Consider the following 57,182-nt stretch of genomic DNA (forward strand, 5'->3'; position numbering starts at 1 on the left):
GCCGACCACTCGTCCGGCACGATGGGCATCAGAGTGTCGTAGGTTTTCGCGGTGTCAGCCTTTGCGGGGACTACGCCCATGCGCTGCATGATCCGGCGGTGATGCCCGTCGATCACCATCGCGCGGCGGTTGAAAGTGCTCGCATTCATGACGCCAGCCGAGTTCTTGCGGGCAACGCCGGGCAGCGTTTCGAGCCACGCCATCGCCTCTGCGGTTTCGAGGTTGGACAAGTGACGCAGATCGACCGAGCCACGCTGCTCGATAATAGTGGTTAGGCATTGCTTTAGACGCTGTGCTGCCACTGTAGGAAAGGTCTGGCGCTGGAGCCGCGCCTCCAAGTCGCCGACAGGAGCCGCAGCCACCGCTTCCCACGATCCGTACTCCGCGATCAAGCCGTCGGTAGAGGCGTTCGAGGCAGCGGTCTTGGTCTGCGCGCCGATCACCCCGTGGACCAGCACCCAGACCGGATCGCGGCGCTTGTCGGACGGGCGAATGATCCGCCCGAACCGCTCGATCAACGCAGCCTGCAAGCGGCGCAGGATGCCGGTGCGGGGGTCGGGGCCGAAATTAAGTTGCAACGCCGAACCCCCGCGCTGCTTCAGGACAGGAGCTGGCCGCGAATTGCGCCCTTGGGATATTCGGCGGTGTGGACGTTGACGTAGTAATTCTGCAGCCCTTCGTCGAATGCCGGCTGAACCCAGTCAGTGTCCGAGCTGCACCCGCGCCAGCCACCTTCCGTCGCCTGCGAAAATGCAAGGACGACGGGACCATCTGTGCCCGCCGCACCGCGATGTATGTGCGCGCCGGTGATCGGACCGAGATTTTCAAGGTCGTTGAGGTCCCAGCAAACCCGCGTCAGTTCATCGGAGAAACTGATCTCAGCGGTTCCCGAGCCGTCGCGGTCGCCCTGGTGCACTTCGTTGGCACCGGTGAGTTCGACGGTGTAGGTGGTCGAGGTCCGCTCGGTATAGGCTTCCTGAATGGTTTCGCAGCCCGCCAGAGGGAGCGCGACGGCGCACAGGAGAAAAGCGGTAAGACGCATAGCAAATCCTTTCGAGGCAATCCCCGCTCCATCAACGAGCGGCGCTCCGCCTCGTTCCACGCCTGAGCGGCGCGGCGCTCCAGAACTGCGACGATCCTGTTTGTGACAATTCAGCGCTCAAAGGCGAGGCTGAATGTCACCGGCACCGCTGGCGTGATTGAAGGAAGGCCCGCAAGCTCCTGCAACTGGGTAAGGCCGCCAATGAGTTCGAGGCGTCCTGCGTCAACGATCACCGGCTTGCTCGACACCGCGAGCACACGGTCCTCTGCAGCGCGGGTTACGGTGACGTCGGCCTGAAACGGCGCTTCGACCCCTTTGAGGCTGAGCGTTCCGTCGAGCGTGGTCATCGCGCTTTCGCCAAGGCTGAGCGCTTCAAACTGCGCGGGGTCGATCTGTGCGGTGACGGTCGCGGTGGGGTTATCGGCGACGACGAAGAAGATGTCGCGCATGCGTTCGTCGCGGATATCGACGCCGGTGGAAACGCTCGACAGGTCGATCTCGATTGTCGCCGCGCCCTCTGCCGTGATGCCGCCGGTGACGGTTTCAAAGGTATTCGCTTCGGCGATCTCGCCCGCCTTAATCGAAACATAGGACAACTCGGACGCAGCTGGATCGACGCTCCACGCCGTGTCGGTGAGCGAGGCGGGTTCGCTTTCGGCAGGGGCACCACATGCGCCGAGCGAAAAGAGCAAGGCGCCGGTGGCACCGCAAGAAAGGAGCGTCTTCATTTTCGAAATTTCCCCGCGAGTTGAAAGGTTCACGAGGGGAGCGAATACCAGAAGACCGCGCCCTCGCAAATGATCCGATTTGGAAGCAATTGGGGCGCGTCGCCGCGCAGGCTCAGTGCGGTTTTCGAACGAACGCGGGCACGCAGTAGAACGGGAGCTTCTCGATCTTGAGGCTGTGCTCGCGCGCAAAGGCATCTAGCACCCGCGTCGCGCCCTCGACCGCATTGTAATCATCGAACACGATGAGGCCTCCCGGGACGACCCTCTCGTAAAGCTGCTCGATCACAAACTGCGTCGGCTCCATCACGTCGAGGTCCAGATGCAGCAGCGCGATGCGGGTTTCTGGCCTTCTCGCCAGGTAATCCGGCAGCGTATCAAAGACATTGCCTTCCACGAGCTCGATATTGTCGAACCCCTTGCCAGACAGCACGGCCCTCGCTTCATCGAGGCTCAACCCCTCGCCGCCCTTGGCCTCAAATCCCTCGATGAACTCAAGGTCCGCTTCGCTTTCAAGTTGGTCGACGGGGAAGGCTCCGAACGCATCGAAGCCCACGATCCGGCGCGCAAAGTCGTTTTCGAGCGCATCGCGAAAGGTCGCAAAGCGGATGAGCGAGGCTGCCTTGTAGACACCGAACTCGAAGACGTCTCCGGGCAGGTCGGTGATCGATTTGTAAAGCTCGTAGTGAGCCAGCGCCTTGTTCAGCCGGGTCTTGTGCGAATGCCAGTAGAACCCGTTTTCGTAGTCCCATGACTGATCGGCGCTGAGGCCGCGCAAGGTCAGCTCGGTCATGCGCGCACCCACACGAAGGATGGCGCGCCGCCTGGCCTACTCCCACTCGATCGTGCCGGGCGGCTTGCTGGTGTAATCGTAGACGACACGGTTTATCCCCTTGACCTCGTTGATAATCCGAGTGGCTACCTGCGAGAGAAAGGCAGCGTCAAAGGGGAATACATCCGCAGTCATTCCATCTGTGCTTGTCACGGCGCGAAGGCCGCACACCGAATCGTAAGTGCGCCCGTCGCCCATCACGCCGACGGTCTTGACCGGGAGCAGCACGGCAAAGGCCTGCCAGATCGCATCATAGAGCCCGGCATTGCGGATCTCTTCGAGATAGATCGCATCGGCCTTGCGCAGAATGTCGCAGCGTTCCTTGGTCACTTCGCCCGGGATGCGGATGGCAAGGCCGGGGCCAGGGAAGGGGTGGCGGCCGACAAACGCTTCGGGAAGGCCAAGCTCGCGGCCAAGCTCGCGCACTTCGTCCTTGAACAATTCGCGAAGCGGCTCGACCAGCTCCATGTTCATGCGCTCGGGAAGGCCGCCGACATTGTGGTGGCTCTTGATCGTAACCGAGGGTCCGCCGGTGAAGCTGACGCTTTCGATGACGTCGGGATAGAGCGTGCCTTGCGCAAGGAAGTCCGCGCCGCCGACTTTCTTCGCCTCGGCCTCGAACAGGTCGATGAAAGCGCCGCCGATGAACTTGCGCTTCTTCTCAGGGTCGGTGACGCCGGCGAGCCCCGCGAGGAAGGTCTCCTCGGCGTCCACCGCGATCAGCGGGATGTTGTAATGGTCGCGGAAGAGCGAGACGACCTGCTCGGTCTCGTTCAATCGCATGAGGCCGTGATCGACATAGACGCAGGTGAGCTGGTCGCCGATCGCCTCGTGAATGAGCACAGCGGCGACCGCGCTGTCGACGCCGCCCGAAAGACCGCAGATCACGCGGCCTTCGCCGACCTGTGCGCGGATTTCCTCGATCTTGGTCTTGCGGAACTCGGCCATGGTCCAGTCGCCCTTGAGGCCGCAAACATGGCGCACGAAGTTGGCGAGCAGCTTGCCGCCGTCTGGGGTGTGGACGACTTCGGGGTGGAACTGGGTGCCGTAGAACTTGCGCTTCTCGTCCGCGATCACCGCAAAGGGCGCGCCGTCGCTGGTGGCGACGATCTCGAAGCCGGGGGCGAACTCGGTAACCTTGTCGCCGTGGCTCATCCAGACCTGATGGCGCTCGCCTTCTTTCCAGAGGCCGTCGAACAGCGCGCATTCCTTGGTCACGGTCAGGTAAGCGCGGCCAAACTCGCCGCCTTCCCCGGTCTCGTGTCCCGGGCGCACTTCGCCGCCAAGCTGGTGGCTCATCACCTGCTGGCCATAGCAAATGCCAAGGATCGGGACGCCCGCTTCGAAGAAGGCTTGCGGAGTGCGCGGGCTGCCATCGTCGGGAACACTTGCGGGCGAGCCTGAGAGAATGATGCCCTTGGGATTGAGCCGCTTGAATGCCTCTTCGGCCATGCTGAACGGCGCGATCTCGGAATAGACCCCGGCCTCGCGCACGCGGCGCGCGATAAGCTGGGTTACCTGGCTGCCGAAATCGACGATGAGGATCGAATCTGGGAGGTGCTGGTCATCCATGCGCGGCGGTTACGCCAGCGCAACCGCGAAAGTCCAGCGCGGCGCGTGCGCTTTTGCCTTGTGAGGGGGCTTTCAAGTCGGAGTTCGCGAGAAAAATCGGCGGAATTGCGCTTACCTAGCGGTAAAACTTGCAACTTTCGGAAAGCCGGGGAATTGCTAAGTTTCTTCGCGCTCTCAGCATCTTACGCTTTAATCGCGCCGCTGTGTTGCAAAACTTGCAAATAAATTGCGTATTTTCGCATTTGGGTTTCACGCAATCGAACAGTATCTGGCCTCCAGCGACGCGCCGTCAGGTCCTCTCTCTCCAGCCTGGCGCGGCGCATTTGGTAGGAAAAAGCCGGGAAAACGGCAGCCTGCCAGTCTGCTTGTCGATGAAGCAGGTAGCTCAAACACGGATGTTCGTGACCCGGTGACTTCCAGCACTCGCGTCACATCAAGTGACAACCGTTCATGCAGCGTCCCCTCGCTGCGGCTTCCTGTTGCGCCGCCTGGCACGAAAGCCTCTGGTGCCTCCTTTCCCCCTCTTTGGCACCGGGATCGAGGCTTTCGTTTCCAGACCCGCGCTTTTCATCACTGCGACAAAGCAGCGAGCGAGACGCGGCCACCACTCTCTCCCCCTCCCCCCGAAGGGTGGCCGCGTCTCCCACCCCCTACGTTGCAGACGCGGCTCCGCCCACTCGCTGATCGAGAAATCAGATTGCAGTGAGCGGAAATGACGTTCTCTTCAACAGTAACAATCTTACGCTCTGCTTCGTATTTATAATCAGAAGGCGGGCCCCTCTCCCCTCTAGCCCCCGCCGCAGGAGCATATCATGCGTACCTTTACCGAACGCACGATCGCGCTGTTCCTCGCTGTTGTGATCAGCAGCGGGGCCTTCAACACCCTGATCGTGTAATCGCACAGAAAAAGGCCGGGCAGCGCGCTTGTTTCAAGCGAGTTGCTCGGCCTTTTCGCGCAAGTTGGTCTTCAAGAGCTTGCCAATATGGCTGCGCGGCATCTCATTGATCGGATGGAGCGCGGAAAGCCGCTGGGTCTTGCCCAGCCGCGCATTGACGCTTTTCAGCACCTCTTCACACTCGCGCCCATTTTCTTTCAGCACCACAAAGCCAACCGGCGTCTCGCCCCATTGCTTTGAAGCGATCCCGACCACGGCGGCTTCGGCTACGTCGTCTTCCCGCTCAAGTTCTGCTTCGAGGTCGCTGGGATAGATGTTGAACCCGCCCGAAATGATCATGTCCTTCGCGCGGCCAACCAGTTCAACAAAGCCATCCTCGTCAACCCGCCCAATATCGCCCATGCGCATCCACACGCCGCCATCCTGGTCGACATATTGCGCCTCGGATGTTTTGTCGGGCCGGTTCTTGTAGCCCGACATCATGGTGTGCGAACGGCCAATGAGATTACCGGGGATGCCGGGCGGCACCTCGTTGTCCTCATCGTCGAGCACCTTCATCTCGCTTCCGGGAGCCGGTCGCCCCACCGTATGCAGTTTGTCGGGGAATTCGTGGCAGGCGAGCAGACACACGACCCCGCCTTCGGTCATCGAATAGATCTCAATGAGGCCGCCGGGCATCCGCTCAAGAACCTCGCGCTTCAGCTCGGCGGAGAAGGGTGCGGAGGTGCAGTATTTCATCGCGAGCGACGAAAGGTCGTGATCGTCGAAGCCCGGATGGTCCATCAAGCGTTGATACTGGACTGGCACAAGCATGGTGATCGTCGTGCGATCGCCTGCTGCATGGTCGAGCCAGCGCGCGCAGTCGAACTTGCCCATGACGCGCACGGTGCCGCCTGCCAGCAGCGGCGCAAGGAACGCGACCATCGTCGTGTTCGAATAAAGCGGCGTCGAGGCGAGCGAGCGGACCTCAAGCCCACTTGCGAGATAGGAAAGCGCGGTCGCGGCAAACTGGCGCCAGCGCATCTGGTGCGAATGGACTATGCCCTTGGGGATGCCTGTGGTGCCGGAGGAATAGATGATGTTGAACGGATCCTTGGGGTCCGGATCGAAAGCCGGCGCGCTAGTGCCTTCCGGTGCCATCCACGCATCCACCTCTTCGAGCCGCACATGCTCAAGGTCGGGCATGAACCCGTCACCCAGCTCTGCGGCCTTACCCGCATCGATGAAGAGATGCCGTGCACCCGAATCCGCTGCCATGCCCTCCAATTGCTCAGGCGAAGCGCTGGTGGTGAGCGGCGCTGCCACGCCTCCTGCACGCACGGTGGCCAAAAAGACCAGCGCATAGTTGGTCGACGACGCGCCGAGGATCGCGACCGATTGTCCGCGCTCAAGCCCGGTTTCGACGAGCCGAGCTGCGAGCCGCTCGATCCGATCATCGAGCTGCGTCCAGCTGCATGTGCCGCTATCATCCAGCAGCGCGGGCAGGTCGCCCAGCGCCTGTGCCCATTCCTTGATTATATCGGGGAATGATCCGAAGGGCTGCGCCAGCCGCTCGCTCATACTTTGCGTAATGCTCTCTCTCGTCATGGCCACATGAATAGCCGCCCGCCTTCCCACGGCAAGCGCGCGTGCAATTTCTTTACGCTGGCACGCCAAGATGCGATCACGCCTAGCGAGGTTGGCGCCAAAGAGAGGATCACCTGTGAGCGATAAAGGCACTTTGATTAAAGCGGCGGCAAGCATTCCAGCCGCCATTGCGCTGATGACAGCACCAGCCTCTGCGCAGATACAGGCCGAGCCAGTACCCGACGATCCGGACAACCCGCTAGAAAGCGTGGAGCGTCCCGCGCAAAGCCAGGAAGCAAGTCCTGCGCCGGTCCCGCAGCTTCGTTCAGCACGGCAAGCAACAGGCCCCAATGTTCTCGCCATTGTCGCTCACCCGGACGACGAGCTTTTCTTTGCTCCCGTCCTGGCAAGGGCCGCGCGCTCGGGCGGCAAGGTCACGGTCATTTTCGCAACCAGCGGCGATGCGGGCCCCGGGGTGACCGATATGGAGCCCGGCGCTGAATTGGCCGCGTTGCGCGAAGAAGAAGCGCGCTGCTCTATCAACGCGCTCGGGGCGTCCGAGCCTCGCTTCTGGCAATTGGGAGACGGGACGCTGGCGGTGATGGCACGAAAGCCGGATAGCCCGATGCGCAGCCTGACACTTCGCGTCGCCGAACTGATCGAAGAGATCGAACCCAATGTCGTAATCACCTGGGGCCCCGATGGCGGCTACGGCCATTCTGACCATCGCGCCATGAACACCGCTGTCACGCAAGTCGTTCAGGCGATGGAAGGCGTGAGACCAGACCTGCTCTACCCGGCGCTTCCGGTGAGCGATGATGCGCCGAGCCAACTTGAAGGGTGGGCGAAAACGCACCCCTCGCTGATCACTGATCGGCTTTCCTACGAGCCGCGAGACCTCGATGCGATGCGCGCCGCTGCCAATTGCTATGAAAGCCAGTTCAATGCTGCCGCACGCGCAGCTCTGCCCGAATTGCTGCACGCAGCTGTATGGCGCGGCAACGTCTTTTTCCGCCTCGCTTTTTCGCGCAGCAACTAGAGCAAGACGCAGCCACTTCGCACGTCTCATCGGAGGCCGTGGAAAAGCGCCTCGGATTAGGCTCAAATGCTTGGGAATCGTCCCTTGCGCGCCTATATGTCTTGTATGGAAGACAACACCCCCGAAAACGGCGCAGGCGCGCCCAAAAACGAAAAGATGAAGGGCGATTACGGCGCCGATTCCATCAAGGTTCTCAAGGGCCTGGACGCAGTGCGTAAGCGCCCGGGCATGTATATCGGCGACACCGACGATGGCTCGGGCCTGCACCACATGGTGTTCGAAGTTTCGGACAACGCCATCGACGAAGCGCTCGCAGGGCATTGTGACCTCGTTCTGATCGAACTGAACCCCGATGGCAGCGTTTCGGTCGAAGACAATGGCCGCGGCATTCCGGTCGACATGCACAAGGAAGAAGGCGTGTCGGCGGCAGAGGTCATCATGACCCAGCTGCACGCAGGCGGTAAGTTTGAAAACACCTCCGACGACAACGCCTACAAGGTGTCGGGCGGCCTTCACGGCGTGGGCGTTTCGGTCGTGAACGCGCTGTCCGAATGGCTCGAACTCGTCATCTGGCGTAACGGCCAAGAGCATTGGATGCGCTTTGAGCATGGCGATGCGGTGAACAGCCTCGAAATCAAAGGCGATGCGCCCAAGGTCGAACAGAATCCCGACGACAACGGCTACAAGAAGGGCACGCGCGTCACCTTCAAGGCCTCGACCGACACGTTCAAGAACGTGACCGAGTTCGACTTCGAAAAGCTCGAGCATCGCTATCGCGAGCTCGCTTTCCTCAATTCGGGCGTGCGTATCCTCATCCGCGACCTGCGCCACGAAGAGCCGATCGAGCATGATCTGTTCTACGAAGGCGGCATCGCTGCATTCGTAAAATGGCTCGACCGCAACAAGGAAGCACTGATCGAGGACCCGATCTCGGTTTCGGCCGAGAAGGACGGGATCGGCATCGACGTCGCTCTGGAATGGAACGACAGCTACTACGAAAACGTGCTGTGCTTCACCAACAACATCCCGCAGCGCGACGGGGGCACACACCTTGCCGCGTTCCGCGCCGCGCTGACCAGCACGCTCAACAACTATGCCGAGCGCTCAGGGCTCTTGTCGAAGGCGAAGGTCTCGCTTTCGGGTGAAGACATGCGCGAAGGCCTGACAGCGATTGTCAGCGTCAAACTGCCCGATCCCAAGTTCTCCTCGCAGACCAAGGACAAGCTTGTCTCGTCCGAAGTGCGCCAGCCACTTCAGTCGCTGATGGGCGAGAAAATGAACGAGTGGCTGGAAGAAAACCCCGGAGATGCGAAGGCGATCATCCAGAAGATCGTCGATGCCGCCGCAGCTCGTGAAGCCGCAAAGCGCGCTCGCGAGATGAGCCGCAAGGGCGCGATGAGCGTCGCCTCGCTCCCCGGCAAACTTTCCGATTGCCGCGAACGCGATGCGACCAAGGCCGAACTGTTCCTGGTCGAGGGCGATAGCGCAGGCGGCTCGGCCAAGGGTGGGCGTGACAGCCAATACCAGGCGATCCTCCCGCTGCGAGGCAAGATCCTCAATGTCGAACGCGCGCGTTTCGACCGGATTATCTCCAGCCGCGAGGTCGGCACGCTGATCCAGGCGATGGGCACCGGCATTCGCGACGAATTCGACCTCGAGAAGCTGCGCTATCACAAGATCGTGATCATGACCGACGCTGACGTCGACGGCGCTCACATTCGCACGCTGCTGCTCACCTTCTTCCATCGCCAGATGCCTGAGATCGTGAAGGCCGGGCACCTTTTCATTGCCCAGCCACCTCTGTTCAAGGTCGCAAAGGGCAAGAGCGAGGTTTACGTGAAAGACCAGGCGGCGCTCGACCGTTATCTCGTCGATGCGGGGCTTCAAGGCCGTGTGCTCGAAACATCGGGCGGCGCGCGCTCAGGCGAAGACCTGCGCGCATTGGTCGACAATGCGCTGCGCCTCAAAAACCTCATCGCCTTCGTCCCGCGCCGGTACGACCGCGCGGTGATCGAGCAGATGGCGCTTTCGGGCGCGCTAGACCCCAAGCTGTCGGACGCCGACCGTCTCGCAGCGCTCGAGGCCGCCGCCTCGCGCCTTGAAGCGAGTGATGCAGACGCGAAGTGGAGTGTTTCGGTGCGCGAAAACGGCTCGGTGCAGTTCTCGCGCCTGTGGCGCGGCGTCACCGACGTGCACGAAATCGACGGACGTTTCCTCACCAGCACCGAGGCGATCAAGCTCCACGGTCTCGCGTCGCCGCTGGCTGATGCCTACGAAGGCTCGGTGCGCCTTGTGAAAGCGGGCGACGTAGCCGATGAGGAACCCGAAACCGCGTCCGAAGACGAGGATGGCGATGAACCTGCCGCTCTCGCCGAAGATGCGATCACCCGTCCGAGCCAGCTGCTCGACACGGTGCTCGCGGCAGGGCGCAAGGGCCTCTCGATCAGCCGTTACAAGGGCTTGGGCGAGATGAATCCTGAGCAGCTCTGGGAAACCACGCTCGATCCGGAAAACCGCATCTTGCTTCAGGTGAAGGTCGAAGATGCCGACGTGACGGACGAGATTTTTACCCGCCTGATGGGCGACGTGGTCGAGCCGCGGCGCGAGTTTATTCAGGATAATGCGCTCAACGTTGCCAATCTCGACGTGTAAGACTTGATGTTTGGCGCGCCAGCGCCGACATCTCGTTTCATGTCAGAGCAGGAACCCAACGACACCAGCGCGCTCGAACATTGGAGCTTTCTGCTGATCCTGGCAGTGGTTTCGATCCTGTTCGTGTGGGTCACCTGGCCCTTTGTTGGCCCGGTTATGTGGGCGGCGCTTGCCGCGATCATGTTCCAGCCGCTGTACAAGTGGTCGCTCACAAAAACGCGCGGGCGGCGCAACCTTGCCGCCAGCCTGTCTTTGCTGATCATCTTCGTGGCGGTTCTGCTGCCCGCGCTGTGGATCGGATCGCTAGTCCTCGATGAGGCAGTGGGCGTCATCAATGCGTTGCAGGCGAACCCGATCGACATCGCCCAAACTGTCAATTCGATCTTTTCGATCCTCCCGGATTCGCTCCAGCGCATGGCTCTCGAAAATGGCTGGACCAACGTGAGTGTGATGCAAGATCGGCTTGAGAGCCTGCTTGGCGAAAGCGCCGGGCTTATCGCTCAGTCGGCGGTCTCGATTGGCAGCGGCGCGCTTGGCTTTTTCCTGAGCTTCGGCATCGGGCTGTATGTCCTGTTCTTCCTGCTTCGCGACGGTTCGCGCATCGGAGAGACGATCCTTCATTCAGCCCCGATCGAGCGTGAGATTGCCGACAGGCTGGCAGATCGGTTCCTCGGGATCGTGCGCGCCGTGATCAAGGGATCGGGCGTCGTCGGCCTTGTTCAAGGCACGCTGGGCGGCATCATGCTGGCGCTTGCGGGCGTGCCATCGGCGCTGTTGCTGGGCGTCCTGATGGCGATCCTCGCACTGATCCCGGCGGTTGGCACGGCGCTGGTCTGGGCGCCTGCCGGTATATGGCTCATCATCGCGGGCGAGGTCTGGACGGGCGCATTCGTGCTCGCGGCCGGCACTATCGTGATCGCCAGCGTCGACAATGTGCTCCGACCCATCCTGGTGGGCCGCGACACGGGCATTCCCGACTGGATTGTCCTCGTGACCACGCTCGGCGGCATTTCGCTCGCCGGGTTCTCGGGCATCGTACTTGGCCCGCTGGTCGCAGGCCTGTTCCTTGCGAGTTGGTCAATCCTGCAGGAACAGCGCGCAGAGGATGAGGAGGCGATCGCCAAATATCGTCTGAGGGTCGGACCCGACGGCAAGACCCGCTCCGATGAAGAGCTCGCAGCAGACGCGGCGTCGAGAGAGGCCGCCTGACGCGATGCAGTCGATGGTTCAACCCGGCAGTCAGGCTGAGCAGGTCGGTAGGCTCGTTCTTGCCGTGGCGGTGGTGATCTTCTTGCCGTCGCTGCCTTTCGGGACCTATCTGATCTACCCGTTTGCAATCCTCACCACATGGTTCCACGAAATGGGCCACGGCCTCATGGCAATCGCGATGGGGCAGGAGTTCGACCGGCTGATGATCTTTGCCGATGGGTCGGGCGTCGCCGAAAGTCGGCTCAACATGGATGTCTCGCGCTTCACCCGCGCGATAATTGCCGCAGGCGGGCCGCTTGGGCCGGTGCTGGCTGGCGCTGGTCTTATTATCGCAAGCGCGCATCAGCGCCTGTGGCGCCCGGTCCTTTGGGGCACGGCGGGCGCGATTTTCGCCTCGGTCATTATCTATGTCCGCTCGCCCGTGGGCTATGCGGTACTGCCGCTCGTGGCTGCGGGAATCTCGCTGATCGCGTGGAAGGCCTCGGACGGCATCGCGCGCTTCACGCTGCAATTCCTCGGCATCCTCGGCGCGATGAGCATGCTGCGCGATTTCAACTACCTGTTCACCGAAGAAGCCCTGATCGGCGGCGAGCGCATCCTGTCTGACACCGGAGCGATCGAAGCGGCGTTGGTGCTGCCGCACTGGGTGTGGGCAGCGCTGATCCTGACGATCTCGGTGGTGTCGGTCGGAGCGAGCCTCAAATATGCGCTCAGCGATAAGCGCCGCGTCCGCATAGCGCCCAAGCGCCCTGCCAATGTCCTGCAATTCAAGCGTTCGTCGCGAGACAAACGCTAGAGCGGATCAGTTTGCGCTGGATGCCACGCGGATCGTGTTGATGCCGCGCGCGCCATCACCCGTCTCTGCCGACAGCCCGATGAAGATCGTGTCGATAATGCGCGCCAGCTTGTCCTCGGTCAGCTTGTCGCCAAGATAGATCAGCGCGTCGGGCAGCGTATAATTCGAGACGATCTGGTTCACGAGACTGAGCGCTTCGTCGATTTCGAGGCCCGCCATGAAGCCGTCCGCCTGCGCCTGCACGATGATTTCGCAAAGGTAGTGGTCGGCAAGGTCGACATAGGACCGCACGCGCTCGAAATTTGCAGCGCCCATTTCGCAAAGCAGCGTGAAAGTCTCGGGATCCTTGCGGAAGCGATCGCGCGAAATCACGAAGCGGCTGCGGAAGAACTCATACATCTTGCGGTTGGAAGGCAAGTCGGCAGCGCGAACCTCTTCCATCGCTTCCATGTGCGGTGCGAGCCAAATCTGCGCGACCGCGTCGAACAGGTCATCGTAATCGGGGAAAATCTGCTCGAACCGGCTGCGCGCAAGGCCGCTTTCGGCAAGCGCGGTGGGATAGGAAATCTCCGCGCCGCGTTCCTTGACCATGTCGAGCACCATCCGACCGATGCGCGCTCGTTCTGCCTGCAATGTTTTCTCGCTGAGTGGCATTTGGGGACCGCCCTCCTGAAGCTCACGCCTAGATAGGGAGCGGGATGCTCACCTTAAAGACATATCTTCGCATTGATTTGTGCGCCGCAATATAACCACGCGGCCCACACTTCAAGTCAGCGCATTGCGACGGCAAGCCTCAGAATTCGTTGCGGCCCGCTATGATATCCCGCGCCTGCTGTTCGAGCACTTTGCAGCGTTCGAGGTCGGGGATCTTGGAGCGGAACCATTCTGCGATTTTCAGGAGATCTTCGCCATAATTGCCCGTTGGCATCATCGGCTGGCTGAATCCGATCGTGCGCTTGTCGTTGTCGGCATAGGCAAGGACGATTGGCACGCCGGCCGCCTTTGCGATGTTGTAGAAGCCCGATTTCCACTTTCCATCGGAGCTGCGCGTGCCTTCTGCGGCGATGACGAGATTTAGCTCCGCGCGGCGGGCGAACTCCTCTTTCATCTGCTCGATGGTTCCGGCGCGTCTTGTCCGGTCGACCGAGATGCCGCCCATGTCGAGCATGAAGTTTTTCATCGAGCCTTTGAAGAGCGTGTGCTTGCCCATGAAGTTGGGCTGCACATTCGAATGCTTGGTGGCGCCTGCAAAAAACACGAAGTCCCAGTTCGAGGTATGCGGCGCGCCTGCAATAACGCACTTCTTCACGCCCTCGGGAAAGCGCTCAACGATGCGCCAGCCCTTGAGCCAGTAGAAGAATAAGATGATCCGGTTCACGATCCGCGAGAGCAGCGTGACGTTACGGGTTTCGTTATATTGCAATTGTGCGTGATCCCTCTCTTGGCAACCTTGCTAGCAGTTACGTTGCGGAATGCGAGGGGGATTTAGTCGAGGTCGCGCAGCTCACCTCTTACCTCTTGCCAAGCCAGCCAGACATTTTCCGGGTCGATATCGATATATCCGCGTTTCTCGATCATCTGCAGGTGCTTATCTCGAGGAAGCGCTATGCACGGGGCCGTATCCCGTATGTGTAGTACCTCGGCCTCGGTGAGGGGCTCGCCCTTCTCGCGCTCTTTCGCGTGAAGAACAGCGACGAGCGCCGGCATTGGGACGATATCGAGCAGCTGATCAGTCATCGCATCACATCCGGAAAACACCAAACGCGGGACGATCCGCTATCGGAGCTTCCAGTGTCGCCGCGAAAGCGAGGCCGAGCACATCGCGGGTCTGCACTGGGTCGATCACGCCATCATCCCATAGGCGAGCGGTGGCGTAGTAGGGGTTGCCCTCGTCCTCGTATTTCTGGCGGATTGGAGCCTTGAAAGCCTCGGCCTCTTCCTCGGTCCAGCTGTCCGCGTCACGGTGGACGGTAGCGAGTACGCTTGCGGCCTGTTCGCCGCCCATCACGGAAATGCGTGCATTGGGCCATGTGAAGAGAAAGCGTGGGCTGTAGGCGCGGCCTGCCATGCCGTAATTGCCTGCACCAAAGCTGCCGCCGATGACGACGGTGATCTTGGGTACGGTCGCGGTGGCAACAGCGGTGACGAGTTTCGCGCCGTGTTTGGCAATGCCTTCCGCCTCGTATTTCCCGCCGACCATAAAGCCCGAGATGTTCTGAAGGAACAGCAGCGGAATGCGGCGCTGGCAGGCGAGCTCGATGAAATGCGCGCCTTTTTGTGCGCTCTCGGAAAACAGCACGCCATTGTTCGCCAGAATCGCGACCGGCATGCCCCAGATGTGAGCGAAGCCGCACACAAGAGTAGAGCCGTAATGCTGCTTGAACTCGTGAAACTCGCTGCCGTCGACGAGGCGGGCGATCACTTCCTTCACGTCGTAGGGCGCGCGCACATCGTCGGGGATGATCGAGTAGAGATCGTCGGCATCGAACTTCGGAGCGCGCGGCTCCTGGACCGCGATATTCTCGGCAGCGTCGGTGTTCGCGCCAAGCTGGCTGACGATATCGCGCACGATGGTGAGCGCGTGCTCGTCATTCTCCGCGAGGTGATCGACCACGCCCGATTTCTTGGCGTGCAGGTCGCCACCGCCCAAGTCCTCGGCACTGATTTCCTCGCCCGTCGCGGCCTTCACCAGCGGAGGGCCTGCAAGGAAGATCGTGCCCTGATTGCGCACGATCACGGTCTCGTCGGACATGGCCGGGACGTAAGCGCCGCCCGCAGTGCACGAGCCCATCACGCAAGCGATCTGCGGAATACCCAGCGCGCTCATGTTGGCCTGGTTGAAGAAGATGCGCCCGAAGTGATCGCGGTCGGGAAAGACCTCGGCCTGGTGCGGCAGGTTCGCCCCGCCTGAGTCGACGAGGTAGATGCACGGCAAACGGTTCTCTTGCGCGATTTCCTGCGCGCGAAGGTGCTTCTTGACCGTCATCGGATAGTAGGTGCCGCCCTTCACGGTCGCGTCGTTGCACACGATCATCACCTGACGGCCCGACACCCGCCCAATCCCGCAGATCAGCGAGGCCGCGTTGACCTGATCTTCTTCGGGCCCAACATACATGCCGTTGGCGGCAAGCTGGCCGATTTCGAGGAAGGGCGAACCGGGATCGAGCAGTCGCTCTACCCGCTCGCGCGGGAGCAGCTTGCCGCGCGACACATGACGCTCGCGGCTGCGCTCAGGCCCGCCCAAAGCGGCATCAGCCACCGCGCCGCGCAATTCGTCGGCAAGCGCCTTGTTGTGGTGAAACCGTGACTTCGCTTCGGGAGCTTCACGGTCGAGCTTGGTGGTGAGAACGGGTGCGGTCATGATCCCTCGATTTGGCTATGCGTCGCCTGCCAATGCCTCCAAGCGACGAAAAACACAAACGCTGCAAACGGCGCCTGGAAGGCGAGGCCGAAGTAGAACTGCTGATAGCCGAGCCCGAACGCGGTGTAGCCATTCACCAGCACGTTCGAGGTCATGATGAGAGCGCCCAGCACCACGGCCCATCGCTCGCGCAGCCAGATCAACAGCGCCGCCAGAGGATCGAGGAAAGTGAGGCTCGTCCAGTAAATGTTCCACGGCAGAGGGCGGAAATCGTAGGGCAGCCAGCCAAAGTTCATCAGGTCGAGCGTGTGCGTCGTCGTCCCCACGAGAAACCCGATCGTCCAGATCACCTTGGCGTAGACAGGCATCAGGTTCCAGGCAGGTCGCCGGGCTCCAGGCCCTTGACGATGATCGCTTCAGCCGTGCTGCCCGCATCACGAAATTTGCCGATCTCTTGATATTCGGGCGAGGTTAGCCAGGCGAAGAGCTGTTCCTTGGTCGGAAACTGCATCAGCACACTACGGGTGGCTTTCCAGTCACCGACCACGACTTGCGGCTCCTCATCGACGCTCAGCATGGTGCCGTCGAACTTCTCGAAAATTTCCATGAAGCGCTCTTCATATTTGTCGTACTGAGAGCGGTCGTGGATCGTCATGCGGCTGATCATGTAAACGGGCATCAGCCAGCCGCTCCGATCAATTCGCGCCCGATCAGCATCCGGCGAATCTCGTTCGTACCCGCGCCGATATCGAGCAGCTTTGCATCGCGCATGTAACGCTCGACCGGCCAGTCGAGCGTGTAGCCCGCGCCGCCCAATGCCTGAACGCTTTCGGCGGCGACCTTGAAGGCGCTTTCGCTCGCATACAGGATCACGCCCGCCGCATCGAAGCGCGTGGTCTGGTCGGCGTCGCAGGCCTTGGCCACAGCGTAGGTGTATGCCCGCGCAGTCTGAAGCGCGACATACATGTCGGCGACCTTCGCCTGCATCAGCTGGAAGGAGCCAATCGGCTTACCGAACTGCTTGCGCTCGCGCAGGTAGGGAATGACCGTGTCGAGACACGCCTGCATGATCCCGAGCTGAAGCCCCGCAAGCACCACGCGCTCGTAATCGAGACCGCTCATCAGCACACCGACGCCGCCGTTGACCGGACCCATCACGCGGTCTTCGGGAATGTGGCAATCGTCGAACACCAGCTCGGCGGTGGGTGAACCGCGCATGCCCACCTTTTCGATCTTCTGGCCGATGGAAAAGCCTTCATCGCCCTTTTCGATCAGGAAGGCGGTGATCCCGCGCGAGCCTGCATTGCCGTCGGTCTTGGCGTAAACGACCAGAGTGTCGGCATAGGTCGCGTTGGTGATCCAGAACTTGGTCCCGTTGAGCACATAGCCGCCCTGGACGGCTTCGGCCTTGAGCTTCATGGAAACAACGTCGGACCCGGCGCTCGCTTCGGACATCGCAAGACTGCCGACATGCTCGCCCGAAATCAGGCCGGGCAGGTACTTCGCCTTCTGCTCTTCGTTGCCCCAACGCCGAATCTGATTGATGCACAGGTTCGAGTGAGCGCCGTAGGAAAGGCCGAGCGAGGCGCTTGCGCGGCTGACTTCCTCGACCGCGATCACATGCTCGAGATAGCCGAGGCCCAGCCCGCCATCTTCCTCGTCCACGGTGATGCCGTGGAGGCCAAGCTCGCCCATTGCCTGCCAGAGTTCGTCCTGCGGGAAATAGTCTTCGCGGTCGATCTTCTCGGCAAGCGGCGCGATCTGCTCATCGGCAAAGCGGCCGACGGAATCGCGGATCATCTCGGCGCTTTCGCCAAGCTGGAAATCGAAATCGGGGGTAGCGCGCATTACTTTGTCTTTCGCTGTATTTCTATCGGCAGGCGATCCTCGCCAGCCCTCTCCGGTTGATTGTGCAAGGCCCTTAGCAAGTGCTTCGCCCAAGGCCAACGCTTGGCCGACAACGCTGCGCTTGGCGGATCGGATTTTCGCTTCTAGGCTTGGCGGCACCATGCAAATTCGAACACCGCTGATCGCCGCAATCGCCGTCGCTGGCATTCTCACGCTGGGCGCCTGCGCGGAAGAAACAGGGGGCGGCGAAGCCGAAAGCGCGCCCGCCGCCGACGCCGCAGGTGAGAGTGGGGGCGGCGGTTCCACCACCGAAAGCATCACATTGGCAGTCACGGACAGCGGCTGGTTGACTGTGGGAACCGACGGTGCGGTCCAGACAACCTTCTTTGATGAAGGCGGGCGCTACCGCGATCTGCGCAACGGAGCGCCATTTGCCCAAGGTTCGTGGGAACAGCGCCCCGACGGGACCATCTGCTTCGAACCCGATACCGGGCTGGGCGCATGCTGGGAGACCGAGGCGGAGGACGAGAACGGTCTCGTCATCGCGACCAACGGCGACGGCAAGTCGATCGAGATCAAGCGCGTGACCTATCTCCCCCCACCCGCTGAGGAGGAGGCAGAAGCGGAAAGCGACGCCGATCCCGCCGGGGACGGGGGCTAAAGCCATCACCACTGCAAGCACAACCGGGGGCGCGATCCTGCGCTTCGATCAGGCCGAGCGGCGCTATGGCGATGTCATCGCCGTGGGCGGCGTCAGTTGCGAGATCGCGGCGGGCAGCTTTGTTGCGCTGGTCGGATCGTCAGGGTCGGGTAAATCGACGCTGCTCAAGATGGTCAACACGCTGGTCGAGCCGACCGGCGGGCGGGTGCTTTTCGCTGGCGAAGACGTGACCAGCCTGCGCTCCGCACAGCTGCGGCGGCGGGTTGGTTACGTGTTTCAGGGGATCGGGCTGTTCCCGCATTTCACTGTGGGCGAAAACATCGCGATCGGGCCGAGGCTTGCAGGCGAGGCCCTGCCGCCCGAGCGGATCGCAGAACTTCTCACTCTGGTCGAACTCGAACCCGACATGGCGAGCCGCATGCCAGACGAGCTTTCGGGCGGACAGCGTCAGCGCGTCGGCGTGGCACGGGCGCTTGCAGGCGAACCCGAACTCCTCATCATGGACGAACCTTTCGGCGCTCTCGATCCGATCACCCGCGACGCTTTGGGCGAGAAGGTTCGCGAACTGCACGAAAAGCTAGGCCTCACCACGATCATGGTCACGCACGACATGGCCGAGGCATTGCTCCTCGCCGACCGAGTGCTGGTGATGAGCCACGGCGAACTCGTGGCCGACGAAACGCCGCGCGGTCTTCTTGGCGGAGCGGGCGGAGAAATCGCTCAAGGGCTGGTCGCTGTCCCCCGCCAACAGGCGGAGAAGCTCGCCGACATGGAAGGCCGCCTCACCCACGAAGAGAAGACGCCGTGAGCGAGATTTTCGAGATTCTGCTCGGCCTTGGTGACAAGTTTGCCGCTCACATTGTGCTCGCCGCCAGCGCAATCGGGCTGGGCATAATCGTCGCGCTGCCCCTCGCTGTATGGGCAAGCCGGTCGGCGACGGTTTCTCGCATTGCGCTCGGTTTTGCGAGCCTCGTGCAGACGATCCCGGCGCTTGCGCTCCTAGCGCTGTTCTTCCCGATACTGCTCAGTTTGAGAGCGGTGTTCGGTGAGGATTTGCCGACGCTCGGTTTCCTGCCTGCACTTCTCGCGCTTGCACTTTATGCCCTGCTGCCGATCCTGAGGAACGCCGTCACTGCACAGGCCAATCTCGATCCCGGCGTGCTCGAAGCGGCTGACGGAGTGGGCATGACTTCGTGGCAGAAACTCACGCTGGTCGAAGCACCTCTTTCCGCGCCCTTCATCATGGCCGGCATCCGCACCGCGAGCGTGTGGACCATCGGTGCGGCGACCCTTTCGACCACCATCGGGCAGCCGAGCCTTGGCGATCCGATCTTTGCAGGGCTTCAGACGCAGAACTGGGCGCTGGTGCTTGCAGGATGCATTGCGAGTGCGGGGCTGGCGCTGGTCGTCGATGCCCTGCTGGGCGTGATCGAGAACGGCTTTGCCAAGCGCAGCCGCCTGCAATGGGGCGCTGGGGTTGCGGCGGTGGCGCTGGGTCTTGGTGGCGCGCTCTACTACCAGAGTGGTGGGGACGACGAGGACACCATCGTCATCGCGTCAAAGCAGTTCTCCGAACAATACATTCTTGCGCAATTGATCGGCTCGCAGCTCGAAGAAGCCGGGTTCGACGTCGAATATCGCGACGGGCTTGGCAGCGCGGTCGTGCACAGCGCGGTCGCCAATTCGAGCATCGATATCTCGGTCGATTACACCGGCACGATCTGGACCAACGAGCTGGAACGCACCGACAATCCGGGCCGCGAGGAGATGTACCAAACCATCGTCGAGTGGGAACGTGAGAACACCGGCGTTCGCGTGCTTGGGCGGCTAGGATTCGAAAACGCCTACGCCTTTGCAATGCGGGAGGACCGGGCGGCAGAGCTAGGCGTTTCCTCGCTCGAGGATCTCGTGCCCTACGGACCGCAGCTGGCGGTTGGAGGCGATCCGGAATTCTTCGAACGGCCCGAATGGATTGCGGTTCGCGATGCCTATGGGCTGCGGTTTGGTGAGACGCGCAATTTCTCACCCACCTTCATGTACAACGCCCTGCGCTCTGGCGAGGCCGACGTGATCAGCGCCTACACCTCCGACGGTCGCATCGCGGCGGATCGGCTGGTCGTGCTCGCAGACCCGCGCGAGGCTCTCCCGAGCTATGACGCGATGATCATGATGAGCCCGCGGATAGCCGAAAACGAGGAGATCGCCCGCGCGCTTGAACCGCTGATCGGCGCGATTTCGGTCGAGGCCATGCGCGAGGCCAATTTCGCCGTCGACCGCGAAGGCGAAGGCAAACTTGGCCCGAAAGAGGCGGCGGAAGAACTGGCTGACAAGATCGGTCTGTGACCACCGCAAGCCCGACCGGGCGCCCGCAGCGGGCGCAGCTATGCTGCGCGTCTAGCGAGGAAGCGTCCGCGGATGCGGGCGCTCAAACCCTAACGCGCCTTGCGCCAGACTTGCGCTTGGCAGAACGGTCCGATGCAACCGCGCACTTCTATCGTGTTCGGACCCGTGCGGCGGATCACCGAGCGGTAGCTCTTGCCGCTCTTGGGATCGTAGATACGCCCACGCCACAGGTCGTCGTCGCGGCGGAACTGCGTGAGGATGGGCAGGCCGAGCAGGCGCCGACGGCGCAGCTCGGGCTCAGGATTGTTGATGTCGCGTTGGTCGAGGCCATCGGGCGGCGGAACGAGAAATCGTGCAATCGTACCGCAGGTCACGGAGCCGCATGGCTTGATCTCTACAATCGCATCGCGTTCTTCGGTGACCCAGCGGCCCGAAATGGGCTCAGCAGCAAGCGCCGATGTCGCGCTCAGCATCAGGGCCGAAAGGGTTGTAACAAGGCCCATAAATGCGCGCGCGATCATATTCGGTCTCCAGCTGCTCCGCAGATATATACGCACGAAACGCGCTTGGGGTTACAATCAATCGAAGCCCACGCCAATCGGCCAGCGGCGGCCGCAAATGCCCAGCACCTTGAATAAGAGGCCCATCTGGCCGTCATCCACGAGCCGGTCGAACTGACGTTTGAGCTTGTCCTTTTCAGCCGGGTTCTTGCGCTGGAGCGCTTCGAGCCGGGTCTCTATCCCCATCTGGCGGAGCCATTCGCCTTGCATTTGCAGGCCCATCACGTCTGCGCCGTTCTTTTCGGCGACGTCCTTGAGCATTTCGAAATCGACGTGTGCGGTTAAATCCGCCTGTCCCGGGTGAGCGAAGACATCGACCTTCTCGTGACTGCGGATCGCCTGAAGGGTCGAGCCTGCGCGCAGTTCAAAGGCGCCATAGTCAATGATGAGCGCCGCGCCGCCCTGCTCTTTCAGGCGACCGGCGATTTCCTGCATCACCGCGCTTGCCGCAGCGCTGGTTTCGATCATCGTGCCCTGGCTCGCGCTCTTCCAGCTGCGCGGAACGATTGAATCCATCGGTTTGTCGCCTGCGACGAACACGAATTCATCGTCTTCGAGACCGACCAAGCGCTCATGCCAGCCATTGGCGCTGCGAACGAGCTGGTGGATCGGCAGCGCGTCGAAGAACTCGTTGGCGACAATCAGCAACGGCGCATCGTCCGGAAGCGTCGAGAGGTCGTCGTGATGCTGAGCATCCGGAAACGCTTCGAGCTGGATCTTGCGCAGGGCTGGCGAGGTTTCCACGAAGTGGACCTGCGGTGCGAACTCATAGCGCGCCGCCGTGCGCAGCGCATCGCTTGCCAGCGTCCCGCGTCCGGGGCCAAGCTCGACATAGTGGATACGCTTACGCGATCCCATCCGGACCCACAGATCGGCCAGCCATAGCCCGATAAGCTCGCCGAACATCTGGCTGACTTCAGGCGCGGTGATAAAGTCGGCGTCCTCACCCAGCGGATCGCGGCTGGTGTAGTAGCGCATATTGCTCTCGGCCATGTAGTGAGCGAGGCTGATCGGGCCGGTTTCCTTGATGAGGCGACGGAAGGTCTTGCCGAGATCGCGGGCCTTGGCCTTGGCTTCCTTTTCGGCTTTGGCGGCGTCGGCCTTCGCCTTCTTTTCAGCCTCGCGCTTTGCCTTATCCTCGGCCGCCTTGCGCGCCTTCTCTTCGGCCTCCGCCTTAGCCTTGGCTTCGGCTTCTTCCTTGGCCTTGGCTTTGGCTTCCGCTTCTTCGCGCGCCTTGCGCTCGGTCTCCTCCTTGGCTTTCCTTTCGGCCTGGGCTTTTGCCTTGGCTTTGGCTTCCGCTTCTTCGCGCGCCTTGCGCTCGGTCTCCTCCTTGGCTTTCCTTTCGGCCTGGGCTTTTGCCTTGGCTTCAGCTTCGGCCTTTGCTTTTTGTTCCGCCTCGCGTTTTGCCTTTGCTTCGGCCTCTTTCTTCGCCTTGGCCGCGGCTTCGCGCTTGGCTTTTTCCTCAGCCTCTTTCTTGGCCTTGGCCTCTGCCTCGCGGCGGGCTTCTTCTTCTGCTTCTTTCTTGGCCTTTGCCTCAGCTTCTGCCTTGGCTTTCGCCTCCGCTTCTTCGCGTGCCTTACGCTCGGCTTGTTCTCTGGCCTTCTTTTCCGCTTCCTCTCGCGCCTTGCGTTCGGCTTCCTCTTTGGCTTTGCGCTCTGCCTCGACCTTGGCCTTTTCCTCGGCCTCTTTCTTGGCTTTGGCCTCAGCTTCCTTGCGAGCCTTTTCTTCGGCCTCCTTGCGCGCTTTCTCCTCGGCGGCTTTACGCGCTTTCTCTTCCGCCTCGGCTTTCGCCGTGGCCTTGGCCTCAGCTTCTGCCTTGGCTTTGGCTTCCGCCTCTTCGCGCGCCTTACGCTCGGCCTCTTCCCTGGCCTTCTTCTCTGCCTCTGCCTTGGCCTTGGCCGCGGCTTCAGCTTTCGCTTTTTCTTCTGCCTCGCGCCTGGCCTTTTCTTCGGCCTCCTTCTTCGCCTGCGCTTCGGCCTCGGCTTTCGCTTTATGGCGAGCGGCCTTGGCAGCCTCCTCGGCGGCGCGCGCTTCCTCTTCTTCGAGAGCCTTAGCCGCCGCGACCGCTTCGGCAGCTTTCAGGCGCGCGGCATCCTTCGCAGGCTCGGCCTGCGTGTCGATCGGGACTTCTGTCTCGGTGCCGTCAGGCTCGATCAGCCGCAGCGTGGTGCAGCGCTGAACGGCGAGCGTTATTGCGCCTAGGCGGGATTGGTCGCCGCGCTCGTCGCTCCGGTTCCCACGGGCTTTCTCGTCACGGCGTAGATCGTGACAATCAATCCAATCAGTATCAGCGGTATTGTTAGCCATTGACCCATCGATAGCCCGGTTCGCGCGGCAAAGTCAGCCAGTTGTGCATCGGGCTCGCGGAAAAATTCGTTAACGAAGCGCGCAAGCCCCATGCCGAGCGTGAAGATGCCCACCAGCAGACCCGGGCGATACCGCGCCTTCGTCTTCCAGAACAGCAGCATGAGGACAACAAGCAGCGCGAGGCCTTCAAGACCTGCCTGGTAAAGCTGGCTGGGGTGACGTGCGACTTCGCCTGCGCGCGGGAACACCATCGCCCAAGGGACATCGCTCACACGGCCCCACAATTCGCCATTGTTGAAGTTCGCAAGACGCCCAAGCAGCATCCCCATCGGCACGTTGACCGCGATATAGTCGCACACGCGCAGGAAGGAGAGGTTGCCGCTGCGCGACACCCAGGCGATCGCGACCAGCACACCGATCAGCCCGCCATGAAAGCTCATCCCGCCTTCCCACAGCTTGAGAACATCAAGCGGGTTCGACCAAAGGTCGGGTTGATAGAAGATCGAATATCCCAGCCGTCCGCCGATGATGACGCCGAGCGTGCAGTAGAAAAACAGGTCGTCCGCATGCCGCTGAGCCATGGGCGCGCCGGGTGCCTTGATCATCTTTGACAGGTGCCAATAAGCGAACACCACGCCGAGCAGGTAGGCGAGCGAATAATATCGCAGCTGGAACCCGCCAATCTCGAACAAATAGGGGCTTAGACCCAAATCGGACCAGTAGATCGGGTCAGCAGCGCCGCCGCTTGCAGCAAGTAGTGACAGCACGGATGGAACCTCTTAATGGTAATGATACGCCGTATCGACGCAGCCTTATGCGTTGCAGCGGCTTGTGGCACAGCAAGGGGCCGGGGGAAAGTGTCTCGGACAAAACCCGACAGGCGTGCCTGATGAGAGACAAGGGGGTGCCGCTAACCCCGATTGCGGCATCGAAGAGGACAACTTCGCCCCGTGAAGAGGCGAGACCAAGGAGAGAAACACGCATGCCCACACAGCTGGACAATGCACTTGAAGCAATCATGGCAGAACTGACCAAGGAAGGTCAGCCGTTCCACACGACGCCGTATGAGCGTGACGGAACCTCGATGCCCGCATTCACGGTCGCACCGCCCACGCTCGCGCATTACTTTGCGCACTTCTGCAACGAGCATAAGGACGTGCCTTTCATCGTCGATGGCGATGTGCGCCTGACTTTCGGCGAAGCGTACGGCGCTGCGATGTGTGTCGCGGAAAGCCTCGTGACCGAGCATGGCATCGAGAAAGGCGACCGTGTTGGGATCGCGGCGCGCAATTCGGCCAACTGGATGATCGCTTACATGGGCATCGCGATGGCTGGCGGCTGCGTGACGTTGCTCAATGGCTTCTGGGGCGGTGAAGAGCTCGCCTATGGTATCCGCCTTGCCGAGTGCAAGATCGTGCTTGCCGATGCGGGCCGAGCCAAGCGCCTTGACGGAACCGAGCACGGCGCAAAGCTGGTGATGATGGACCACAACGCTCCGGCAGAAGGTCTCGCCAATGTCTGGAAGGCACCGGCAGATCAGGCAAGCTCGGTCGCCATGCAGATGCTGGGTCAGCTTGGTCCGGACGATCTCGCAACAATCCTCTACACTTCGGGTTCGACAGGCAATTCCAAAGGCGCCTGGTCAGATCACCGCGGCGTTGTCGCAGGCGTCATGAGCTATGTCAGCCAGAGCGCGATGGCCAAGATCCTGCTCGAAAGCCGGGGCGAGGACGTGAGCGCACAGCCTTGCGCGCTGGTCGCCGTGCCGCTGTTCCACGTGACCGGCGAAGTGCCGCTCTTCCTTCAAAGCTACGCGATTGCTCGCAAGCTCGTCCTCATGCCCAAGTGGGATGCGGAAGAAGCGCTGCGTTTGATGGATGCGGAAAAGGTCACCTATTTCGTCGGCGTTCCGCTGATGAGCTACGAGATCGCAACCCATCCGAACCGCGAGAAGTACGACCTGTCGGCGTGCAAGAGCTTTGCTGCCGGTGGCGCCCCGCGCCCGGTCGAGCATGTCACCAAGATCAAGGAAGCCTTCCCCGGCGGGTTCCCGCTGCTTGGTTACGGCCTCACCGAAACGAATGCGGTCGGCTGCGGGAACTTCAACGAAAACTACCTCGCCAAGCCCGGTTCGACCGGACGTCCGTCACAGCCCATGGTAGAACTTGGCATCCTCGACGACGATGGCAATCACCTCGAACAGGGCAAGGTCGGCGAGGTCTGCATCCGCTCTGTCGCGAATTTCCGCGGTTACTGGAACAACGAGGAGGCCACCAAGGCCGCTTTTACCGACGACCAGTTCTTCCGCACCGGCGACCTCGGTTATGTCGATGAGGACGGCTATCTCTTCATCGTCGACCGCAAGAAGGACATCATCATCCGCGGCGGTGAGAACATCACCTGCATCGAGGTCGAAGACGCGATCTACGCGCATGACGACATCGCCGAATGCTCGGTCTTCGGCCTGCCGGATGAGCGCATGGGCGAAGTGCCTGCCGCGATCTTCCGCGTGAAGAACGGACGCGATGCCGTCAGCGCCGCGCAATTGCGCGAATTCCTGCTGTCGCGCATTGCCCCCTTCAAGGTGCCACTCGAAGAGCATATCTGGGTAACCGATGAACCGCTCCCACGCCTTGGCACCCAGAAGATCGACAAGAAGAGCTTGCGCGAAGCCTACACCAAGCAGCTTGCCGCTGCCTGATATCGGGGCCTGCCGCGCATTTTCGCATAGGCGAGGGACGCTGTGACTGACTGGAGCCTTCCCAGTCGCCGCGTCCCTCGCCAGCGCGCCATTATCGACCGGCGCGCGCTGACGGGTGACATCGCCGCGCTGTGCGAAGAGCATGGCGACAAGGCGCGCCCGCAAATCCTCAAATCGCTGCAAACTGCGCTCGCCGACGGGCGCAGCGAGCTTGAGGACCGGCTGATCGAGAAGCCTTCAGCCGGGCACGAGATCACGGTCGGCTATGCTTTCCTGACCGATCAGCTGATCCGCGTGATTCATGATTATGTGACCAGACACGTCTTCCCTGCCGGCAACCGCACAACTGCAGAGCGCCTCGCGATTGTCGCTGTCGGCGGATACGGCCGCGCGGAAATGGCGCCGCAATCGGACGTCGACATCGCCTTCATCACTCCGATGAAGCGCTCGCCCTGGTGCGAGCAGGTGATCGAGGCGATGCTCTATCTGCTGTGGGATCTCGGCCTCAAGGTCGGCCATTCGAGCCGCACTGTCGCCGACACCATGCGCATGGCGAAAGAGGACCTGACGATCCGCACCGCGCTGCTCGAAGGGCGCTTCGTGTGGGGGGATCAGGACGTCTACGAGGAGCTACGACAGCGTTTCTGGGCCGAAGTCGCACGCGGCAACGAACGCCAGTTCCTCACGCAGAAACTCGAAGAGCGCAACCAGCGGCACAAGCGCATGGGCGACAGCCGCTACGTCGTCGAACCCAATGTGAAAGAGGGCAAAGGCGGCCTGCGCGACCTGCAGACGCTATATTGGATCGGCAAGTTCATGCACCGCGTCGAAAGCGCCGCCGATCTGGTCGATGTCGGCCTGCTGACTGCGGCTGAATATCGCAGTTTTCGCCGCGCGGAGGGGTTCCTGCTCGCGGTGCGCTGCCACATGCATGTCCTGACGGGCCGCGCGGAAGATCGCCTGACCTTTGACCTGCAACGCCAGATTGCCGAGCGCATGAACTACGCCGACCGCCCCGGCAAAAGCGCGGTCGAACGCTTCATGCAGTACTACTTCCTGCAAGCGAAACGCGTCGGTAGCCTGACCGGCGTCTTCTTGGCTCACCTCGATGATGAGCACGCCAAGAAACGCACGCGCACGGGCTTTTTCGCCGGATGGAGCGCCAAGCCGCGCTACCTCAAGGGCTACGTGGTGCAAGGCGGGCGGATCAAGGCTCCGGGTGACAAGTGGTTCGAGGATGATCCGGTCCGCCTGATCGAAATCTTCCAGATAGCAGAGGCCGAGGGCCTTGAAATCCACCCGGAAACCATGCGCCAGGCCGACCGCGATGCGAAGCTGATTGATGCCGAGGTGCGCCGCGACAAGCGTGCAAACGCGCTGTTTCTCGACGTTCTGGGTGGCCGCAAGGATCCCGAAACGTCGCTTCGCTGGATGAACGAGGCGGGCGTTTTTGGTCGCTTCGTGCCCGACTTCGGCAAGGTCAACGCGCAGATGCAGTTCGACATGTATCACCACTACACGGTCGACGAGCACACGATCCGGGCCATCGGTCTGCTCTCGCAGATCGAACGCGGCTTGCTCGAAAAGGACCATCCGCGCGCCACCCGCGAGATCCATAAGGTCGCCTCGCGCCGCGCGATCTATGTCGCGGTGCTGCTGCACGACATTGCCAAGGGCCGCGGCGGAGACCATTCGGTTCTCGGCGCGCAGGTTGCGACAAAGCTGTGCCCGCGTTTCGGCCTCGATGAAAAAGAGACCGAGCTGGTCGAATGGCTCGTCCTGCAACACCTGCTGATGAGCTCGACCGCGCAGAAACGCGACCTCACCGACCCCAAGACGATCGAGGATTTCGTCGGCGAGGTCCGCTCGCTCGAAAGGCTGCGCAATCTTGCAATCCTGACCTGCGTCGACATCCGTGCGGTGGGGCCGGGCACGTGGAACAGCTGGAAAGGTCAGCTGCTGGGCGAGCTTTACGACGCAGCTCAGGAGCGCCTGCGCCTCGGGCACAAGCGAAAGGGTCGCAAGGCACAGGTCAACGCCAAGCGCGAAGCGGTGAGCAGCGCGCTTGGCGACAAGGCCTATCTGGTGGACCAGGTCGGCGAAATCCTGGCCGATGCTTTCTGGATCGCCGAGCCGGTCGACATCATCGCCAAGAACCTCATCCAGTACGAGGAAGCCAGGCGCATCGAGGAGCACCTCTCGATCCACTGCGAGGTGGACGAGGAACGCGGCGCAACACTGGTGAGCGTGATCGCCGCCGACCATCCGGGCCTGTTCTATCGCATCGCCGGAGGCATTCACCTGGCGGGCGCGAACATCATCGATGCGCGCATTCACACCGCGCTCAACGGCTATGCGATCGACAATTTTCTAGTTCAGGATCTTCACGCGAAGCCATTTCGCGAAGAAACCCAGATTGCCCGCCTGAAACAGGGTATCCGCGACGCCTTGCTCGCGCAGGTAGAACTCGTGCCAAAGCTGGCCGCTCGTCCGCTCGCTCATTCGCGGGCGAAGGCCTTCGCCGTGGCTCCCCAGGTCAATTTCGACAATTCGGCCTCGAACCACTTCACCGTCATCGAAGTCACCGCCCGAGATCGCCCGGCGCTGCTCAATCGGCTTGCCCATGCGCTCTACAAGGCGAACCTGATCGTCCAGTCCGCTCACATCACCGCCTATGGCGAGAGCGCAGCCGACACGTTCTACGTGACCGATCTGACGGGTTCGAAAGTAACCGCGCCCGAACGTCTCGCAGAGATCGAGGCAAGCCTGCTCGACGCGGCGAGCGACCAGCGACAAAGGCTGCACGAAAACGCGTAAGACTGTGGCCAATCGGACAAAGCGCCGACCACATTCGACGAGCGCGTGACCAAATAGGTTGCGTTTGCGCTACTGATTTTCTAGACGCGTTTTCCCCTACGTCAGGAGAGGAAATTGATGACTTACAAGACCCCGGCGCGGTCGCTGGCCGCGCTTCTGCTTTGCTCGTGCGCTGCTACCCCCTTCGCAGCCCTTGCCCAAACCAACGAGACCGATGAAGAGCAGACGCAGCAGCGCACCAGCTCGCTCGACTCTATCGGCAACATCGTCGTTACCGGCACCAAGACGCGTGACCCGGAAGACGTTCAGGACGTCGCTCTCGCAGTGACCGCCTTCAACGAAGACACGCTCGAAGCCTTCAAGGTCCGTGATGTCCAGGGCCTCACCTTCCAGGCTCCCAACGTATCGCTCGACCAGATCGGCACCAGCCGCGGCACCGCGAACTTCTCGATCCGTGGTCTCGGCATCAACTCGTCGATCCCGTCGATTGATCCGACCGTCGGCGTATTCGTCGATGGCGTCTATCTCGGCATCAATGGCGGCGTCGTGTTCGACATCTTCGACCTTGAAAGCGTCGAGATCCTTCGCGGTCCGCAAGGCGTCCTGTTCGGTCGCAACGTGACCGGCGGTGCGGTTCTGATCAATACGACCAGCCCGACCGAAGATTTCCGCGGCAAGTTCCGCGCAGCGGTCGACGGCCCCGTCGATGGTGGTCGCGGCGGTGAAAACTACACCGCAAGCGGCGTGCTTTCTGGTCCGATCATCGAAGACAAGCTGCTGTTCAAGGTTGCTGGTTACTACAACAACGATCGCGGCTATTTCGAAAACCAGTTCGACGGCTCGAACTTCGGCCAGGCAGAGACTTACATCGTTCGCGGCGCACTCGAAGCGCGTCTCGGCGATCTCACGCTGACGGGTAAGGTTGATTACTTCGATTCGACCGGTGACGGCCCGGCCGCACAGAACCGCGGCATCTTCGAGCGCGACAGCTTCGACTTCGCAATCGACAATGCCGGTTCCTACTCGACCGAGATCCTCACCACCTCGCTTACCGCAGAGCTGGATATCGGACCGGGCACGCTGACCAACATCTTCGGCTACCGCGACTACAGCGCGGAAACGGATGCCGACATCGACGCGACCACCCTGTTCCTGTTCCACTCGAACACCGAGACCGAGCAGGACCAGATTTCGAACGAAATCCGCTACGCTGTGTCGACCGACAACTTTGACCTCACGGTTGGCGGTTTCTACTTCGACCAGACGCTTGCCTACACCGAAGTGCGCGACATTCCGGTCTCGACGCCGCTCTCGTTCTTCGGCGGCGGTCGTCAGGAACATGAAGTGCTCGGCGTTTTCGCGAACGGCCAGTTCTACCTCACCGACAGCTTCTCGGTCATCGGCGGCATCCGCTGGAGCCAGGAAACCAAGGACGCAGACGTCACCTACGTGCGCCCGCGCCCGGCTTGTTCGGTCGTGGACCAGACTTGCCCGACCACTGGCGTCAATCCGTTCATTCCTACCGAGAACAACGGCTTCTCTGACCGCGTTCGCTTCCGCAACGTGTCGCCGAAGCTGGGTGTCCAGTACGAATTCGCGAACAGCCAGGTCTACGGTCACTGGACCCGCGGCTTCCGTTCGGGCGGCTACAACTTCCGCATCACCAACGCGAATGCGTTTGAAGCGATCGTTGCGCAGCCTGGCTTCAACTTCTTTTTCGGGGAAGAGCAGGTCGACAACTTCGAGATCGGCGGCAAGTTCCAGACCGAGGACGGCGCCTTCACGCTCAACGTTGCAGCCTACATCACCAAGATCGAGGACATGCAGCGCGAAGTGAACCAGTCGGACCCGGTCTCGGGTGTGGCTCAGTCGATCTTCAACACCGCTGATGCAACCATCACCGGCTTCGAAGCCGAAGCGCGCATGCGTGTTTCCGACAACCTGCTGTTCACCGCGAACATCGGGATCATCGACGACGAGTATGACGAGATCCTGTTCGACATTTCGGGCGATGGCGTGATCAACGATACCGACCTCGACCTGCGCCTGCCGCGCGTTCCCGAAGTAACCTGGGGCGTCGGCCTGCTGCACGAACTGTTCCTCGGCGACAGCGAAGTCATCACCCGCGTGAACTACCAGTACCGCGATGAATTCGCCTACACCGACGACAATCGCGGTTTCGTTCAGGACATCAGCAACCTTGAAGCCAACATCACGTGGAACACGCCGATGGATGGCCTCAGCTTCTCGATCTATGGTCGCAACCTGTTCGACGAAGTGCAGGTCGGCGGCGATACGCAGATCCCGTTCGGCGGTCCGCTTTCCAACGGCATCAACCGTCCGTTCGATCCGCTGCCCGGCGCAGGCACCTTCTCGCCGCTTCAGCGCGGACGGAACATCGGTGTCGAAGCTGTCTTCGAATTCTAATCGATCCGGCTAGATACCGAACACCGAAAGGGCGCTCCGGCAACGGGGTGCCCTTTCTTGTTTGGACGGCGTCAGTCTTCGGTGATGAGCAGCAACACGTTCAGCTGGCGATCGAAACCGACAAACGCCCATTCATTCGGCGCCTTGGAAATAGGATTCCACAACCCGTCATAGCGGTTTGAGACGACCGTTCGGTCCCCGGGATCGAACAGTGCGAGAAACTCTTTCGAACAGGCGCGGGCGCTCTCTTCCGGGAGCCATTGCTTGCTGGGATTGGCGATATCTTTCGACAGCGCCTCGACCAGTTGATGCTCCGCTGAACGCGGGCCATGCGCATCGGGAGTCGCATCCAGCAATTCCCAATTGAACCCGATGCGTTTGTATCCGAACTCGCCCACGAAATTATCGGCGATAACGGCGTGCGGCGCGATATCACCTTTGCCTTCGACATGGATGAGGAGCGTGGCGGCCCCGTTGTTCAGCCGGGGAAGCCAAGTCGTGCGAAACTGCTCGACCGCCTCGTTTGGCCCTTCCGTCACCCGCGCGCCCCGAAGAGCGCCGTACCCACGCGCACATGAGTCGCGCCGAGCTGCACCGCGGTCTCGTAATCGCCGCTCATCCCCATCGATAGGCCGCCTTCGTCGCCGGTGAGCCCGTTATCCTTGGCAAGCTTGGCAAGAAACGCGAAGAACGGCGCTGCTTCGGTGTCAGCGGGCGGCAGGCACATCAGGCCTGCGATTGGCACGTTCGCCGCGCGCACTTTCTCCAAAAAATCTGGCAGTTCAGCAATCGGACAACCGCCCTTCTGGTCCTCGTCGCCGATATTGACCTGCACGAAGCAGGGCACGCGCTTGCCCGACTTGTCCATTGCCTTGGCAAGCGCCTTGAGCAGGCTCGAGCGATCGAGCGAATGGATCACATCGAACAGCTCGACCGCATCTTCGGCCTTGTTCGATTGCAGCTGGCCGATGAGGTGCAACTCGACGCCGGAATAGGCCTCGCGCAATTGCGGCCATTTTTCCTGCGCTTCCTGCACGCGGTTCTCGCCGAAGACCCGGTGGCCCGCCTCAAGCAATGGTTCGATCTTGTCCGCCGGATGCGTCTTGCTCACGGCAATAAGCGTCACATCCGCAGGCTCGCGGCGGGCGGGCTTGCACATGCGCGCGATGTTGCTTTCAACCTCGGCCAGACGGCTTGCTGCACTTTGCGTGTCGTTTTCCATTGGCCGCGATATAAAGCCCCGATGGCGCATATAAAGCCCCTCCCCGAACTCTGGCTCATTTCCGATGCCCGCAACGACGCTGTGCTCGAAGACGCGATTGCGCGCCTGCCGAAGGGTTCAGGGTTCGTTTTCCGGCACTACCACCTTGGGCCGGACGAGCGCGCGACACGGTTTGCGGCGCTGCTTCCGATGCTTCGTGATGGAGGGCATTGGGCCATAGTTTCGGATAGCTTTTCTGCCGCGGAAGAATGGGGTGCGGACGGGGTCTACGGCGCTCTGGACGCAATCCCGACATCGGACCTGCGCTGGATCGCCACGGCTCACAACGAGGGCGAGATCGCCGACGCCAATCGATACGGCGCCGATGCCGTGATGCTGTCACCAGTCTTTCCAACACGCTCGCATCCGGACGGCGAAACGCTGGGCGTGGATCGGTTTCGCAAGCTCGCGGCGCTTTCGAAAGTCCCGGTTATCGCACTTGGCGGCATGAACAAGTACCGCGCCGAGCAGCTTGGCTGGCCCCGCTGGGCCGCGATTGACGGTTTAAGTTGAGGCTCGACTGACCGCAGCATCCTTGACCCCGAGTCGCCAAGGATTCATGGTGTGTTCTCATTCAAGGAGCTCCACCATGGCGACCCGCGCTGTGAACACTCGCAAAGCCCCGACTGCCGACTGGCGCATTGGTCTGCAGCGCTCGATCCGCCGGATCGGCCAGATTACCGGCGCCGGCGTGCTTTTTGCCGCGATGGTGTTTCTTGCGCTCTCGCTAGCGAGCTACACCCAAACCGATCCGAGCGCGTCCACGGCGGCGGACCCCGCTTCGGTTGCAAACTGGATGGGAAGCTGGGGCGCGTGGATAGCCGACCGGGTGCTATTCCTGTTTGGTCTGCCAAGCCTGTTGCTGCTGCCTTTGCTTTATATCTCGGCACGCCGCCTGTGGCGCGATGTCGAGATGGACGATGTCGAGGGTGAGCGCACCCGCTGGTGGCTGCCCACGGCGATGCTGCTGCTTGCGATCATGCTTCTTGGCACCGTCCTGTCGCTGACGTTCGAGAATGCTGGCGGCACTCTGCCAGCCCAGCTTGGCGGCGTGTCGGGCCTGCTCGGTGCGGCGGGCATTGAAGCGGTCGCGGCCCGCACGGGTGAAGCGGCGTCGGGCTGGGTGACCTTGGGCGCTGCGCTTGCGAGCCTTGCCGGGGCGACGGCGCTTCTCACCCGCATCTTCGCGATCGACTGGCGCTCGCTGCTCACCCTTCCCAATTTCATTGCCGCTGGCGCAAATTCAATTCTCTCGCGCTTGCCGTTTGGTCGCCGCGAAACCGCGCTCACTTTCATCGATGGAGATGACGAGGTCGCCCCCCCCGCTGCCAAGGCGCGGCGCAAGGCGAAACCCGATGCAGAGGTCAAACCCGATCCCACGCCTCGCCGCGCGCCGGAGATCAGCGACCCATCGGCTCCGCCCAAACGCGCCAATCCGGCAACGAAGAAGAACCAGCGCGACATGTTCGCCGATTTCGAACTGCCGAGCCTAGAGCTTCTTGAAGACCCACCAGAGGACAGCGCGCCCAAGCTCGACAAGATGGCGCTGGAGCGTAACGCGCGCCTCCTCGAAAACGTGCTCGACGATTTCAACGTGAAGGGCGAGATCACGGCCGTCCGCACGGGCCCGGTCGTAACGATGTACGAACTCGAACCCGCACCGGGGATCAAGGCGAGCCGCGTCGTAGGCCTTGCCGAAGACATTGCCCGCAACATGAGTGCGATCTCAGCGCGCGTTTCGCCGATCCCCGGCAAGACGGTGATGGGCATCGAGCTGCCCAACTCCGACCGCCAGATGGTGATGCTGAAAGAGCTCGCCGCCTCGGCCAGCTTCGCCGAGCACAAGGGCAACCTGCCGATCATTTTGGGCAAGGATATCGCTGGCGAACCGATCATCGCCGACCTTGCCGCCATGCCTCACCTTCTGGTCGCAGGCACCACCGGTTCGGGTAAGTCGGTTGGCCTCAACTGTATTCTGCTCTCGCTGCTCTATCACTTTACGCCTGCCGAGTGCCGGTTGATCCTGATCGATCCCAAGGTGCTGGAGCTCAAAAGCTACGACGACATCCCGCACCTCCTCTCGCCTGTGGTGACCGAGCCGCACAAATCCGTGCGCGCGCTTAAATGGGCGGTCGAGGAGATGGAGAAGCGCTACCGGATGATGTCCTCCGTGAATTCGCGCAACATCAATTCGTTCAACGAGAAAGTGCGCGCCGCGATCGCAAAGGGCAAACCTTTGGGCCGCCGCGTGCAGACCGGGTTCGACCCCGATACGGGCGAGCAGCTCTATGAAGAAGAACAGCTCGATTACGAGCCGCTGCCGCAGATCGTCCTGATCGTCGACGAGCTTGCAGACCTCATGGTCACGGTGGGCAAGGAAATCGAGGTCCTTATCCAGCGCCTGAGCCAGAAATCGCGCGCCGCCGGTATTCACCTCATCATGGCGACGCAGCGCCCGTCGGTCGATGTCATCACCGGCGTGATCAAGGCAAACCTGCCGACCCGCATCAGCTTCAAGGTGACGAGCCGGATCGACAGCCGCACGATCCTTGGCGAGCAGGGCGCCGAGCAGCTGCTGGGCAAGGGAGACATGCTCTACAAGCCGAACACCGGCGCGACCGTGCGCGTCCACTGTCCGTTCGTCTCGGACGAGGAAGTGGAATCGGTCGCCGACTTCTGGCGCGCGCAAGGATCGCCTGAATATGTCGACGCGGTCACCGAAGAGCCCGAAGATGGCGGCGGCTTTGCGTTCGAGGACGAGTTTACCGCCTCCGACAACCCGGACGAGCGCAAGTATCGCCAGGCCTGCCAGATCGTGATCGAGAACCAGAAAGCGAGCGGCAGCTGGCTCCAGCGCCAGATGGGCGTCGGCTACAACACGGCTGCCAAATGGATTGAGCGCATGGAGAGCGAGGGGCTGGTGGGCCCAGCGAACCACGTCGGACGGCGCGAAATCTTCCGCGATCAGGACGGCAATCCAATTTAAGCGTTACTCGCTGGCAGCATCCTCACGCTCGGCCTGGGTCAAAGGGCGCATGGTGATGTCGATCGGGACGAGCCGACGATTGCTGCCAAGCCTCACCCGCACCACTCCGCGCATGTCGGGATCGCGAAGCGCGCGGTCGAGCTCGCCTGCCCTCTCTTGGCCAACATAAAGCCTGCCTAGAAGCAGGCTGTTTGAACCGTAGACCCCGCCGTAATCGGCCTCCGCCGGATAGGGGCAGTCGCCAAATTCGCCTTCGATGCGCCGCACCAGCGGCGGTCCCGGCGGATCGCCTTCGAGACACAGCCGCGCCGGCGGGTCACCCATACCGAGCCGGTCGTCGAGGCCGTTCCAGTCGTAGGAGAACTGGACATAATGGCCGCGCAGAAGGTCGCGCGGATCGTAGCCTCTGATCTCTACGTCCCATTCGGTCCCCTGCCGGCTCTCATAATCGGTCCAGCCCCACAAAGCTGCGAAGCCCACCAGCGGCAAGACCAGCGCTGATAAGCGAAGCGCACGGTTCATGGCGTCTGCTCCTGCGTCTCTCGACCGGGTGCATAGACTTGCGACACGCGCACTGCGCCCCATGCGACGGCGAGGATCATGAGGCCCGAAAGGATCAGGCCAAAGCCGGAAAGGAGTAGGTCGCTTGCGAGCTCGAAGCTCAGGATAATCAGCCGCAAGGCCACCACCGCCACTGCCAGCTGAAACGCTCCGCGCGCATCGATTGCGAGAGCAGCCGCAGCGATCCCCACCCAAAGCGCCATGAACAAGCCTGCGGCAAGCAGGTCGATATCGTTGACGCCAAGTGCGAGGGCGATTGTCAGCCCCGATCCTGCCATGACCAGTCCCGAAACGCGTCCCGACAGCCCCGGATTTGCGAGCACCAGCAACAATCCGAAACCGAGCGCCGCTGCGGCTCGCACCAACTGGCCAGTGCTTCCAAGCGGATCGTAATCGCTCTCGAAGCCGCCAAAGCTTGCAATGATGCAGGAAAGCGTCGCGCCGCCAACCGCATAGGTGATCGCGACAAGTTCAAGCTGACGCCAGAAGTCGTGGCGGCCCGAGCGATCACGCATCCATGCAGCGAAAGGCGCAAACAGGCCGGGAAGCGTGGTTGCGATCGCGGCGAGCATCCAGCCGGGTCTTTCCTCGCGCTCGAACAAGGCGCCGCTATCGGCCGCTGCAAAGTCCCATGCGCAGTAAATGCTCGCACCGATGAGCAGCGCGGCGGCAGGCCAGCTGCGACCAAAGATCAGCAGCATCGGGCCGAACAAGATCAGCCACGTGGCAAGCGGCTTCCAGAGCGGCGAACTGGTCTGGTAGACTTGGCCCAGATGGCCAAAGAATGTGAGACCGAGCACGGCAATAACGAACAGCAGCGCTTCGCTCACCCAAGGCGAAATCCGAGCCAACTCCCCCTCGCGCAAGGCGAGCGTCGCGCTTAATCCGATGAGAAGGGCGAGGTGCACCGCAAGCCGCAACTGGCCGGGAATCTCTTCCCAGTTTGCAGCCACGACGGAGATGATGCCCAGCCCGATCGCGAGCGCGCCAAGGCCGAACACCGCCCATAGTGCAAGCGGACGCGCGTGCTCGGCCTCGTAATCGACGAGGCGCTGCGCGGTGGCGCTGTCGATAAGCCCGGCATCGCGCCAGGCCGCGATCTTGCGATTGCTCATGCGATCAGACTAGCGCCAGCCAATGCCAGCACAAGTCTGACCGGGATAAGTCAGCCTTCTTCGGCTGCGGCTTCAGTCTGCGAGGAAGGACCGGTCATAACCGTCTGGCCCTCGATCACCGCAGCGCTCGCAGCCTGATCGGCGTCGGTCAACGGGACAAGGCCGATATCGGCAAGCGGACCTTCGGCACCCCAGCTCTGCGCCCATTGTGCGAGATAGTTCTCAAGGCCCGGCGTCACGCCGATGTGTGCTTTCTTGACGTAGATGTAGAGGGCGCGCGATCCAGCATAGCTGCCGTCGGCAATCGTCTCAGCGCTTGCCTCCACGCCTCCAATTGGCAGGCCCTTCACGCTCTCCGCGTTCTCGTCGAGATAGGAATAGCCCAGCACGCCGATAGCGCGCGGATTGTTGGCGACCTTGCGAACGAGCAGGTCGTCCTGCTCGCCCTGGTCGAGATAGGCCTCGTCGCTGCGCAGTTCATGGCAATCACGCTCGAACTGGGCTGGATCGCTTTCTTCGAGCGCTGCCATTTCGCTGTTCCGGCGACAGGCAGGGGTCATGATGACGTCGAGAAGCGCGTCGCGCGTACCCGATGTCTCGGGCGGACCGTAAACGATGATGGGCTCGCTCGGCAGGCTGCTGTCGACGTCCGACCAGTTCTCCGCGGTCTGCTCTTCGCCCAGCGGCATTGCGGCGAGCGCGTTGTAGATGATGCCCGGCGTCAATTCGAGTTCGATGCCTTCGTCCATGGCGGATACAAAGACGATCCCGTCGCGGCCCACCTTGACCTCGATGATGTCGGACACGCCATTGGTCCGGCACCGCTCAAACTCGCTCTGGGTCATCTGGCGCGAAGCGTTGACGATGTCGGCGGTCTCAGGACCCTGGCCTGCGCAGAACTCTTCGATCCCTTCGCCGGTGCCGGTGGAGACGATCACCGGTGCAGCGGCGCCTTCATTGCCTGCGACGTAGTCTTCGGCGACCTTTTGCGCGAACGGATAGACCGTTGAAGAGCCGACAATCGAAATCGGTTCGGGACCGGCTTCGACTTCGCTTCCACCACATGCGGCGAGCACGGCGAGCGAGGCACCGACAAGCAGGTTGCGGGCGGAGAGGATTGGTTGGGTCATGGTTTGCTCCAGTGTCTTGGCCTGTTCGGGGGTAGGCGAAATTGGGGGTGTGTTATTGCGTTGCCGCTGCGGTTTCCTCTGCCGGTGTTTCACCGGTCAGATCCCCGCGCGTCATGGTCAAAAGCTCGTTCACGCGCCGCTCGTTCATTGCCATTTCGGCAGGCGGCGAAGCCACAAGGCCAATCGCCGCTAGCGGTCCGTCAGCTTTCCAGTTCTTCACCCATTCCTGAAGGAACAGGTCGAGGCCTGGAATGGCGCGCATGTGCGCTTTCTTGACGTACACGTAAAGGGGGCGGGCGCCGGGATATGCGAAGTTCGAGATGTTTTCATAGGTCGGATCGACACCGTTCATCGGAAGGCCGGTCACCTTGTCGGTGTTCTCGTCAAGGTACGAAAATCCGAATATTCCCACGGCACGCGGATTGCTCTCGATCTTCTGCACGATCAGGTTGTCCTGCTCGCCCTGGTCTACATATGCGCCGTCTGAACGCACCTCGGTGCAAAGCTGAAGATGGAGATCCTTGTCCTCTTGCTTGAGCGCTTTCATCTCGGGATTGGTGTCGCAGCCCACTTCAAGCACCAGCTCCTTCAACGCATCGCGGGTGCCGGAGGTGCTCGGCGGGCCGTAGACAAGGATCGGATCGTCAGGCAGCGACGGGTCGACATCGGACCACAGCTGCGTGGTCTGCTCGCCGCCATAGGGGCGCGCTGCGAGCGCTTCGTAGACGATCTTGGGGGACAGGTTCAGTTCAATCCCGCCATTCTTCGAGGCAAAGGCAATCCCGTCGAGACCGACCTGCAGCTCGATGATGTCCTGGACATTGTTCGCCTGACAGCGATCGAATTCCGAAGATTTCATGCGCCGCGACGCATTCACCATGTCGGGCGTATCGGCGCCAAGGCCCGAGCAAAACAGCTGGATGCCGTTGCCCGATCCGGTGGACTCGATCAGCGGCGACTTGAGCTCAGGGTTCGAGCGCGCGAAGTTCTCGGCCACCTGCTTCGCGAACGGGTAAACGGTCGACGATCCCACGGCGCGAATGGAATCGCGCGCTCCGCTACCGCCGGCGTCGCAAGCCGATAGAGTGATCGCGGCAATTCCCAATAGTCCAACGGCGAGGTTGCGTTTCGTCATCTGATCCCTTTCTACGATTGCGCATCGCGCTATTGCGGTACTGTGACAACGCTATGACGCATCGATAAGTGGCAGCAGCACTCAAGATTGCCGGGCCTCATACACGAGGCGGCACGCAAAGTTGAGCGCGCCGACCAAGACAAACGATTACACTTGTTCAAGGGACTGTTCTGGCTCGAGATTTCACGCTCCAACAAGTGAACTGGCTTAACAGGGTCGTAACCAGCACTGTGTTAGCGCGCATTCATGGACCGTCCGGCGTTCAGGCTTGTTGCCGCATTTGCTGCGGCCTTGCTGGCATTCTTGCTGGTTCCTGCAGACGCGCGTGCAAAATCGGTGCACGATCATCCGGTAGTAGAACCAGCCTGCCATTCCACGAGCAGTGCCGATGTCGAATTGATCGACATGTTGGCTCTTTCATCATGGAACTGTGCAGACAAGGGATGGCGGGCTGACCAACCGGCTGCTTGGATTCGGTTCGATGCACGCAGCTGGGCGGACAAGGAAAAGCCGCTATACTTCTTCACGCGCAATGCCCGCTTCGAGACGATCACTTTCGGTGTCCTCGATGAAGACGGCACACTGCGGACCTTGCGCTACAGCGAGGACATGGCTGAGCCATTCGCCGGCGGCCCTGTCTTCAGGCTCGAGCTTCCCGAGGTCATGGACGATACCAGCGCGGTCATCGTCAAGATCGACAAACCGCACTCTGTCCCGCTCCTGACCGAAGCGCGCCTCAGCTTTCACCCGGAAGACGCCTCTTGGGCCCAGTTCGACATGATGCTGCTTGCGCTCGTCGTCGGCATGCTGATCTTGCCGCTCTTTTTCGACGTCAGCTTCTTTATCGTCCTGAAAGAAAGGTTCGTCGTCACCCATGCAGTGATGGTGGCCTCGATGATCGTTTACGTCCTGTTTGCAGGCGGCCTGATCACCGTATTTGCCGACGTGCCTTTGCGGGTTATGGCGGTTGCAGGGCCACTGTGCTGGGCAATCGGCTGTGGGCTCTCGGCCCTATTTCTCGTCGATTTCCTCGAGAGGGACGCGCAATCCAATTTCATGCGCAGACTGACCGTCGCGACGGGGGTATGGACGGTGTTCGTGCCAGGCTTCTTCGCGCTGCAATTGCACGCGACACAGCCGGTCGACGATCTTCTCTACTTCTACACGTTCATACCGGCGATGGTCATCATCACCGCAGCGATCGCCGAAGCGCTTTGGCGAGGCAGCAAGTCGGCGCGCTTTCTGGCTTTCGCATGGTCGCCGATCATCCTGTCATCACTCGAGCGAATGATGCGCGGTCTTGGAGTGTACACCGGTCCATCGCAACTCGATCAAACGCTATATCTTGCGGTCGGGCTGGAAGTGATCGTGATAAGCCTCGCTATTGCATCGCGCTTCCTTGCCATTCGCCGCGAACGTGACGCGGCAGTCACCGAGGCCGAATTGCTCGAACAGCTGTCGACGCATGATCCGCTCACAGGCCTCATGAACCGCCGAGCGGTGGAAGAACGTTTTGCCAATCTTCAGGCGCAGGGTTTCGACACGTTTGCGCTTGTCGATCTAGACCATTTCAAGGCGATCAATGACCGCTTCGGACACCAGGTTGGCGACAAGGCGCTGGTTGCCTGCGGACACGCTTTGCGCGGTAGTAACGAACGCGACTCCATCGCGGTCCGACTTGGCGGCGAGGAGTTCGTGGTTCTCCTGCGCGGCAAAGGCGCGCTCGAACGCGCCGAGGCTCTTCGCCAGTCGATCACTGTGCGCATAGCTCGCGATGTCGAAGGGCTCGAGCGACCCGTCACCGCCAGCATGGGCGTGATCGAACTGCCGCGCGCATCGGATCAGCTGATGGGCTTCGACGAGCTTTACAGCCGTGCCGACCAGCTTCTCTACAATGCCAAGGCGGCAGGGCGGAACCGCACCTGTTTCGAGCGGCTTACCGTCTTCAATAAGCCGCCAGCAACGCGCGATAAACCACGATCGAAGGCAAAGCCCGGCAGAGCCGCTGCCTAGTCTTCGCTGGCGAAAGGCGCGAGCACTTCCGGCCTGATCCGCGCCAAACGACCGCTCTCTCGATCAAGCATCGCCCAGGTGGTCTTGGCAGAGACGAGCGGCTTTCCAGCCTCGTTTGTGAACTCGACAATGCGCACCGATTTCGCTCCGCGAGCCTCACTCGGGATGTAGGTGGTGCCGGTTGCGCTTTGTCCTGCAGCGATGTTGCCCCGGTAGTCGATCTCGTGCCGGATCACGACCCAGAAGAATTGCTCCCGGTGCTCAGGCTCGGCCACCGCATCCCAGTGCGAGGTCGCCATGTCCTGAATCCACTGAACCCACACCGTATTGTTGACGTGGCCGAGCTCGTCGATGTGCTCTGGCTGCGCGGTGAAGGTCTTGCTGAAGCGGTTCGTCATTCTGGCCCGGTGGGTAGTGCGCGCTGTCGCAAAGCGCAAGAATGCCAAGGCTTTGTTAGCTTAGACCAGGTATCAAGTTTCTGATTGGGCGGGACAAAGGCGAGGGAAGCGATGTCAGGCGAACCAAAAGGCAGGAAAGACCGCGGCTTTCGCCCCAAGGTCGAGTTCGGCGACAAGAAGCCCGGCGCCAAGAGCTTCATCATGAGCCCCGAGGGCGTGTTCGTTCACCGGGACGGCAAACTCGAAACGCTCGCTGATCCTGTCGACTGTTTCTGGGACCAGATCGAGCGCGACCCGCGCCAGTGGAACTCGGCGATCAAGGGCTATGACTGGCTCATCGCGCATGCCGAAGAGGCGACAAGGGAAGATGTGCGTCGCACGCTTGGCTGGCTGGAGGCCGCGATTTCGCTGCGCGATCGAACGGCTGCGGTTGCGGCGTGCCGCTATCTTGCGGCCATGCCCTCGCCGCTGCTGGCTGGCGATTACGGGCGGCTAATGGCGATCTTCAACAGCCGCAAGGTCGGCATGGTGTGGCAACTCACTCCCGACCTCGACAAGCGCCCCTTGCCGAGCGGCCCGATCCCGGTTTTCGGCAAGGAAGCGGGCCTTGGCCTCATGCGTGCAGTGCCTGAGCTCTACATCAAACTGGCGATGTTCGGGCCAGAGATGGAAGAGATCGTGACCCTGCTGGTCGAGGAAGCGATCCGCTACGACGTCTCGCTTCCCCCTGACCTCATGGCTCTTGTGTCATCCCCATCTGCCAAAGGATGAAGGCGAACTCCTCTGCGGTTTCGCGCAGGGAATTCCAACGGCCCGACTGCCCGCCATGGCCTGCGCCCATATTGGTTTTCATCAGCAACACATTGTCGTCGGTCTTGGTATCGCGCAGTTTCGCGACCCACTTGGCGGGCTCCCAATAGGTTACACGAGGGTCGTTGAGACCGGCGGTGACCAGCATCGGCGGATAGTCCTGCGCCTTCACCTGATCGTATGGCGAGTAGGAAAGAATGTAGGCAAAGCTCTCCTTGCTCTCGATCGGGTTGCCCCATTCCTGCCATTCGCCCGGTGTCAGCGGCAGGCTTTCATTGAGCATGGTGTTGAGCACGTCGACAAAGGGGACATGCGCGACGATCGCACCGTATTGCGCCGGGTCCTGGTTCACGATCGCGCCCATCAGTTCTCCGCCAGCCGACCCGCCTGATGCGGTGACCATGCCTTCTGCGGTGTAGCCCATCTTGATGAGCCCGCGCCCGGCATCGACGAAGTCGTTGAAGGTGTTGGTGCGCTCGAACATCTTGCCTTGCAGATACCAGCGCCGGCCAAGATCATCGCCCCCGCGAATATGCGCGATGGCATAGGCAAAACCGCGATCAACGAGGCTAAGCCGCGTGGTCGAAAAGCCCGGCGGGATCGCATAGCCATAGGCGCCATAGGCATAGAGATGCAGCGGCCCCGGCCCCTCGATCCCGGCCTCAGCGAGGATCTGCGCGCGGTCCTTGCGCATCACGATGCTGACCGGCACCATCGTCCCGTCGCGCGCCTGAATCTCAACCCGCTCGGTTACATATTGCGTCGGATCGTAGCCGCTCGGGATCTCCTGCGTCTTGAGCGTCGTCAGCGTCTTGGTCGCCACGTCGTAATCCAGCACCGTGTCAGGCGTGATCATGCTCTCATAAGAAAGCCGCAGCACCGTCTGGTCGTATTCCGGATTGTTCGAAAGCCCTGCATCATAGCTCGCTTCGGGAAAGGCGATGGGATCCGCCATCGTCGGGTTCTCGTAAGAGCGGATCTGTACCTGATCGAGGCCGTTGAGGCGCCCCTCAGTAACAAAGAAGCCCTGGAACAGGTCGAAATCGGTGAGGTAGAAATCGTCCGATCCCGCGAGCACGGTATCCCATTCGCCGGGCGTGGTGAGGTCGGCCTTTGCAAGGCGGAAATTGATGTGGTCGTCATTGGTCCACACCCACAGCTCGCCCTCGCGAATGTCGACGCCGTATTCGATGCCCTTCTCGCGCGGTTTGATGAGTGTGAGCTCGCCTATGGGATCGGCAGCGGAGACGAAGCGCACCTCGCTCGTCTCGTTGTCGCCGGTCGAGATGATGAGATAGTCTTCCTGCGCCGATAGTCCGGCCCCGACGCTAAAGCTCTGGTCCTCTTCGGTGAAGAGGGTCACATCGGTATCGTTGGGCTGCCCGATCGTGTGCAGCTTCACCTCGAGCGTGCGCCACTCCTTGGTCGCGGGCGTGTAGGCAAGCGCCGTGTCGTTCGCGACCCAGGTAAGCCCGCCGCGCAGCCCTTCGAGCACGTCATCGAGCAATTCGCCGGTTTCAAGGTCCCTGATCCGCGCGGTGTAACGTTCAGAGCCATTCGTGTCGGTGGCGTAAACGATGTAGCGCCCGCTCTTGCTGACCGAGAGCGCGCCGAGACGGAAATACTCGTGACCTTCGGCAAGCGCATTCTGGTCGAGAATCAGCTGCGGCTCGGCACTCTCGGGCGCGCCGACAGGCTTGCGGTAATGCTTGCGATACTGCGCGCCCTCTTCGAATTCGGACCAGTAGAGATAGTCGCCGCGACGTTGAGGTACGGTGGAATCGTCTTCCTTGATCCGCGCGCGCATCTCGGTGAACAGGCTCTCGGTCAGCTCTTCGTGCGGCTTCATCGCCGCTTCGAACCAAGCGTTTTCCGCCTTCACATAATCGAGCACGTCCTCGTCATCGATCTCGGGATAGGACTTGTCGTAGAGCCAGTCATACGGATCGGAAATCGTGATGCCGTGATAGGTGTATGTGTGTTCGCGCTTTTCGGCGACGGGCGGAGAAGTGGGCACGTTGGCGTTATCCTCATGGGTGTCGGCGGAAACGCTCGCGCCTGTCATGAGCAGGGCAGCGCTCGCCATGGCGAGTAAGGTGGTTCGGGATGTCGGCACGGTAACCGGTTCCTTCAAGTGAGGGGCTCGGGTGGAAAGCCGCAGGCAGGCGGCCTATGTGAAGTGTTCTAGAGATTCACTCATGCGCGGCAAGACCGCGCGCGAAAAGCAGGATATCGACACAATGCTGATGCAGACCCATGAAGCCCGCCTCAAGGCCCTACGCGAAGAATTGAAGCGCCGGGGGGTCGACGGCTTCGTGGTGCCGATCTCGGACGAACATATGAGCGAATATGTCGGCGACTACGCTCAGCGTCTTGGCTGGCTGACCGGGTTTGGTGGTTCTGCGGGCTTTGCTGCTGTCACGCTTACCCATGCCGCGATCTTCGTCGATGGCCGCTACACCGTGCAGGTGCGCGATCAGGTCGATGAGAACCTGTTCGAATATCGCAGCATTCCGGGCGACAGCCTTGGCGACTGGCTCAAGGACATGAGCGAGGCGGGAGCGAAGATCGCTTACGATCCCTGGCTCCACACGTGGAGCTGGGTCGAAGCGCTTGAGAAAACCGTCGAGCCCGCAGGCATCACCATGATCCCTGCCGAAAGCAACCCAATCGACGCGGTATGGCAGGATCAGCCTTCCCCGTCCGACGCGCAAGCCATCGTTCATACTGAGGAACTCGCCGGGCGTTCATCGGCGGACAAGCGCGCGGAAGTGGCCGATTGGCTGTGCGACGAGGGGCTCGACGCGGTGGTAGTCCCGGCGCTCGATTCGATTGCATGGCTGCTCAACATTCGCGGCAGCGACGTGTCGCACACGCCGGTCGCGCTTTCCTATGTCATCGCGCACAAGGACGGAACGGCAGAGCTGTTCATCGCGCCTGAGAAAGTAACGCCCGAACTGACCCAGCATCTCGGCAATGCCGTGACGGTGCGCGCACGCGACGAATTTGTCGGAGCGCTCGGTTCGATGGAAGGCAAGAAGGTCAGCGTCGATCCCGATTTCGGCGTTGTCGGCATCGCGCAAGCGCTCAGGGCAGGGGGCGCGAAGTTCACCTTCAAGCAGGACCCGACGATCCTTGCCAAGGCAATCAAGAATGCAGCCGAAGTGCAGGGCCACCGCGACGCACAGGCGCGCGACGGGGCAGCGGTGAGCCGTTTCCTTCGCTGGCTCGAGGTAACTGCGCCCGCTGGCGAGATCGACGAACTGGCCGCGGCCGCCAAGCTCGAAGGCTTCCGCCGCGCACATGGCGACCTACGCGACACCTCGTTCGACACCATTTCCGCCGCATCGGGCCATGCCGCTCTGCCGCACTACAAGGTCGATGAAGACAGCAACATCCTGATCCCGCCGGGTTCGATCTATCTCGTCGATTCCGGCGGCCAGTACCCCGCAGGCACCACCGACATCACCCGTACCGTGTGGATCGACACACCCGAAGGCAGCGAACCGACGAGCGAAATGCGCGACCGCTTCACGCGCGTTCTGAAAGGCCACATCCAGATCGACCGCGCCATCTTCCCACAAGGCACCAATGGCGGCCAGATCGACGCGCTCGCCCGCCAGTATCTCTGGGAAGCGGGCGTCGACTACGCCCACGGCACCGGCCACGGCGTCGGCAGCTTCCTCGGCGTGCACGAAGGCCCGCAACGCATTGCCAAGCCATCGGGCGGGCAGGCAGGCACCTCGCAGGAATTGCATGCAGGGATGATCCTCTCAAACGAGCCGGGCTACTACAAGGCAGGCGAATTCGGCATCCGGATCGAGAATCTCGTCCTTACGGTCGAGCAGGATATCGAAGGCGCTGAAGGCCGTTTCCTCGGTTTCGAACCGCTCACCTTCGTGCCCATCGATCGCCGCCTGATTGAAAAGAGCCTGCTCACCGACAGCGAGATCGCATGGCTGGACGCCTACCACGCCCGCGTGCGCGAGATAGTTGCGCCGCAGCTTGATGGCGACGACCTTGCCTGGCTTGAGCGAGAAACCGCTCCACTCTGAACCAGATTGCGCGAAGGCTTTTGTTCTACTAATGTTCCCACATTCGCGAGTCGCACTTTGCGGCTGCGCCTGAGGGAGAACATTCATGATCGGCTACGTAACACTGGGCACCAACGACCTGCCGCGCGCGGCGGAATTCTACGACGCGATCGCCGAACATTTCGGCGTCGGGCGGATGATGGATTTCGACACCTTCATCGCCTGGGGTGCGATGGACGGCGCGCCCGGCATTGCCGCGACCCAGCCCTTCGACGAGAAGCCCGCGACGGTCGGCAACGGCACCATGGTCGCGCTCCAGGTCGACAGCCCCGAAAAGGTGAAGGCGGTCTACGACACCGCAATCGCCAAGGGCGGCAAGGACGAAGGCGCGCCGGGTCCGCGCGGCGATGATGGCTTTTACGCAGGCTATTTCCGCGACCTTGACGGAAACAAGCTCAACGTCTTCTGCATGACCGCTCCGCCCAGCGAGGGGTGATGTCGTGAGCGCGCGCAAACTGAGCGAGGCGTTCATCCATTTAGGGCTCGGTGCAACGGCGGTTCCCCAACCGCCTTTCACCGGGCTCGAATGGTACGAGCAATATGGCGAGCGTCACGGCAGCGACGGGCCCGAAGGTCGGCTTGTCTCGATGCACACCTTCACCGAAAGCTGGCCGAGCTGGGAAATGCATCCCAAGGGCGCCGAGGTGGTGATCTGCACCGAAGGCGACATGGTGCTGACGCAGGAACATCCCGATGGGCGCCGAGAGAAAGTCGCGCTTGCAGCGGGCGAATACGCGATCAATCCCCCCGGCGTGTGGCACATCGCGGATGTTGAAGAGAGCGCCTCCGCGATCTTCATCACGTCTGGCGAAGGGACCGAGCACCGCCCGCGCTAGGCCGAAAGCGCCTTTTCCTTGCACCCGAGTGAACGCAGGCGCGAACCCGATACAAACCGCGACAATGTCGCAAGGCTTCGGGATAATCCTGCGACATTGCTTCGCTAGAACAGCATTCGTGAGTTGCGGCGAGAGCGTTCTTTGCGAAACGCTTCACCGCCCCAAACGAAGCATAAAGAGGCCGGGACTTTTCTAGCCCCTCCCCTGATGCCTGGCCCCCGCAAGGTCGCCTCGTCGCAACTCTACCAATGTGACGAAAAAGATAAGGAAAAGGACTTTGCCATGCGCAAACTGACGCTCACTCTTTCAGCAGCGGCCCTCGCCATCGGCGGCGCCGGTATCGCGCTTGCACAGCACGGTGACCGCGGAATGCAGGCCGCCGATGCCAATGGCGACGGAGAAATCACGCTCGCCGAAGCAAAGGTTCACGCCAGCGAGCGCTTCGCCAAGATGGACGCCGATGGCGATGGCCAGATCTCACCCGAGGATCGCGCCGCCCGCGCGGCCGAACGCTTTGCCGAGGCAGATGCGAACGGCGATGGCGAGATCACTCCTGCCGAAATGACCGCGGCCCGCGAAGCCCGCGCGGCGGAGCGGCAGGCGCGAATGTTCGCCCGGCTCGACACAGACGGCTCCGGCGGCATCTCGCGCGAGGAAATGATGGCGGCGCGCGAGGCCCGCGGCGAAGCGCGCGAAGGGCGACGCGGCGCGCGCGGTGAAATGCGCCGCGGCGGTCGTCGCGGCGGCGGCATGGCAATGCTGCGCCGCGCGGACACCAACGGCGATAACGCAGTATCGGCTGCCGAGTTCGACGCCGCCGTCGAAGCGCGCTTTGCCCGCGTCGACGCTGACGGCTCCGGCAGCATCACACAGGCAGAGCGCGAGGCAGCACGCGAAGCCCGTCAGGCTCAGCGTCAGGAACGCCGCCAGATGCGCCAGAACCGCGCTAACTGAGAGACCAAGCGAAGTCAGCTTGTTGGGTATCCCCCTGACCCGGCGCGCCCAGTAGCGTCTCACCCGGCCCGGCCCGCCGTCCTCAAATGCAGGACTTGCGCGCCGGGTCGGCACCTTTCATGAAAGTGGCCTTGATGAACGAAGCCCCCGCCACCTCTATTCTTCTCGTCGACGATGAAGCGACCCTTCGCGAACCGCTCGCCGAGTATCTCGCTGGCCAGGGTTTTTCCGTGACCGAGGCGCAAAGCGGCGCGGCAGCACGATCGGCGCTGACGGAGGTGAGCCCCGATATCGTTTTGCTCGACATCATGATGCCGGGCGAAGACGGCCTCTCGCTTTGCCGCCATCTCGTTGAAACGCGCGGTCTTCCGGTGATCTTTCTCACGGCCCGCGGCGAAGCGACCGACCGGATCGTCGGGCTCGAATTGGGCGCGGACGATTACATCGTAAAACCCTTTGAGCCGCGCGAACTGGTGGCGCGCATTCGCTCTGTCCTGCGCCGGGTGGGGAGAGGCGCAGCGAGCGCGCCCGAGGCGGAGGACTGGCACTATCATTTCGAGGGCTGGATGCTCGATCCGCTCAAACGCAAACTGACCGATGCAGAAGGCGTGACCGTACCGATCTCGACCGCCGAGTTCCGTTTGCTGCGCGCCTTTCTCGACAATCCACGCCAGGTCATGGACCGCGACCTGCTGCTTGATCTTGTGCAGGGCCGCACGGCACACCTGTTCGACCGCGCGGTCGACAACCAAGTGAGCCGCCTGCGCCGCAAGATCGAAGCCGACACGAGCGACCCGCAGCTTATTCTGACGGTTCGCGGCGGGGGATACCGCTTTGCCGCTACCGTCACGCGCCAACCTCCCGGTCCCGGCGAGGCGTGAGGCGCCTTTTGCCATCGAGCCTGTTCGCGCAGGTCATGCTCAGCGTGGCGCTCGCCTTGCTGACAGCCCAAGTCGTCTCGGTCGTGCTGCTTTACCGCGCGGGCGAGGAACGACGCGAGACCGCCGCGATCACTTCTGCCGCCTTCCGCCTCGTCAATGGCGCCGAGCGCGAGGCACGCCGTGAAGCTCGCCGCGCGATACAGGAGGAATTCGGAGACTTTCAGAGCGAGCGCGCCCCTCGCCGCCTGCGACCCTCGGTCGGTGGTGATGGGGGCATTGGCGTCCTGCCCCGACCCCTGCGGTTCTCGATCTCCCCCGAGCCACCCGTCGCCGTGCCAAGCGAAGAAGGCGCGCGCGAGCAACGTTTGCGCGCACTGCTCGCGAACGAAGGCATCGAGCCGCACGCGGTCGCTATCGGTATCGTGAAGGCTGGAGTTGACCCGCAGATCGTACGATTCGTGCGAAGTCGCCCGCGCTTTTCGCAAACCGAAGGCTGGCGCGAGCGGCGTGTGATGACGGTCGCAATGCAGCGAGTGGCCGGCGGCGAATGGCAAGCTGCGCGAGTGATAGAACCGCCGCGCCCGCCCAATGCATTGCGCGGCCTCGCATTTCAGACGCTGGTGACTTTCACCTTCCTGCTTGTCGTCCTCTTCCTTGTCTTGCGCCGCATCACCCGTCCACTTGCGCTGCTGACCGACAGGGTCAGCACATTTTCCAAAAAGCCCGATGAGCCGGTCAGACTTGAAGAGACTGGCCCTTCCGACACGCGTCGCCTGATCGCCGCGCACAACCAGATGGAGGCGCGCATTGCGGCGCTGCTCGATGAAAAGGACGTGATGCTCGGCGCGATCGGGCACGACCTCAAAACCCCGCTTGCGGCCTTGAGAGTCCGGATCGAGAACGTTCCAGATGATGCCCAGCGCGAGAAGATGGCGGCAAGCATCGAGGATATCACCGCGACGCTGGACGACATCTTAAGCCTCGCGCGCATGGGCCGCTCGGGCGCGCTCGAAGTCGAGGCCGTAGACCTTGGCATGCTGGCGATAGGGGTCGCCGAAGAGTTCGAGGATCTCGGCGAGCCGGTCACAATGCTCAACCCGCCGCGCGTGGTCGCGCGCGTGCAGGTCACATGGATCAAGCGCGCGCTGCGCAATCTTGTCTCGAACGCCCTTCGCTATGGCGGCGATGCAGAGCTTTCGGTCGAGATCGAAGGGACTATGGCGGTTCTAGCGGTCGAGGATCGCGGTCCCGGGATCGAAGAAGCGCGGATCGCTGAGATGATGGAGCCTTTTACGAGAGGCGAGACATCGAGGAACCGCGCAACAGGAGGCGCGGGGCTTGGCCTCACTCTGGCGCGTGCAATCGCTCAGCAGCATGGCGGCGAACTTATCCTTGCCAATCGTAACTCTGGCGGCCTTCGCGCCGAACTGCGATTGCCGCTTTAGGAAATCTCGGGAGACCACCAATGACAGCCACCATGTTCGGCGCGCCGCTTTCGCTCTATTCGGGCAAGGCGCGCAGCTATCTCGACTGGAAGGGCGTCGACTACACCGAAGTTCTCGCAACACCGGACATTCACCAGAGCGAGATCGTACCTGCCGTTGGCCGCCCGGTGATCCCAGTGGTGAAACTGAAAGACGGCACGATCCTTCAGGACACCACCGTAATCATAGACCACTTCGAAGCGGCCAGTGAGGGCCCATCGGTCTGCCCGCAAACCCCACGCCAGCTCCTTGCCGCGCTTCTACTGGAAACCTATGGCGATGAGTGGCTGGTAATCCCGGCGATGCACTACCGCTGGAACTACAACGAGCAATGGGTTTACGGCGAATTCGGCAAGGTGGCGCTGCCGAATGGCACTCCTGATGAGCAGCGCGAAGCTGGCATGAAACGCGGCGCGGCGTTCAAGGGTTTTGTCCCGGTGCTCGGCATCAACGAAGCGACCATCCCGGCCATCGAGGCGAGCTACGAGGCGCTCTTGCGCGACCTTGATGCGCACTTTGCCAAGCACCCATTCCTGTTCGGCTCGCGGCCAAGCATCGGCGACTATGGCCTGATCGGTCCGCTCTACGCGCACAATTACCGCGACCCGGCGAGCGGCGAGATCATGAAACGGATCGCGCCGCGCGTCGCCGAATGGGTCGAACGGATGATTGCGCCCGAGCCGTTGTCGGGCGATTTTCTCGGCGACGACGAGATACCGGACACGCTTGTCCCGGTGCTGCGCCGAATGATGACAGAGCAATTGCCGCACCTTGAGACAGTCGTACAAATGCTCGGCGAATGGGCGAAGGCGAATGGCCCCGATGCAGAGCTGCCGCGCGCCCTGGGCATTGCGGGCTTCACAATCGAGGGCACGGAGGGCGAGCGGATCGCCGCCCCGTTCAGCCTCTGGATGCTACAACGCGCGCTCGACTACCTGAGCTCGCTTGAAGGGGATGACCGCGCAGCCTGCAAGACGATGCTGCACGATTGCGGCGGCGATGCGCTGATCGGTTTTGACATGCCTGTGAGGCTCGTCTTCGAAAATCACAAACTTCGCATCGAAGCGGGCTGAGCCTGCCTAGCGCATCAACCCGCCAATCAGGTTCCTGACGAAGCGCCCCGCTATTGGACCTGCGAGATCGGTCGCGATCGAGCCTGCTGCCGAAGTGATTCCGCTCCTGACCGGGTTGGCGCGCGACTTCTTGCCGAGCACGGCAGCGGCAGCAGCGCCCGCCATGCCTCCGGCGGCGACCTTGGTGCCGCGGCTTATCGCCTTTTCCCAGATCGACTTGGTCTTGCGTGATCGCTTGCCCACTTCCTCGCGGCCCTTTTCCTCGACCTCTTGAGCGGTCTCTACCGCATCGGCGGCTTTTTGCGCGAGCACCTCTTCGGCGCTCTCACGATCGATGCGCTCGTCATACTTGCCGTCGAACGGGCTGACCGACTGGATAATCGCGCGTTCTTTTGCTGTCACCGGGCCCAGCCGTGAACGCGGCGGTTTGATCAAGGTACGCTGAACCACGGTTGGCGCGCCATCTTCGTCGAGCGTCGAGACAAGTGCCTCACCGACCTTGAGTTCGGTGATCGCTTCTTCGACGTCGAGTTCCTCGTTTATGCGGAAGGTTTCGGCAGCCGCCTTGATCGCGCGCTGGTCGCGCTTGGTGAAGGCACGAAGCGCGTGCTGCACCCGGTTGCCGAGCTGGCCAGCAACGTCCTCAGGGATGTCGATCGGGTTCTGCGTGACGAAGAACACGCCAACGCCCTTCGACCGGATCAGGCGCACCACCTGTTCGATCTTCTCCTGAAGCGCCTTGGGCGCATCGTCGAAGAGCAGGTGTGCCTCATCGAAGAAGAATACGAGTTTGGGCTTTTCCGGATCGCCGACTTCAGGAAGGCTTTCGAACAGTTCGGCGAGCAGCCACAAAAGGAAGGTGGCATAAAGCTTGGGGCTGCGCATCAACTGGTCGGCGGCGAGCACGTTCACATAGCCGCGCCCGTTCTCATCGGTCTTGAGAAAATCGTCGATCTCGAGCGCGGGCTCCCCGAAGAAGTGATCCGCCCCTTGCGCCTCGAAACTCAAGAGCTGGCGCTGGATCGCGCCGACCGATTGCTTCGAGACGTTGCCGTAGACACCCGACAATTCCTTCGAATTCTCGTTCGCCCATTGCAGCAGCGATTGAAGGTCTCCGAAATCGAGGAGCAGCAGACCGTTGTCATCAGCATGGCGGAAGACGATCTGAAGCACGCCTTCCTGCGTGTCATTGAGGTCGAGCAGGCGAGACAGCAGCAGCGGTCCCATCTCGGTGATCGTGGTGCGGATCGGGTGGCCCTGCTTGCCGTAGAGATCCCAGAAAATGACCGGATTGTCCGAATAGGCATAGTCATCCATGCCCAGTTCCTTGGCACGCCCTTCCAGTTTGTCGGCGTGCTTGAATGTGGGCGAACCGGGCATTGCGATGCCGGATAGGTCGCCTTTTACGTCGGCGACGAACACCGGCACTCCATTGGCCGAAAAGCTTTCCGCCAGACCCTGAAGCGTCACGGTCTTGCCGGTACCGGTCGCGCCGGCAATCAGGCCGTGCCGGTTTGCGCGGCCCAGCGCGAGGCTCTGGTTCTCGCCATTGCCGCCCAGTCCAAGGAAAATCTCGCTCATTGAATGCACCCGCCCTCGATCAAAAGTGTTTGCGCGAGGTTTGAAGATCGAAAGCGGGACGGTCAACCTATCGACTTGGCCGCCGGATAGGCTAAGGCGGGAGCATGGGTCAGGACGCAGAGCCGCACAGTTTCGTATTGCTGGACGATGCCCGCGCACCCGATGGCGGCGCGGCGGACGCGCTGTATTACGAAAACCCGCGCGAAACATTCATTGCCTATCGACCCGACGAAGTCGCCGACGCGCTCGAAGCTGCAGAGCAGGCGCGCAAGACTGGCGGCGAGCTTGCAGGGTACATCGCTTACGAAGCTGGCCTCCCACTCGAGGACCGCCTTGCGCCTCACGCCTCAGCGCGCAGCGGCGCAGGCGGTGCGCTGGTATGGCTCGGCTTGTTTGATGCGCCCACGCACATCCCTGCTGCCGACGTGCCAGCTTGGCTCGCGGCGAGAGGGGAGGGTCCGGCAAGCCTCGGCCCGCTCGACCCGCAACTATCGCCCGGCGGATATGAGACTGCGTTCGAAACACTGCGCGAAGCGATCCATGCTGGCGACATCTATCAGGCGAACCTCACCTATCCGCTCGCCGGGTCGTATCGCGGCGATCCGCAAGCGCTCTACGCATCGCTGAGAGCCGCAGCGAATGCTGGCTATGGCGGGATGGTTTTCGACGGGTCGCACTGGCTGCTCAGCTTCTCGCCCGAACTGTTCGTGGCGCTCGATGAGGACGGCAAAGCCAAGGCCAAGCCGATGAAGGGCACTCGCCCGCGCTCAAGCAACGCAGAGCAGGACACAGCTTTGGCTGAAGAGCTTGCAAGCTCGGTCAAGGACAAGGCCGAGAACCTGATGATCGTCGACCTCATGCGCAACGACTTGTCGCGCGTGGCCGTGCCGGGCACCGTGCGCGTCGATTCGCCCTTCGCAGTCGAGAGCTATCCGACTGTGCATCAGATGGTGTCGAGCGTCAGAGCGCAATTGGCGCAAGGGATGGGCGCGATGGATCTGGTACGCACGCTCTTCCCTTGCGGGTCAATCACCGGCGCGCCGAAGATCCGCGCGATGGAACTGATCGGCGAGGTCGAGCGCGATGCGCGCGGGCCCTATTGCGGGGCGATCGGTCGGATCGGTTCGGACGGCGCAGCGGCTTTCAACGTTGCAATTCGCACGCTTCGGCTCACACCCGTCGAGAACGGTCAGGGCGATGCTGTGCTCGGCGTTGGTTCCGCCATCGTCGCGGACAGCGACCCACTGGGAGAGCGCCGCGAATGCGAGGTAAAGGCGGGTTTCATCCGTCGCTCCTCTCCAGACCTATTCGCGCCCGGTTTCGACCTCATAGAAACGATGTCCTTCGATCCCGAGACGGGGATTGCGCTGCTTGAGCTGCACCTTGCTCGGATGAAGGAAAGCGCGGCGGCGCTCGGCTTTCAGTTTGACCGGCATGCGTTGCGCAATCAGATCCAGGCACTGTGTTTCGAGCTTGAGCAGCCTGTCAAACTGCGCCTGCTCGCTTCGCGCAGCGGTGCCAGCGCGCTTGAGACACAGCCGATGCCAGCACCTTTCGAGGGCGCGGTGAAGGTCGCCGCACTGCCCAGTCCGCTCGACCCGTCGGACTGGCGCTTGTCGCACAAGACGACCGATCGCGGTTTCTACGAGGACGCACTCGAGGCTGCGCGCGAACACGGCGCGCAGGAAGCTGTTCTGGTGCGCGACGACGGGCTCGTCACCGAAGGCAGCTTCACCAACATCTTTGTTGAGCGCGATGGCGTGCTGCTTACGCCGCCAGCATCGCTGGGCCTGCTTCCGGGCGTCCTGCGCGAATATCTCATCGAGAAAGGTCAGGCGCGCGAAGCGGAATTGACGCTCGGCGATCTCACAAATGGTTTTCAACTGGGCAACGCAGTGCGCGGCCTGTTTTCAGCAGAACTCATATGAACATTCCGATAATCTACGAAGACGGCGAAGCGCTCGTCATCGACAAACCTGCAGGGCTTCCAGTCGACCGCCCCAAGCGCGGCGGCCCGGCGCTGTTCGATCATATCGAGCAATTGAAGCTTGGCTTTCAGCGCCCGCCTGTCCCGGTGCATCGCCTCGACACCGACACAAGCGGCTGTCTGCTGCTCGCCCGCAATCCCAAAGCGCTCAAGCGCTTCAACAAGGCCTTCGAAGATCGGCTGGTGGGCAAGACCTATCTCGCCGTGATCGATTTCGAGCCCTCGGAAACTTCGGGAACGATCGAGTTGTCGCTTTCCAAGATCAGCTCGGCCGAAAAAGGCTGGCGCATGATTGCGGCCAGGAAGGGCAAACCCGCGATCTCGCACTGGGAGCTGATCGAGACGATCGGCGAGGGCGACAAGAAGCGTTCGCTCATCCGCTTCCGGCCTGAGACAGGGCGCACTCACCAGCTTCGCGTCCATGCCTTGCAGGGTCTTGGCGCGCCGCTGCTCGGCGACCCGGTCTATGGTCCGGTTCGCGGGCAGAACAAGGGCGCGCCTCGCACCATGCTCCACGCCGAGACGATCAGCGTGAAACGCGAGGGCAAGAACACGATCTTCGCTCATGCACCCTTCCCTGCCGATTTCGAGCGCGCCGGGCTGAGCGCGCCGCCTGCGCCCGCACTTCAGGAAGAGGCCTGAGGGTGGATCCCGCGCTGCTCGACCGGGCCCATGCGCTTGCCGAGGAAAGCTTCCTCGCAGGGTCGGGACCGGGCGGGCAGAATGCGAACAAGGTCGCGACCGAAGTGCAGCTGCGCGTCAACGTCTACGCGTTGCGCCTACCGCCTCCGGTCTTTGCAAGGCTGCGCACGATTGCTGGCTCGAAACTGACCGCGAGCGGTGACCTTCTCATCACCGCACGGGCCCACCGCACGCAGGATGCGAATCGGCAAGCGGCGCGCGACAAGCTTGAAGAGATGCTCAAGGATGCGCACCGCGCTCCCAAAAGGCGTGCGAAGACCCGCGTGAACCGCGTCGGCAAGACGCAGCGGCTCAAGGCGAAGAAAGCGCGCGGCGAGGTGAAGGCCAAGCGCGGCAAGGTCAGTCGTTCGGATTGGTAACTCCGCTTGACTTTCGAGGGTGAATCGCTCATTGGCGCGCTTCTGTAAGGCGGCGCACGACGCGTCGCCCTTTGTTTTTCAGGCCGAACAGGCCTCACCCGATCTGTAGGAAACCGCCATGGCGAAGCCCGCAACCGTCAAGATCAAGCTCGTCTCGACCGAGGGAACGGGCTTTTACTACGTGACCAAGAAGAACCCGCGCAACATCACCGAAAAGATGGTGTTCCGTAAGTACGACCCGGTCGCAAAGAAGCACGTCGAGTTCAAGGAAGCCAAGATCAAGTAAGGTTTACCGGCACTTGTGCCGAAATGCCTTCCCATTCTTGGAACCTTTCGATTAAGCCGCGGTTCAACGCCTCGAACCTAAATCACGAGGCATGACCATGCTCAAACATCTCCGCCGCACCGGTATGGCCCTCGCCGCTGCCGGGACGATCGCACTTGGCGTGTCGCTGCCGCATGGCGAGC

Annotated in this window: 51 protein-coding genes (2 of these 51 only partly in view); 26 read left to right on the forward strand and 25 right to left on the reverse strand. The window is 61.8% G+C overall.

All coding sequences use genetic code 11. The features are described 5' to 3' along the window. From AC0V6T_RS13115 to AC0V6T_RS13140, 6 genes are all read right to left on the reverse strand, one after another. Nucleotides 1-578, reverse strand: partial view of an endonuclease III domain-containing protein gene (locus tag AC0V6T_RS13115; RefSeq protein WP_486127543.1) — the 5' portion only. Its footprint begins 127 nt before the window's first position; only the first 578 of its 705 coding nucleotides appear in the window; its start codon is at nt 576-578; its stop codon lies beyond the left edge, outside the window. A 20-nt stretch (nt 579-598) separates the two neighbouring features. After that, nucleotides 599-1,042: a CHRD domain-containing protein gene (locus AC0V6T_RS13120; RefSeq protein ID WP_050750432.1), complete on the reverse strand. Its 444-nt coding sequence runs from the start codon at nt 1,040-1,042 to the stop codon at nt 599-601. 110 nt (nt 1,043-1,152) lie between these two features. Then, nucleotides 1,153-1,770 (reverse strand): YceI family protein, encoded by a 618-nt coding sequence (locus AC0V6T_RS13125; protein ID WP_486127545.1) that lies wholly within the window; start codon nt 1,768-1,770, stop codon nt 1,153-1,155. A gap of 112 nt (nt 1,771-1,882) precedes the next feature. Continuing rightward, nucleotides 1,883-2,560, reverse strand: coding sequence for a TylF/MycF/NovP-related O-methyltransferase (locus tag AC0V6T_RS13130; RefSeq protein ID WP_486127547.1), 678 nt, complete (start codon nt 2,558-2,560; stop codon nt 1,883-1,885). Nucleotides 2,561-2,596: 36 nt separating this feature from the next. Continuing rightward, on the reverse strand, nt 2,597-4,171 hold the full coding sequence (gene guaA / locus AC0V6T_RS13135) for a glutamine-hydrolyzing GMP synthase (RefSeq protein WP_007165997.1): 1,575 nt from the start codon (nt 4,169-4,171) through the stop codon (nt 2,597-2,599). A gap of 929 nt (nt 4,172-5,100) precedes the next feature. Beyond that, a complete protein-coding gene (locus AC0V6T_RS13140; protein ID WP_486127550.1) occupies nt 5,101-6,627 on the reverse strand; it encodes a class I adenylate-forming enzyme family protein in 1,527 nt (508 codons plus the stop codon). A 142-nt stretch (nt 6,628-6,769) separates the two neighbouring features. Here AC0V6T_RS13140 and AC0V6T_RS13145 point away from each other — a divergent pair, with 142 nt between their 5' ends. From AC0V6T_RS13145 to AC0V6T_RS13160, 4 genes are all read left to right on the forward strand, one after another. Then, entirely contained in the window at nt 6,770-7,672 is a 903-nt protein-coding gene (locus AC0V6T_RS13145) for a PIG-L family deacetylase (RefSeq protein WP_486127552.1), read from the forward strand. Between the two features lie 105 nt (nt 7,673-7,777). Continuing rightward, nucleotides 7,778-10,324: a DNA topoisomerase (ATP-hydrolyzing) subunit B gene (gene gyrB, locus AC0V6T_RS13150; RefSeq protein ID WP_486127554.1), complete on the forward strand. Its 2,547-nt coding sequence runs from the start codon at nt 7,778-7,780 to the stop codon at nt 10,322-10,324. Between the two features lie 39 nt (nt 10,325-10,363). Continuing rightward, nucleotides 10,364-11,533 (forward strand): AI-2E family transporter, encoded by a 1,170-nt coding sequence (locus AC0V6T_RS13155; protein ID WP_486127556.1) that lies wholly within the window; start codon nt 10,364-10,366, stop codon nt 11,531-11,533. A gap of 13 nt (nt 11,534-11,546) precedes the next feature. Next, a complete protein-coding gene (locus tag AC0V6T_RS13160) occupies nt 11,547-12,329 on the forward strand; it encodes a M50 family metallopeptidase (RefSeq protein WP_486127558.1) in 783 nt (260 codons plus the stop codon). A gap of 6 nt (nt 12,330-12,335) precedes the next feature. Here AC0V6T_RS13160 and AC0V6T_RS13165 read toward each other — a convergent pair whose 3' ends face one another. The 7 genes from AC0V6T_RS13165 to AC0V6T_RS13195 form a co-directional block, all read right to left on the reverse strand. Then, nucleotides 12,336-12,983 (reverse strand): hypothetical protein, encoded by a 648-nt coding sequence (locus tag AC0V6T_RS13165; protein ID WP_007165989.1) that lies wholly within the window; start codon nt 12,981-12,983, stop codon nt 12,336-12,338. A gap of 139 nt (nt 12,984-13,122) precedes the next feature. Then, the gene (locus tag AC0V6T_RS13170) at nt 13,123-13,752 is read right to left on the reverse strand and encodes a lysophospholipid acyltransferase family protein (RefSeq protein ID WP_486127560.1); all 630 of its coding nucleotides are present in this window, start codon (nt 13,750-13,752) and stop codon (nt 13,123-13,125) included. Between the two features lie 62 nt (nt 13,753-13,814). Beyond that, nucleotides 13,815-14,066 (reverse strand): hypothetical protein, encoded by a 252-nt coding sequence (locus AC0V6T_RS13175; RefSeq protein ID WP_486127562.1) that lies wholly within the window; start codon nt 14,064-14,066, stop codon nt 13,815-13,817. Between the two features lie 4 nt (nt 14,067-14,070). Beyond that, nucleotides 14,071-15,690 (reverse strand): carboxyl transferase domain-containing protein, encoded by a 1,620-nt coding sequence (locus AC0V6T_RS13180; RefSeq protein ID WP_486127564.1) that lies wholly within the window; start codon nt 15,688-15,690, stop codon nt 14,071-14,073. Beyond that, on the reverse strand, nt 15,687-16,058 hold the full coding sequence (locus AC0V6T_RS13185) for a hypothetical protein (protein ID WP_486127566.1): 372 nt from the start codon (nt 16,056-16,058) through the stop codon (nt 15,687-15,689). The genes AC0V6T_RS13180 and AC0V6T_RS13185 overlap by 4 nt, the downstream gene beginning before the upstream one ends. Then, nucleotides 16,058-16,369 carry a DUF1330 domain-containing protein gene (locus AC0V6T_RS13190; RefSeq protein WP_486127568.1) on the reverse strand — a complete coding sequence of 104 codons (312 nt, stop codon included), beginning with the start codon at nt 16,367-16,369 and terminating at the stop codon, nt 16,058-16,060. Before AC0V6T_RS13190 ends, AC0V6T_RS13185 begins: the two co-directional genes overlap by 1 nt. Then, on the reverse strand, nt 16,369-17,538 hold the full coding sequence (locus AC0V6T_RS13195) for an isovaleryl-CoA dehydrogenase (protein WP_486127570.1): 1,170 nt from the start codon (nt 17,536-17,538) through the stop codon (nt 16,369-16,371). Before AC0V6T_RS13195 ends, AC0V6T_RS13190 begins: the two co-directional genes overlap by 1 nt. Before the next feature lie 160 nt (nt 17,539-17,698). Here AC0V6T_RS13195 and AC0V6T_RS13200 point away from each other — a divergent pair, with 160 nt between their 5' ends. The 3 genes from AC0V6T_RS13200 to AC0V6T_RS13210 all read left to right on the forward strand — a co-directional run bounded on the left by AC0V6T_RS13200 (nt 17,699) and on the right by AC0V6T_RS13210 (nt 20,542). After that, entirely contained in the window at nt 17,699-18,199 is a 501-nt protein-coding gene (locus tag AC0V6T_RS13200; RefSeq protein ID WP_486127571.1) for a hypothetical protein, read from the forward strand. A gap of 76 nt (nt 18,200-18,275) precedes the next feature. After that, entirely contained in the window at nt 18,276-19,007 is a 732-nt protein-coding gene (locus AC0V6T_RS13205) for an ATP-binding cassette domain-containing protein (protein WP_486128603.1), read from the forward strand. After that, a complete protein-coding gene (locus tag AC0V6T_RS13210) occupies nt 19,004-20,542 on the forward strand; it encodes an ABC transporter permease/substrate-binding protein (protein WP_486127573.1) in 1,539 nt (512 codons plus the stop codon). Before AC0V6T_RS13205 ends, AC0V6T_RS13210 begins: the two co-directional genes overlap by 4 nt. 89 nt (nt 20,543-20,631) lie before the next feature. On the opposite strand, the gene AC0V6T_RS13215 is transcribed toward AC0V6T_RS13210, so the two are convergent. From AC0V6T_RS13215 to lgt, 3 genes are read right to left on the reverse strand one after another with little or no spacing between them, the layout of a single operon-like run. Next, a complete protein-coding gene (locus tag AC0V6T_RS13215; protein WP_486127575.1) occupies nt 20,632-21,063 on the reverse strand; it encodes a DUF2147 domain-containing protein in 432 nt (143 codons plus the stop codon). 57 nt (nt 21,064-21,120) lie between these two features. After that, on the reverse strand, nt 21,121-23,409 hold the full coding sequence (locus AC0V6T_RS13220; RefSeq protein WP_486127577.1) for a class I SAM-dependent methyltransferase: 2,289 nt from the start codon (nt 23,407-23,409) through the stop codon (nt 21,121-21,123). Continuing rightward, complete coding sequence (gene lgt, locus AC0V6T_RS13225) at nt 23,301-24,176, reverse strand: prolipoprotein diacylglyceryl transferase (protein WP_486127579.1); 876 nt, start codon at nt 24,174-24,176, stop codon at nt 23,301-23,303. Before lgt ends, AC0V6T_RS13220 begins: the two co-directional genes overlap by 109 nt. A gap of 215 nt (nt 24,177-24,391) precedes the next feature. Here lgt and AC0V6T_RS13230 point away from each other — a divergent pair, with 215 nt between their 5' ends. The 3 genes from AC0V6T_RS13230 (at nt 24,392) to AC0V6T_RS13240 (ending at nt 31,354) form a co-directional block, all read left to right on the forward strand. Beyond that, entirely contained in the window at nt 24,392-26,110 is a 1,719-nt protein-coding gene (locus tag AC0V6T_RS13230; RefSeq protein ID WP_486127581.1) for a class I adenylate-forming enzyme family protein, read from the forward strand. Between the two features lie 42 nt (nt 26,111-26,152). Beyond that, nucleotides 26,153-28,927: a [protein-PII] uridylyltransferase gene (locus tag AC0V6T_RS13235; RefSeq protein WP_486127583.1), complete on the forward strand. Its 2,775-nt coding sequence runs from the start codon at nt 26,153-26,155 to the stop codon at nt 28,925-28,927. Nucleotides 28,928-29,044: 117 nt separating this feature from the next. Continuing rightward, entirely contained in the window at nt 29,045-31,354 is a 2,310-nt protein-coding gene (locus AC0V6T_RS13240; protein ID WP_007165971.1) for a TonB-dependent receptor, read from the forward strand. A gap of 71 nt (nt 31,355-31,425) precedes the next feature. On the opposite strand, the gene AC0V6T_RS13245 is transcribed toward AC0V6T_RS13240, so the two are convergent. Beyond that, complete coding sequence (locus tag AC0V6T_RS13245) at nt 31,426-31,893, reverse strand: hypothetical protein (RefSeq protein WP_486127586.1); 468 nt, start codon at nt 31,891-31,893, stop codon at nt 31,426-31,428. After that, on the reverse strand, nt 31,890-32,576 hold the full coding sequence (locus AC0V6T_RS13250; RefSeq protein ID WP_486127588.1) for a YggS family pyridoxal phosphate-dependent enzyme: 687 nt from the start codon (nt 32,574-32,576) through the stop codon (nt 31,890-31,892). Before AC0V6T_RS13250 ends, AC0V6T_RS13245 begins: the two co-directional genes overlap by 4 nt. A gap of 21 nt (nt 32,577-32,597) precedes the next feature. Between AC0V6T_RS13250 and AC0V6T_RS13255 the strand changes: the two genes are divergently transcribed. Together AC0V6T_RS13255 and AC0V6T_RS13260 are read left to right on the forward strand one after the other, a co-directional pair. Continuing rightward, on the forward strand, nt 32,598-33,128 hold the full coding sequence (locus AC0V6T_RS13255) for a thiamine phosphate synthase (protein ID WP_486127590.1): 531 nt from the start codon (nt 32,598-32,600) through the stop codon (nt 33,126-33,128). A 76-nt stretch (nt 33,129-33,204) separates the two neighbouring features. Beyond that, complete coding sequence (locus tag AC0V6T_RS13260) at nt 33,205-35,601, forward strand: DNA translocase FtsK (protein ID WP_486127592.1); 2,397 nt, start codon at nt 33,205-33,207, stop codon at nt 35,599-35,601. 3 nt (nt 35,602-35,604) lie between these two features. Here the strand turns inward: AC0V6T_RS13260 and AC0V6T_RS13265 are convergent, their stop codons facing one another. Genes AC0V6T_RS13265 through AC0V6T_RS13280 form a run of 4 tightly spaced genes read right to left on the reverse strand, consistent with a single transcriptional unit; the run spans nt 35,605 to nt 39,542 of the window. Then, nucleotides 35,605-36,123, reverse strand: a complete 519-nt coding sequence (locus tag AC0V6T_RS13265) for a GDYXXLXY domain-containing protein (RefSeq protein WP_007165966.1) — start codon at nt 36,121-36,123, stop codon at nt 35,605-35,607. Continuing rightward, on the reverse strand, nt 36,120-37,277 hold the full coding sequence (locus AC0V6T_RS13270) for a DUF2157 domain-containing protein (RefSeq protein ID WP_486127594.1): 1,158 nt from the start codon (nt 37,275-37,277) through the stop codon (nt 36,120-36,122). Before AC0V6T_RS13270 ends, AC0V6T_RS13265 begins: the two co-directional genes overlap by 4 nt. A gap of 50 nt (nt 37,278-37,327) precedes the next feature. Next, nucleotides 37,328-38,407, reverse strand: a complete 1,080-nt coding sequence (locus AC0V6T_RS13275; RefSeq protein ID WP_486127596.1) for a substrate-binding domain-containing protein — start codon at nt 38,405-38,407, stop codon at nt 37,328-37,330. Between the two features lie 52 nt (nt 38,408-38,459). Further along, nucleotides 38,460-39,542: a substrate-binding domain-containing protein gene (locus tag AC0V6T_RS13280; RefSeq protein ID WP_486127598.1), complete on the reverse strand. Its 1,083-nt coding sequence runs from the start codon at nt 39,540-39,542 to the stop codon at nt 38,460-38,462. 246 nt (nt 39,543-39,788) lie between these two features. Between AC0V6T_RS13280 and AC0V6T_RS13285 the strand changes: the two genes are divergently transcribed. Beyond that, the gene (locus tag AC0V6T_RS13285) at nt 39,789-41,555 is read left to right on the forward strand and encodes a sensor domain-containing diguanylate cyclase (protein WP_486127600.1); all 1,767 of its coding nucleotides are present in this window, start codon (nt 39,789-39,791) and stop codon (nt 41,553-41,555) included. On the opposite strand, the gene AC0V6T_RS13290 is transcribed toward AC0V6T_RS13285, so the two are convergent. Then, complete coding sequence (locus tag AC0V6T_RS13290) at nt 41,552-41,953, reverse strand: acyl-CoA thioesterase (protein ID WP_486127601.1); 402 nt, start codon at nt 41,951-41,953, stop codon at nt 41,552-41,554. The genes AC0V6T_RS13285 and AC0V6T_RS13290 overlap by 4 nt on opposite strands. A 111-nt stretch (nt 41,954-42,064) precedes the next feature. Here AC0V6T_RS13290 and AC0V6T_RS13295 point away from each other — a divergent pair, with 111 nt between their 5' ends. Further along, complete coding sequence (locus AC0V6T_RS13295) at nt 42,065-42,724, forward strand: hypothetical protein (protein ID WP_486127603.1); 660 nt, start codon at nt 42,065-42,067, stop codon at nt 42,722-42,724. On the opposite strand, the gene AC0V6T_RS13300 is transcribed toward AC0V6T_RS13295, so the two are convergent. Beyond that, nucleotides 42,687-44,828, reverse strand: a complete 2,142-nt coding sequence (locus AC0V6T_RS13300) for a S9 family peptidase (RefSeq protein ID WP_486128605.1) — start codon at nt 44,826-44,828, stop codon at nt 42,687-42,689. The genes AC0V6T_RS13295 and AC0V6T_RS13300 overlap by 38 nt on opposite strands. 175 nt (nt 44,829-45,003) lie before the next feature. On the opposite strand from AC0V6T_RS13300, the gene AC0V6T_RS13305 reads away from it, so the two are divergent. The 7 genes from AC0V6T_RS13305 (at nt 45,004) to AC0V6T_RS13335 (ending at nt 52,085) form a co-directional block, all read left to right on the forward strand. Next, nucleotides 45,004-46,818, forward strand: coding sequence for an aminopeptidase P family protein (locus tag AC0V6T_RS13305; RefSeq protein ID WP_486128607.1), 1,815 nt, complete (start codon nt 45,004-45,006; stop codon nt 46,816-46,818). Between the two features lie 85 nt (nt 46,819-46,903). Next, nucleotides 46,904-47,293, forward strand: coding sequence for a VOC family protein (locus AC0V6T_RS13310; RefSeq protein ID WP_486127605.1), 390 nt, complete (start codon nt 46,904-46,906; stop codon nt 47,291-47,293). A gap of 4 nt (nt 47,294-47,297) precedes the next feature. Continuing rightward, nucleotides 47,298-47,693, forward strand: coding sequence for a cupin (locus tag AC0V6T_RS13315; RefSeq protein ID WP_486127607.1), 396 nt, complete (start codon nt 47,298-47,300; stop codon nt 47,691-47,693). Nucleotides 47,694-47,975: 282 nt separating this feature from the next. Next, nucleotides 47,976-48,647: an EF-hand domain-containing protein gene (locus tag AC0V6T_RS13320; RefSeq protein ID WP_486127609.1), complete on the forward strand. Its 672-nt coding sequence runs from the start codon at nt 47,976-47,978 to the stop codon at nt 48,645-48,647. A gap of 134 nt (nt 48,648-48,781) precedes the next feature. Then, a complete protein-coding gene (locus AC0V6T_RS13325; RefSeq protein ID WP_486127611.1) occupies nt 48,782-49,528 on the forward strand; it encodes a response regulator in 747 nt (248 codons plus the stop codon). Continuing rightward, entirely contained in the window at nt 49,525-50,973 is a 1,449-nt protein-coding gene (locus AC0V6T_RS13330; protein ID WP_486127613.1) for an ATP-binding protein, read from the forward strand. Before AC0V6T_RS13325 ends, AC0V6T_RS13330 begins: the two co-directional genes overlap by 4 nt. Nucleotides 50,974-50,993: 20 nt before the next feature. Next, entirely contained in the window at nt 50,994-52,085 is a 1,092-nt protein-coding gene (locus AC0V6T_RS13335) for a glutathione S-transferase (RefSeq protein WP_486127615.1), read from the forward strand. Between the two features lie 6 nt (nt 52,086-52,091). Here AC0V6T_RS13335 and AC0V6T_RS13340 read toward each other — a convergent pair whose 3' ends face one another. Continuing rightward, nucleotides 52,092-53,666 carry a helicase HerA-like domain-containing protein gene (locus AC0V6T_RS13340; protein ID WP_007165952.1) on the reverse strand — a complete coding sequence of 525 codons (1,575 nt, stop codon included), beginning with the start codon at nt 53,664-53,666 and terminating at the stop codon, nt 52,092-52,094. A gap of 104 nt (nt 53,667-53,770) precedes the next feature. Between AC0V6T_RS13340 and pabB the strand changes: the two genes are divergently transcribed. The 5 genes from pabB to AC0V6T_RS13365 all read left to right on the forward strand — a co-directional run. Beyond that, entirely contained in the window at nt 53,771-55,594 is a 1,824-nt protein-coding gene (gene pabB, locus AC0V6T_RS13345) for an aminodeoxychorismate synthase component I (RefSeq protein ID WP_486127617.1), read from the forward strand. Beyond that, nucleotides 55,591-56,295, forward strand: coding sequence for an RluA family pseudouridine synthase (locus tag AC0V6T_RS13350; protein WP_486127619.1), 705 nt, complete (start codon nt 55,591-55,593; stop codon nt 56,293-56,295). The genes pabB and AC0V6T_RS13350 overlap by 4 nt, the downstream gene beginning before the upstream one ends. Nucleotides 56,296-56,297: 2 nt before the next feature. Beyond that, nucleotides 56,298-56,714 (forward strand): alternative ribosome rescue aminoacyl-tRNA hydrolase ArfB, encoded by a 417-nt coding sequence (gene arfB / locus AC0V6T_RS13355; protein WP_486127621.1) that lies wholly within the window; start codon nt 56,298-56,300, stop codon nt 56,712-56,714. Nucleotides 56,715-56,832: 118 nt separating this feature from the next. After that, on the forward strand, nt 56,833-57,000 hold the full coding sequence (gene rpmG / locus AC0V6T_RS13360; RefSeq protein ID WP_007165948.1) for a 50S ribosomal protein L33: 168 nt from the start codon (nt 56,833-56,835) through the stop codon (nt 56,998-57,000). A gap of 91 nt (nt 57,001-57,091) precedes the next feature. Beyond that, nucleotides 57,092-57,182 carry the start of a LolA family protein gene (locus AC0V6T_RS13365; protein ID WP_486127623.1) on the forward strand. It continues 575 nt past the right edge of the window, so 91 of the gene's 666 nt are visible here — the first part of the coding sequence; its start codon is at nt 57,092-57,094; its stop codon lies off the right edge, out of view.

Source organism: Erythrobacter sp. S158, assembly GCF_057364915.1.

What these genes read in the sequence shown, in the direction of transcription:
- AC0V6T_RS13300 (WP_486128605.1), bottom strand. Translation starts at nt 44,828, where the DNA reads ATGACAGGCGCGAGCGTTTCCGCCGACACCCATGAGGATAACGCCAAC.
- AC0V6T_RS13180 (WP_486127564.1), bottom strand. Translation starts at nt 15,690, where the DNA reads ATGACCGCACCCGTTCTCACCACCAAGCTCGACCGTGAAGCTCCCGAA.
- AC0V6T_RS13165 (WP_007165989.1), bottom strand. Translation starts at nt 12,983, where the DNA reads ATGCCACTCAGCGAGAAAACATTGCAGGCAGAACGAGCGCGCATCGGT.
- AC0V6T_RS13175 (WP_486127562.1), bottom strand. Translation starts at nt 14,066, where the DNA reads ATGACTGATCAGCTGCTCGATATCGTCCCAATGCCGGCGCTCGTCGCT.
- AC0V6T_RS13350 (WP_486127619.1), top strand. Translation starts at nt 55,591, where the DNA reads ATGAACATTCCGATAATCTACGAAGACGGCGAAGCGCTCGTCATCGAC.
- AC0V6T_RS13305 (WP_486128607.1), top strand. Translation starts at nt 45,004, where the DNA reads ATGCTGATGCAGACCCATGAAGCCCGCCTCAAGGCCCTACGCGAAGAA.
- AC0V6T_RS13120 (WP_050750432.1), bottom strand. Translation starts at nt 1,042, where the DNA reads ATGCGTCTTACCGCTTTTCTCCTGTGCGCCGTCGCGCTCCCTCTGGCG.
- AC0V6T_RS13155 (WP_486127556.1), top strand. Translation starts at nt 10,364, where the DNA reads ATGTCAGAGCAGGAACCCAACGACACCAGCGCGCTCGAACATTGGAGC.
- AC0V6T_RS13215 (WP_486127575.1), bottom strand. Translation starts at nt 21,063, where the DNA reads ATGATCGCGCGCGCATTTATGGGCCTTGTTACAACCCTTTCGGCCCTG.
- AC0V6T_RS13265 (WP_007165966.1), bottom strand. Translation starts at nt 36,123, where the DNA reads ATGAACCGTGCGCTTCGCTTATCAGCGCTGGTCTTGCCGCTGGTGGGC.
- gyrB (WP_486127554.1), top strand. Translation starts at nt 7,778, where the DNA reads ATGGAAGACAACACCCCCGAAAACGGCGCAGGCGCGCCCAAAAACGAA.
- AC0V6T_RS13160 (WP_486127558.1), top strand. Translation starts at nt 11,547, where the DNA reads ATGGTTCAACCCGGCAGTCAGGCTGAGCAGGTCGGTAGGCTCGTTCTT.
- AC0V6T_RS13220 (WP_486127577.1), bottom strand. Translation starts at nt 23,409, where the DNA reads ATGGCTAACAATACCGCTGATACTGATTGGATTGATTGTCACGATCTA.
- AC0V6T_RS13185 (WP_486127566.1), bottom strand. Translation starts at nt 16,058, where the DNA reads ATGCCTGTCTACGCCAAGGTGATCTGGACGATCGGGTTTCTCGTGGGG.
- rpmG (WP_007165948.1), top strand. Translation starts at nt 56,833, where the DNA reads ATGGCGAAGCCCGCAACCGTCAAGATCAAGCTCGTCTCGACCGAGGGA.
- AC0V6T_RS13280 (WP_486127598.1), bottom strand. Translation starts at nt 39,542, where the DNA reads ATGACGAAACGCAACCTCGCCGTTGGACTATTGGGAATTGCCGCGATC.
- AC0V6T_RS13195 (WP_486127570.1), bottom strand. Translation starts at nt 17,538, where the DNA reads ATGCGCGCTACCCCCGATTTCGATTTCCAGCTTGGCGAAAGCGCCGAG.
- AC0V6T_RS13270 (WP_486127594.1), bottom strand. Translation starts at nt 37,277, where the DNA reads ATGAGCAATCGCAAGATCGCGGCCTGGCGCGATGCCGGGCTTATCGAC.
- AC0V6T_RS13190 (WP_486127568.1), bottom strand. Translation starts at nt 16,369, where the DNA reads ATGCCCGTTTACATGATCAGCCGCATGACGATCCACGACCGCTCTCAG.
- AC0V6T_RS13335 (WP_486127615.1), top strand. Translation starts at nt 50,994, where the DNA reads ATGACAGCCACCATGTTCGGCGCGCCGCTTTCGCTCTATTCGGGCAAG.
- AC0V6T_RS13230 (WP_486127581.1), top strand. Translation starts at nt 24,392, where the DNA reads ATGCCCACACAGCTGGACAATGCACTTGAAGCAATCATGGCAGAACTG.
- AC0V6T_RS13320 (WP_486127609.1), top strand. Translation starts at nt 47,976, where the DNA reads ATGCGCAAACTGACGCTCACTCTTTCAGCAGCGGCCCTCGCCATCGGC.
- AC0V6T_RS13260 (WP_486127592.1), top strand. Translation starts at nt 33,205, where the DNA reads ATGGCGACCCGCGCTGTGAACACTCGCAAAGCCCCGACTGCCGACTGG.
- AC0V6T_RS13200 (WP_486127571.1), top strand. Translation starts at nt 17,699, where the DNA reads ATGCAAATTCGAACACCGCTGATCGCCGCAATCGCCGTCGCTGGCATT.
- AC0V6T_RS13140 (WP_486127550.1), bottom strand. Translation starts at nt 6,627, where the DNA reads ATGAGCGAGCGGCTGGCGCAGCCCTTCGGATCATTCCCCGATATAATC.
- AC0V6T_RS13255 (WP_486127590.1), top strand. Translation starts at nt 32,598, where the DNA reads ATGGCGCATATAAAGCCCCTCCCCGAACTCTGGCTCATTTCCGATGCC.
- guaA (WP_007165997.1), bottom strand. Translation starts at nt 4,171, where the DNA reads ATGGATGACCAGCACCTCCCAGATTCGATCCTCATCGTCGATTTCGGC.
- AC0V6T_RS13285 (WP_486127600.1), top strand. Translation starts at nt 39,789, where the DNA reads ATGGACCGTCCGGCGTTCAGGCTTGTTGCCGCATTTGCTGCGGCCTTG.
- AC0V6T_RS13290 (WP_486127601.1), bottom strand. Translation starts at nt 41,953, where the DNA reads ATGACGAACCGCTTCAGCAAGACCTTCACCGCGCAGCCAGAGCACATC.
- pabB (WP_486127617.1), top strand. Translation starts at nt 53,771, where the DNA reads ATGGGTCAGGACGCAGAGCCGCACAGTTTCGTATTGCTGGACGATGCC.
- AC0V6T_RS13295 (WP_486127603.1), top strand. Translation starts at nt 42,065, where the DNA reads ATGTCAGGCGAACCAAAAGGCAGGAAAGACCGCGGCTTTCGCCCCAAG.
- AC0V6T_RS13240 (WP_007165971.1), top strand. Translation starts at nt 29,045, where the DNA reads ATGACTTACAAGACCCCGGCGCGGTCGCTGGCCGCGCTTCTGCTTTGC.
- AC0V6T_RS13125 (WP_486127545.1), bottom strand. Translation starts at nt 1,770, where the DNA reads ATGAAGACGCTCCTTTCTTGCGGTGCCACCGGCGCCTTGCTCTTTTCG.
- AC0V6T_RS13275 (WP_486127596.1), bottom strand. Translation starts at nt 38,407, where the DNA reads ATGACCCAACCAATCCTCTCCGCCCGCAACCTGCTTGTCGGTGCCTCG.
- AC0V6T_RS13325 (WP_486127611.1), top strand. Translation starts at nt 48,782, where the DNA reads ATGAACGAAGCCCCCGCCACCTCTATTCTTCTCGTCGACGATGAAGCG.
- AC0V6T_RS13310 (WP_486127605.1), top strand. Translation starts at nt 46,904, where the DNA reads ATGATCGGCTACGTAACACTGGGCACCAACGACCTGCCGCGCGCGGCG.
- AC0V6T_RS13250 (WP_486127588.1), bottom strand. Translation starts at nt 32,576, where the DNA reads ATGGAAAACGACACGCAAAGTGCAGCAAGCCGTCTGGCCGAGGTTGAA.
- AC0V6T_RS13130 (WP_486127547.1), bottom strand. Translation starts at nt 2,560, where the DNA reads ATGACCGAGCTGACCTTGCGCGGCCTCAGCGCCGATCAGTCATGGGAC.
- AC0V6T_RS13340 (WP_007165952.1), bottom strand. Translation starts at nt 53,666, where the DNA reads ATGAGCGAGATTTTCCTTGGACTGGGCGGCAATGGCGAGAACCAGAGC.